We start from the raw sequence: 46,153 nt of genomic DNA on the forward strand, positions 1-46,153 counted from the left end.
GACCCCGCCACACCCCCCAACCGGCCCGCCAGCTCACCCACCACACCCACAGAACGACCCGACACCACCACCGGCGTCACAGCCAACGCCACACCAGCCCCGACCTCCCCCTCCTCCAAGGCCGGCGCCTCCTCCAACACCACATGCGCGTTCGTCCCGCCCATGCCGAAGGACGAGACGCCGGCCAGTCGCAGCCGGCCGGTTCCCTGCTCGTCGGGCTGCGGCCAGGGCTCCAGTCGCGTGGGTACGCGCAGGTTGAGCCGGTCCATAGGAATGGCAGGGTTGGGCGTCGCGTGGTTCAGGCTCGGAGGTACGGCGCCCTCACGGACGCACAGGGCGGCCTTCACGAATCCCACGATGCCCGCAGCCGCTTCCAGGTGGCCGACGTTCGTCTTGGCCGACCCCACGGACAGCGGTGTGCTCCGGCCCCGGGCCGTGCCGAGCACCGTGCCGAGAGCCGCCGCCTCGATGGGGTCGCCGGCAGGCGTTCCCGTGCCGTGCAGTTCGACGTAGGACACCTGGTCCGGGGCGACCCCGGACCGTTCGTACGCCGTGCGCAGCACGGCTTCCTGGGCCTCGCGGTGGGGTGTGGTGAGGGTGGAGCCGCCGCCGTCGTTGTTGACTGCGCTGCCTCGGATGACACAGTGGACGCGGTCCCCGTCGGCCAGTGCCCGGTCCAGAGGCTTGAGGACGACGCAGGCTCCGCCCTCACCCCGTACGTAGCCGTTGGCGCGAGCGTCGAAGGTGTAGCAGCGGCCGTCCGGCGAGAGCGCCCCCATGAGCTCCATGCCTGCCGTGCTGTTCTCGGCGAGGATCAGGCTGACGCCGCCGACGATCGCGAGGTCGGACTCGCCGCGGCGCAGGCTCTCGCAGGCCAGGTGGACCGCGACCAGCGAGGAGGACTGGGCGCTGTCCACCGCGAGGCTGGGACCGCGCAGGCCCAGGAGGTAGGAGAGGCGGTTGGCGGCCATACCCCGGCTCAGGCCCGTCGCGGTGTGGCCGCTGACGGGGGTCTCGGACCGGTGCAGGAGCGCCGCGTAGTCGTCGGCCACGATGCCGACGAAGACGCCTGTGTCCGTGCCGGCGAGGCTGGCCGGGACGATCCCGGCGTTCTCCAGGGCGGTCCAGCCGAGTTCCAGCATGAGACGCTGCTGCGGGTCCGCGGCGGCGGCCTGGCGAGGGGACATGCCGAAGAAGGCGGCGTCGAAGTCGGCGGCACCCTCCAGGGAGCCTCGCCAGGTGCCGTCGGCGCGACGCTCGATCGCGCTGCCTCCCGAGGTCAGCAGTTCCCAGAACTCTTCGATGCCAGGTGCCCCCGGAAGGCGGCAGGACATGCCGACGACGGCTATGTCGCTCGAACGCTGCGCACCACTCTTCGGGGCCATCAAAACTCCTGGTCGATCGATATGGGCTGTCACGCCGACAGAGCAGGGCGACTGTCAGCACTTGCTGAAATGGGCGAGGCCACATGCACGGCATTCCGTGAACAACCGCCGGGGAATTGGCGGGATTTCGTGTCGTGCATGAATGGGGGTTCATCCGCTGCGGGTGCGCGTCACGGGGATTCTTCGGCACCGCACCGGGCGGCCGGCGGTCCGGATGACTGCGTTAGGGTTGGCCGGTCCGCCGACTCGCCCGAAGGAACGGTGCTTCATGCTCAACAGGATCGTGCGATACCTCGCCTGCCCGCACTGCGGTGCTTCGCTGGCGCTGGGCGACCGTGCACTTTCCTGCCCCGCCGGACACTCCTTCGACATCGCGAAGCAGGGTTACGTGAATCTGCTTCCGAGGGCGACGAAGCTGCGAGCCGACACAAAGGAAATGGTGGAGGCCCGCGACGCATTCCTGTCGGCGGGGCACTACGACCCCGTGATGGATGCGCTGGTCGATCTGGCGCGGCGGACGGCTGATCCGGCCGTGCCCGGTTGCATCGTCGACATCGGTGGCGGAACGGGCCACTACCACGCCAAGGTCATGGACGCGTTCCCTGATGTCGAGGGCCTGCTGCTGGACATCTCCAAATACGCCGTGCGACGTGCCGCCAAGGCTCACCCGCGGATCGCGGCCGCCGTCACCGACGCCTGGCAGACGCTTCCGCTGCAGGACGACGCCGCCGCCGTGGTGATCAACACGTTCGCTCCCCGCAACGGTCCGGAACTGCATCGCATCCTCCATCCCTGTGGCGTCCTCCTGGTTGTCACTCCCGCGCCCGATCACCTGCAGGAACTCATCGGCACCTTCGGCCTGATGCAGGTGGACGAAGGCAAGGAGTCGCGTCTCGCGGAGCAGCTCGCCCCGCACTTCTCGGCCGTCGCCACGGAGCAGTTGGTCCGGACCATGGCACTGGACTACCAGGCTCTGGCCCAGCTGATCGGCATGGGGCCCAATGCCTGGCACCGTGACTCGCGGCAGGACTACGAGACGATGCAGCGGCTGCCGGTGCCGTCCCAGGTCACGCTCTCCGTGCGGCTCTCCGCCTATCGGCTGTCGGCGTAGCGGCGCGGGCCCCGGGCCCGCCGGTGGCCGTCTCAGGCCGCGGCCCGTGAGGTCTCCGCCCACTTCTCGAGGATGTCGCAGGCGGTGTCCACTCCCCGTTCCTTGGAGACCACTTCGCCCAGCCGCCTGGCCCGGGCCGCCATCGCGGGATCGGTGACCGCCTGACGGACGCTCTGTGCGAGTGCCTCTCGGCTGAACCGGGCGAACGGCACCGGCCGGGCGGCGACGCCTGCTCTGGACAGCCGCGCCGCCCAGAAGGGGTGATCGGCGAAGACCGGCACGATGACCTGTGGCACTCCGGCCCGCACGACTTCGGCGGTCGTGCCGGCGCCGCCGTGATGGATCACCGCGGCCATCCTGGGGAACAGGGCGGCGTAGTCCACCTGGTGCAGGCGGAGCACGTCGTCGGGCAGGTCACCGTCCGGCCCGTCGACCATGACGAGTCGGCGTCCGACGCCGCGGACGGCATCGAGGGCGGCCTGGAGGGTTTCCTCCTGCCGATGGAGTGACCAGGTGCTGCCGAAGGTGAGCGCCACCGGGGGTTCCCCGTCCTCCAGGAACGCCTCCAGCTCGGCGGGCGGCTCCCAGTGCTGGTCCCAGAACCAGTAGCCGGTGATATGGCTCTGACGCGGCCAGTCCCGCGGCTTGGGCAGCACACTGGGGCTGAAGGGGAACAGGTACGGGCGGTCGTGGCCCAGTCGGAGGAAGGGGGACTTGTCGCCGAAGGGCCGAAGACCGAGTCTCTGACGGTAGCCGTCGATCTCGGGACGCCGCCACTCCCACTCGTCGCGGGCCGCTCTGCGGTGGGTGTAACGGTTGTACAGAGGCGTCAGCGGACCGAGCCTGCGCTGCCCGGACTCGACGGCCGGGAAGGCCGAGGTCATGCCGTTGGGCCACCAGGAAACCGAGGCCCACGGGGCGGGCGGGTGCCCGTACGCGGCGGCCAGGGTGAGGGGCGCGTTCACGATGAGGTCGGCGCCTTCGGCAGCTTCGTGAATCGCGTCGACGACCTGCTGCGTGTAGCTCTCGGGTGCCTCGGGCATTCCCGCGAGCATGTTCTTGAACGAGGGACTGCGCCGCAGCGCTTCGATGACCTCGGGCATGGTGAAGAACCCGTCGGGGTCCCCGGGCGAGAGCTTGTACGTCAGACCCGCGCGCTCGACCAGCGGCCGAAGCGTGGCGGGAGCGGCCAGGGTGACGTCGTGGCCACGGGCCTTCAGGCCGATCCCCAGGGCGACGAACGGTTGTACGTCGCCTCGGGATCCCACGCTCAGTAGGGTCACACGCATGCCGGCCCCCCGTTGCCCTGTCGGGTGTGTCCTGGTGCCTGGTGCCGACTGCTCATTCGTGCCCCCCGGAGGAGACGGCGACCAGCGTCTCGAAGTCGCGCGGGATCCACGGGGGGATGCCGCCCTCGGCGTTGGTGCCCTTCTCGATGAAGGCGAGATTGTGGTACAGGTGCATGCCGACCACGTGCTGGTCGACGTACCCGGGACGGTGGCCGCCGGCCTCCGGCAGTTCCTCGTGCTGGATGGAGTCCACGAGGGACTTGAGCAGGCCCAGGCTCGTGCCGTTGTACTGCTTCGGGTCCTCGTTGCCGCCGAAGCCGGACCAGTAGGCGGTCCACAGGTCCTCGATCACGTAGAGGCCACCGGCCCGCACGTGTGGGAACAGCGCCTGGAACGACGTATGGATGTGGTCGTTGATGTGGCTTCCGTCATCGATGACGATGTCGAACGGGCCGTACTCCTCGGCGACCGATCGCAGGTAGTCGGGGTCGCTCTGGTCGCCGCGCAGGGTCGTGATGCGCGGCGCGTCGAAGTGTGACTTGTCGACGATGTCCAGCCCGTAGATCTCACCGCGATGGAAGAAGTGCTTCCACATGCGCAGTGAGCCGCCGCCCCACTCGGGGTGCTTGTAACCGCCGATGCCGATCTCCAGTACGCGCACCTGCTGGTCACGGTAACTGCTGAAGTGGCGATCGTAGTGGGGGGTGAACCAGTGCAGCGAACCCCACTTCGGGGTCAGGTAGCGCGAGGAGAGTTCGCTGAGGTCCGGCTTGTGGGAGTGGCAGCCTGCCAGCACGGTCTGGGAACCCTGCTGCGCGGCCAGGAAGTGCGTGCCGATGTGCTCGGCTCCCGCGCCCCCGTCGCCTTCCGACTGCTCGGCCGCTACGTACGGGAAGAGAGTGGTCCGGCGCACGCCGGTGACGTTCTCCCGCACGGGTCCGAACAGCTCCCGTGCCAGTTCCTCCAGGTCGTACTCGATACGCATGGCGACGAACGCCTCGTCCTTGGCGGCGAGGCGCACCGGGCCGCCCTTGAGGACGTACAGGTAGGAGGGGAACAGCTGGTCGGCCGACCGGACGGTCAGCTCGACGAGGACGGGGACATCGTTCACGGGAGCGGGGCAGCGCGTGGTGATCTCTTCCAGGAGCGCACGGACGATGTCGGCCGGAGCGTGCCGGGCGGCCAGGTCCTTGAGGTCGGCGTCATGTCCGCCGGCAGCTCGGATTATTTCGCGGATCAACGAGTTCGGGACGTGCTTGGCCACGAGTTACCTTCCAGGAGTACGAGGAGGGTTCAGCGCTTGAGACGGCGGAACCAGCGAGCGGTCTCTTCCAGCCCGGCCCGCAGGGACCGAGGCTCGAAGTCGATCACTTCCGACATTCTGGACAGGTCCAGAAGTCTGCTCGGAGCGCCTACCGGACGGCTGGGGTCGAGGCGGATGCGCTCGGGCAGTCCCAGGACGGTCATCACCGTCCGGGCCAGTTCCAGGATGGAGATCTGCTCCCCGCCGGCCACGTTCATCTCTGGGTACTTGCCGGTCTCCACCAGGCGCAGCGAGGCTCGCACCAGGTCGGCGACGTGTACGAAGGACCGGGTCTGACTACCGTCTCCCCAGATTTCGATCTCTTCACCCGCGTCGGCCTTGGCCAGCATGCTCGGGATCACCCGCCCGCGGGACCGGTCGAAGCCGTCCCCCGGCCCGTAGACATTGCCCGGCCGCACCAGGAAGACATTGGTGCCGAACTGCTCGCGGTGGAGCCTGGCCAGAATCTCAGCGTAGGTCTTGGACAGAACGTAACCGTTGTCCGTGTACCGCATGGACCTGCGGAAGTCGTCCTCCTCACGCGCCACGGCGGTGGGTGCCGCACAGTACAGCTCGGAGGAGCTCATGACGACAACCTCGCCCACGCCGAAGTCCCGTGCGCAGTTGAGCAGGTTGGAGATGGTCCGTTGGTTGCTGTCCAGGATCTCGGCGGAGCGCTCGAGCTTGAACTGGGCGTTGCCGTCCATTGCCGCGCAGTGGACGACGGTTTCGATGGACGGCGCCAGGTACTTGAAGGCTCCGCGCACGTCCGACTCGTCCCGCAGCTCCGTCCTCACGAAGCGGACCCGGCCCTGAGCCGACAACTCGGCTTGTAACTCGGGCCGTTCGGTGCGGTAGAGGGCCACCACCTCAGCTCCGCGCGCGTCCAGCTGCCGGACGAAGTGTGAGCCGATGAACCCCAGCGCACCCGTGACGAGCACCGTGCGGCCGGCCCAGCGGTCAGCCGTCACTCGGTGTCCCGCGGCGGGTGACCGGAACCCTCTTCGACGACCACGGCCTGCACGGGGCAGAGCTGAACCGTCTGGAGCACCCGCGGCCACAGCGCCGGCTCGGGTTCGCTGACCAGGACCTGACTCAGCCCTTCCTCGTCCTGGCGGAAAACCTCCGGCACCAACTGCTCGCACTGGCCGGCTCCCAGGCACCGGCTCTGCTGTACTGTCACCTGCACCCTGTGTCCCCCTTCCGTCACCACTCGACCGGCAACTCGTGCAGCCCGAAGATCGTCGAGTCGTGCTTGACCCGCAGTGCGTCGACTCCACCGGCCAGCCTGAGCGTGGGAATGCGCTCCACCACCGCTCCCAGCGTGACCTCCAGCTCCAGCCGGGCCAGGTTCTGCCCCAGGCACTGGTGTGGGCCGTAGCCGAAAGCGACGTGCTGGCGCACCGGGCGGTGCAGGTCGAAGTCGTCCGCAGAGGCGAAGGCGTCCTCGTCACGGTTGGCGGAAGCCAGCGAGACGATGAGACCGTCCCCGGCACGCAGCGTGATGCCACCCAGCTCGATGTCCGCAGTGACCGCCCGTCGAAGGCCGTCCGCGATGGAGTGGACGCGCAGAAGCTCGTCGACCGCCTGGGGCAGTAGCGTCCTGTCCTCACGCAACTCCGCCAGCACGCCGGGGTGCTGCAACAGCGTCAGGATACTGAGGGCCACCATGTTGGCGCTGGTCTCATGACCGGCGGCGAGCAACAGCACGGCATTGTCCACGATCTCGGCATGCCGCATCTCACCGGTGTGCAGCCGATCCGCGATGAGCCGGCACAGTAGGTCGTCACCCGGAGCCTCGATCTTGGCGGTGACCAACCGGTCCAGGTAGTCACGCAGTTCCAAGAGGGCGGCCAGTGACTCCTCGTTGCCGCCCACCCGTGTGGCTTGTTCGCTGCGCTCCTGGAAGAACTCATGGTCCTCGTACGGCACCCCGAGGAGCTGGCAGATCACCAAGGTGGACATGGGCAGGGCAAGTTCGGCCACCAGGTCCACCGGTCCGCGCTGTTCCAGGATCCCGTCCAGCAGCCCGTGCACCGTGCGCTCGATGCCCGGCCGCATCTCCCGGACCCGGCGCACGCTGAACTCGGATATGAGCATGCGGCGGAGAACATTGTGGTCCGGCGGATCGATCGTCAGCAGCGACCGGAAACCTTCGCCGTCGCCGTCGGAGGCGGAGAGCTTGGGCAGTTTGGCCGGATCGACGGTGACCCGGGGGTCGGCGAGAAGGGCTCGCACATGCTCGTGTTGGGTGATGAGCCAGGTCCTGGAGCCGTCCCACACCTGAACCCGACATATGGGCTCGTTCTTCCGCTTCTCGGCGTACTCATCGGGGAGGCTCAAGGGGCAGGTACGCGCTAAGGGCCATGCGACACCCGGCTCCGGAGGGCTGTTGTGAACAACTTTCGAAGATTCCAAGGATTTCCTCGCCCTAAACACAATCGGAGGAGCTGCATCTTCCTCGAATATGCAATCACACGGTCGGCTGCCCAGCAAGGCTAGACTTCGAGCGGCCACGATGGTTAACGCACCATATCGCCCCTAATTTTCAGACAGTTGCGACACCTGCCGTGGCTGAATCTCCACCCTTGTCCGAGCGTGATCGCTGTTGTTAGATGGTCACTCCATCCAGCTCATCCCCCTTGGATCCAGGGGATTCAGGCATAACGGCCCTGCCCGGAATGAGCCGCCCGCTGGGCACTGCTACCCGTAGGCGAGGAAAATGACAGTCACACCTGTCGGCGCAAACCTGTACCTCGACCTTCTGAAGAAGGTCGTGACGAACATGATTTACGAGGACCAGACCAACGTCGCGGGATTCATCACGAACAGCTCCTATTCCCCGGAGCTGCGCGCAACGGGTGAGGACTATCCGCGCGTCGCGCACACGATGATCGGCCTCAAGCGGCTCGACAATCTGCAGAAGTGCCTCGAAAGCGTGCTGCGCGACGGCGTACCGGGAGACTTCGCGGAGACCGGGGTCTGGCGGGGCGGGGCTTGCATCTTCGCCCGTGGCGTCTTCGAGGCGTACGGTGTGCGCGACCGGAAGGTGTGGGTCGCGGACTCCTTCCAGGGCTTCCCCAAGACCGCCGAGGACGACCATCAACTGGATGTCGACATCGATCTCGGCCAGTACAACGAGATCCTCAGCATCCCGGTCGATGTGGAGACGGTGAAGAGAAACTTCGAACGTTACGGGCTCCTGGACGACCAGGTCCGTTTTCTCCCCGGCTGGTTCAAGGACACGATGCCTACCGCACCCATCGAGAAGCTCGCAGTGCTGAGGCTCGACGGGGACTCGTACGCAGCCACCAAGGATGTGCTCACGAACCTGTACCACAGGGTGTCGGCCGGCGGATACATCATCGTCGACGACTACTGCATTCCGGCGTGCCGACAGGCCGTGCATGACTTCCGGGACAGGCACGGCATCACAGATGAGATCCACCAGATCGACCGCCAGGGTTCCTACTGGAGACGCTCCAGCTGATCCCCCTCGACCGAAGCTGCTCACCTCTGCCAGTGCGAAGGGCGTACAACGCGATGCACCCACTCAGCATCGAGGGGGCCTGGTCGCAGGAACCCGTCATCCACTCCGACCAACGCGGGAGATTTCACGAGTGGTTCCAGGGCGAGAAGTTCCGTCAGGCGTTCGGCCATGACTTCCCGGTGGCCCAGATCAACGTCGCGGTGTCCCAGCGCGGCGCGCTGCGCGGCATCCACTACGCCGAGGTCCCGCCCGGTCAGGCCAAATACAGCGTGTGTGTGCGCGGAGCCGGCCTCGACGTCGTCGTGGACGTCCGTACCGGTTCACCGACCTTCGGGCGCTGGGAGATCGTGCCCATGGACGCTGAACGCAACACCGCCGTCTACCTGACCGCGGGGCTGGGCCGCGCCTTCCTCTCCCTCACCGACGACTCCACTCTCGTCTACCTGTGCTCCTCCGGGTACGCCCCCGAGCGTGAGCACTCCATCGATCCACTCGACCCGGACCTCGGCATCGCGTGGCCCGCGGACATCGAGCCGCTGCTCTCCGACAGGGACAGGAACGCCCCGACCATCGCGACAGCCGAACGACTCGGACTCCTGCCTACGTACCAGGCTTGGCAGGAGCAGCAACGGGCGGCGGCAAAGGGCGTCCGGGTGCGCCCCGCCGTGCCGGGCCGTGGCTACGTCCACGAGGAAATCGCCGGCCGGGCCGGTCCCTCCGGGGGCTGTGGGGCATGCGTCCGCGCCGCCCGGTTCCGCCCACGACATGCACACGGCGGGCTGACCCGGCCCATCCACGCACCCGGGCAATCACGTCTGCCGGCCTTCAGAGAGCGTCTCCCCCTATCGGCAATGAATGCCTCGGAGGACCACCCGTGTTCGAGACCCCGCTGAAACGCCCCAAGGTGAAGGGGATAGTCCTCGCCGGGGGCAGTGCCACTCGATTGCAGCCGCTGACCGGTGCGCTTTCCAAGCAACAGTTGCCCGTCTACGACAAACCCATGATCTACTATCCGCTGTCGGTGTTGATGCTGGCCGGCATCCAGAACATTCTCATCATCTCCTCGCACCATCACGTGGAAACGTTCCAGGTCATGCTCGGCGACGGCTCACGCATCGGCATACACCTCGATTACGCGGTTCAGGACAAGCCACGCGGTATCGCCGACGCGTTCCTGGTCGGCGACAAACACATCGGAAACGATCAGGTGGCGCTCATTCTGGGCGACAATGTCTTTCACGGTCCAGGATTCTCCACCGTGCTGAAGAACTGCCTCCAACGCCTCGACGGATGCGAGCTGTTCGGCTATCCGTCCAAGTCCCCCGAACGCTACGGAGTCGCCGAAATCGACGCGCAGGGGCACGTGTTGTCGCTGGAGGAGAAACCGAAGCGTCCCCGCTCCAACCTCGCGGTCACCGGGCTGTACTTCTACGACAACGACGTGGTCGAGCTGGCGAAGGAACTCAAGCCGTCCGCCCGCAACGAGTTGGAGATCACCGACATCAACCTCTCCTATCTGGCGCAGAACCGGGCGCGACTGACCCAACTCGGTCGCGGATTCGCGTGGCTGGACATGGGGACCCACGACTCCCTGCTCGAGGCGGGTCAGTACGTCCAGCTGCTGGAGCAGCGCCAGGGCGTACGCATCGCCTGCCTGGAGGAGATCGCACTGCGTATGGGGTTCATCGATGCGGACACCTGCTACCGGCTGGGCGAGGAGCTGAGCGCCTCCAGCTACGGGAGCTATGTCATGGAGGTCGCTTCGGGATTCAAGGCGACGCCGACCAGTTGATCACCCCTCCCGCACAGCACGGCAGAAAGGCGGATCAATGATGCGCGTCCTGGTGACCGGGGCGGCGGGCTTCATCGGCTCGAACTTCGTCAGACACGTCCTGTCGGGCTCCTATCCGGAGCTGGCCGATGCCCATGTCCTAGCGCTGGACAAGCTCACGTACGCCGGAAACACCGAAAATCTCGCCGAGGTCGCCGGCCATCCCCATTACACCTTCCTGCACGGTGACATCTGCGACCGGGACACGGTCGGCCAGGCTCTGCGCGGCATCGACCTCGTGGTGCACTTCGCCGCCGAATCACACGTGGACCGCTCGATCACGGACTCCGCCGCCTTCATCACCACCAACGTCCTGGGCACTCACATCTTGCTTCAGTCGGCGCTGGACGCGGGGGTCAGCCGCTTCGTCCACGTCTCCACCGACGAGGTGTACGGTTCGATCACCGAAGGATCCTCCGCAGAGGATCACCCGCTGGACCCGAACTCCCCCTACGCGGCGTCCAAGGCCTCCTCGGACCTCCTGGCCCTCGCCTTTCACCGCACGCACGGCCTCGACGTCCGAGTGACGCGCTGCTCCAACAACTACGGTCCTCACCAGCATCCCGAAAAGGTCATCCCGCTCTTCGTGACCAACCTGCTGGAGGGTCTGCGCCTTCCCCTGTACGGCGATGGCCTCCACCGGCGCGACTGGCTGCACGTGGACGACCACTGCCGGGGCATCGCCATGGTCGCCGACCGGGGAAGGGCCGGAGAGGTGTACAACATCGGCGGCGGAACGGAGCTGTCCAACGTCGACCTCACCCGCCACCTCCTCGGCATCTTCCGCGCCGACTGGTCCGTGGTCGACAGGGTGCCGGATCGGGCGGCGCACGACCGCCGTTATTGCGTGGACACCCGGAAGATCACCGAGGAGCTGGGCTGGGCTCCCCGCGTCGCCTTCGAGACCGGCCTCGCGGAGACCGTCGACTGGTACCGGGCCAACGGGACATGGTGGAAGGCGCTGAAATCGTGACGTCCGCAAGCGAACCCCCCAGGGGGGAGACTCCCGCCGCTACCGTGCCCGGCTCCACCGACGCGGACGACCTCTGGCTGCGCCGCTTCCGGCCCGTCGCCGACCCCGCGCTCCGGCTCGTCTGCCTTCCCCACGCCGGCGGCAGCGCCAGCGCCTTTCTCCCTCTCACCCGACTGCTTCCGGAATCGGTCGAGGTGCTCGCCGTCCAGTACCCCGGGCGGCAGGACCGGCGCCTGGAACCGTTCGTGGACACCGTCGACGCCTTGGTGGCGCACATCGTCGCGGCTCTCCCACCCTGGCTGGACCGGCCAGTGGCGCTCTTCGGCCACAGCCTGGGCTCGTTGGTGGCCTTCGAGACCGCCCGCCACCTCGAGCAACAGGCGCCGGAAGCCGAGGTGGCGCACTTGTTCGTCTCCGGCCGCGTCGCCCCGACCGTCCCCCTTCGGACCACCATGCATCTCGTGAGCGACGACAAGCTGGTCGCCAGGCTCGCCGAACTGCAAGGTACCGACCCCCGTGTGCTGGCCGACCAAGAGGTCCTGCGCCTGGCCCTGCCCGCCATCCGCAACGACTACCGGGCCGCCGACAACTACACCTGGCGCCCGGGGGCGCCGCTCGCCTGCCCGATCACCGTGTTGACGGGAAGCGAGGACCCCCACGTCCCCGCCGACGGAGCCCGGGCCTGGCACCAACTGACCACAGGGGCAACGGCCTTCCATTCCTTCCCGGGGGGGCACTTCTACCTCACCGAGCACGCCGAAGCGGTATGCCGGACGATCCAGACGGCGACCGGGCTCGCCGCACAGGGTTCACAGCTCCCAGCCCCTCCCGCCGTCCCCGTACGACCGAGAGAGTTCTCATGACGTTCAGCTGCCCGGTGTCCCAGGCCCGCCCCTACCCGTTCTCCACCTTCGACGGCATCGCGCTGGATCCGCTCTACAGCCATCTGCGGGAGCACGAACCCGTGTCGCGGGTCCGTATGCCGTACGGGGGCGAGGCCTGGTTCCTGACCCGGCACGCCGATGTGAAGGCGGTCCTGGGCGACCAGCGGTTCAGTATGGAGGCAGGGGCCGGACGTGACGTGCCCCGGCCCACCGAATACCCGCTGCCCGCGGGCGGCCTCATCTCCATGGACCCGCCCGAGCACAGCAGGCTTCGGCGGCTGACCGGGCAGGCGTTCACCGCCCGCCGAGTGGAGGAGCTACGCCCGCAGGTCTCGCGGTTCACCCACGAGCTGCTCGACGAAATGGTCGCCCGCGACGAGCCGTCCGGGGAAATCATGGAAGATCTGGCCCTGCCCGTGTCGATCTCCGTGATCTGCAAACTGCTGGGCGTCTCGTACGACGACCGCCATCGTTTCCGGGCCTTCTCCGAGGCGCTGGTCTCGTCCTCGCTGAGTCCCGCGGAGGTACAGCAGGCGACCGAGGATTTCACCGCTTACATGGCCGTGCTGGTGGCCGATCGCCGCGCCCGGCCCACCGACGATTTCCTCAGCACCTTGGTCCAGGCCCGCGACGAGGGTGACCGCCTCTCCGAAGCCGAGCTTCTCATGATCGGCTCCGGCCTGCTGATCAGCGGCTACGAGACCACGGCCACCCAGATCGGCAACTTCGTCCACATCCTGCTCAGCGACCGCCGCCTCTACGACAGCCTGGTCGCCGACCCGGGCCTGGTTCCCGCCGCCGTCGAGGAACTGCTGCGCTTCACCCCGCTGAGCACCATGGACGGATTCGCTCGCATCGCCCTTGAGGACGTCGAGATCGGCGGCACACTCATCCGCGCGGGCGAGGCAGTCATCACCTCGATCGCCTCCGCGAACTTCGACGCCACGGCATTTCCCGGTGCCGAGTACCTCGACTTCACCCGCCCCCAGAACCCGCACCTCGGCTTCGGTCACGGCGTCCACTACTGCATGGGCGCCCCCCTGGCACGGCTCGAACTACAGGCCGTGCTGAGCACACTGGTCGAACGTCTGCCGGGGCTACGACTGTCCGTCCCCGCCGGCGAACTCCGCTGGCGGACGGGCTCCTTGCTGCGCACCCCGGAGGCGGTCCCCGTCACGTGGGACGACCCGGCTGAGTGATCGCCACAAGCTCCGCCCCGGGCAAGCGGCCGGCGGCGGACGAGAAAGAACCCGACCGACTCGATGTGGGGTCCGAATTGAGCAGGACGCAGTCCGCACCCGTCTCCTATCCCTTCAGCCGTTCGGAGGGACTGGAACTGGACGAGGCGTACGAGCAGGCCCAGAAGAGCGAAGGACTCTTATGGGTCCGCATGCCGTACGGCGAGCCGGGCTGGCTCGTCTCCCGTTACGACGACGCACGTTTCGTCCTCGGCGACCGGCGGTTCAGCCACGCCGCGGAGGCGGAGAACGACGCGCCGCGCATGCGGGAACTGCGGACCCCCAACGGCATCCTCGGCATGGACGCACCTGATCACACCAGGCTGCGGGGGCTGGTGACCAAAGCGTTCACTCCGCGTCGCGTGGAGGCCATGCGGCCGCGTGTCAGGGAGATGACCGCGTCGCTGCTCCGGGACATGACGGCGATCGGTTCGCCTGTCGACCTTGTGGAGCACTATGCCGTCCCGATCCCGGTGGCGGTCATCTGCGGCCTGTTGGGCGTGCCCGAGGAAGACCGTGCGCTCTTCCGCGGCTGGTGCGACATAGCGATGTCCACCAGCTCGCTCACCGCCGAGGACCATGTGCGGCTGGCCGGCGAGTTGATGGGCTATCTGGCGGACCTGGTCGCAGACCGTCGCGCCGCCCCGCAGGACGACCTTGTATCGGCACTCGTGGAGGCCCGCGACACCGAGGGCCGGCTCTCGCAGGAGGAGTTGGTCAACTTGATCGTCTTCCTGCTGTTCGCCGGACACGAGACCACGGCCAGCCAGATCAGCAACTTCGTCCTTGTCCTGCTCGAACAGCCGGACCAGTTGGCCCTCCTCCGCGACCGACCGGATCTGCTGGACAACGCGGTGGAGGAGCTGACGCGATTCATTCCGCTGGGCAGTCAAGCGGGGTTCCCGCGCTACGCCACCGAGGACGTCGAGGTGGGTGGGACTCTGGTGCGGGCGGGCGAGCCGGTTCTGATCCAGATGAACGCGGCCAACCGGGACGCCCTGCGCTTTCCCTCACCCGGCGTACTCGACATCACCCGCGACGACGCCCGCCAGCATCTCGGTTACGGACATGGTCCGCATCACTGCCTCGGTGCGTCCCTCGCGCGACTGGAACTCCAGGAGGCGCTGCGGACCCTGCTCGACGGACTCCCCGGGCTGCACCTCGCCCAGGACGCCGAGTGGAAGACGGAGATGGTGGTGCGAGGGCCGCGCTCGATGCTCGTGGCCTGGTGAGCGTCGTGACATGGCGCGAGGTGAGCGGCCCCGGCCCCGGACGCGGGGCTGCCCGGGGCTGGTGGCGAGGCCGTACGTACAGCGACCGGGTCGTGCCCAAGGAGAAGACGAATGCCATGGTCTCTGTGAGGACGGCATCCTCAGCAGAAAGGACGTCCGTCAGCATGCTGTTCGGCAAAGGGAGAACCGGCCGCCGCACCCGGCGCACCCTCAGCTCGGCTCTCGCGGCCTTGTGCGTCGGAGGTCTCCTCACCGCCCCTTCCGCCGGCGCCCAGGACGCCGGTCCGGGAACCCCGCGGGTGCGCGGCCTGGTGGCGAGGATGACCCTCGACGAGAAGATCTCGTTCGTCCACTGGACCACCGGGCCCGAGGGCGGGCCGACCATGACCGGTATCGGCTACCTGCCGGGCGTTCCACGACTCGGCATACCCGAGTTACGCACCGCAGACGGCCCGGTCGGCATCCGGCTGCTCGGCGGTACCGCCACCGCCATGCCCACTCCCGTGGCGCTCGCCTCCACCTTCGACGGAGACCTCGCGGAGGAGTACGGCAGCGTCCTGGGCCGGGAGGGACGGGCCCTCGGGCAGGACATCGTCCTCGGCCCCATGACCAACATCATTCGGGTGCCGAACGCCGGGCGGAACTTCGAGACGTACAGCGAGGACCCCCTGCTGTCGTCCCGGATGGCCGCCGACGAGATCCGCGGCATCCAGGACCAGGGCCTGATGGCCACGGTCAAACACTTCGCCGCGAACAATCAGGAGTACCAACGGGAGACCATCGACGCCACCGTCGACGAGCAGACGCTGCAGGAGGTGGAACTGCCGGCCTTCCGCAGCGCCGTCCAGGCGGGAGCCGCCTCGGTGATGTGCTCGTACAACAGCGTCAACGGCGCGCACGCCTGCGGCAACGCGCATCTGCTCCAGGACGTGCTGCGCGAACAGTGGGACTTCCGCGGCTGGGTGATGTCCGACTGGCTGGCCACCCATGGCACCGGCGACATCACCAAGGGCCTCGACCAGGAGCTGGGCGTCGAGCTGACTTTGGGCCAGCCGGTGCCGGACTCCAAGTACTTCTCCTCCGCGCTCAAGACGGCCATCCAGGACGGCAGCATCCCGGAGGCGACGCTCGATCGCTCCGTCACCCGCATCGTCGGCCAGATGGAGCGTTTCGGCCTGCTCGACGGCAAGGCGACCGAGCGCCCGCACCGTGACCCCGAGGCCGGCCGCAGGGCGGCCCGCACCATCGCCGAGAACGGCGGCGTGCTGCTGCGCAACGAGCACCGGATGCTGCCCTTGGCCGGCGAGGACGCCACGGACATCGCCGTCATCGGTAACAGCGCCAAGCACCCCAAGGTCACCGGCAACGGCAGCGCGCACGTCATACCCGACCAGGCGACCGCCCCCGTCGACGCCATCGCTCGGCGTGCCGGCGACAAGGCCCGGGTCGTCCACGAGCCCGGCGAGGACCTCGTCGGCGTGCCCCTGCCCGACAGCTCCCTCGTTCCCGCCTTCAAGGGCGGGAAGCAGTTGGAGCCCAGCGGCCAGGGCGTCTTCTACAAGGGGCGACTCACCGTCCCCGCCGACGGCGACTACAAGATCGCCTTCACTGCCGTCGGCGGAGTCGCCAACCTGCAGATCGCGGGGCAGTCCGCTGTCCTCGGCAGCGAGGCGTTCGGCACCGTCACCACCACGATGCATCTGACCCGCGGCACGCACGAAGTCACCATGAACGGCTGGGCCTTCGAACAGACCCCGCTGTCGGTAGAGCTGAGCTGGGTCACTCCCGAGGCGGCCCGGGACGACTTCAGCAGCGCCGTCGCGGCGGCGGCCAAGGCCCGCACCGCCATCGTCTTCGCCCAGGACGACAGCGCCGAAGGCGTCGACCGGACCTCGCTGTCCCTGCCCGGTCGGCAGGACCAGCTGATCGCGGCGGTCACCAAGGTCAACCCCCGCACGATCGTCGTCCTCAACACCGGTTCCTCGGTGCTCATGCCCTGGCTGCGCGAGACCGCCGCCGTGCTGGAGATGTGGTACCCGGGACAAGAGGGCGCGGAGGCCACCGCCTCGCTGCTGTTCGGCGACGTCAACCCCAGTGGTCGGCTGACACAGACCTTCCCCGCCACCGAGACCGGCCATCCCATGGCCGGTGACCCGCACCGCTACCCGGGTGTCGACGGCAAGGAGACCTACTCCGAGGGACTGGATGTCGGCTACCGCTGGTACGACCGGACCGGCGTAGAACCGCTCTTCCCGTTCGGGTACGGCCTGTCGTACACCACCTACGCCTACAGCGGCCTGTCCGTGGCGCGCACCGCCCAGGGGCTCGAGGCCACGGTCACCGTCCGCAACACCGGTGACCGGGTGGGCAGGGAGACCGTCCAGGTCTACCTCGGCGCCAGCCCGGACACCCAGGCCCGCCAGGTGCTGCGCAAACTCGCCGGATTCACCAAGGTCACCCTCCAGCCGGGAGAGCGGCGGCGCGTCACCGTTCCCGTCGACGAGCAGCAACTGCGTCACTGGGACACGTCCGCCGGCACGTGGAAGCTGGGCACCGGCAAGAGGTCCGTGTACGTGGGGCCCTCCGCCGCGGAGACGTCCCTGACCGCCTCCGTAGCGGTGCTGCCCCGGTGACCGCCCCGCCGCGACAGGGCGGCACCCCCACACCCGTCAGGAGCCCGGGCACGTGCCGCTGCGCGCCTTCGAGGGCAAAGGTGACCCGACGACAAGGAGGCGTGGCGCCGTCCTGGCCCTGTTCCCCGGGGTCCGAACCGAGCATCCGGACGCAGACGATTGGACATGAAGGATGATGTCTCAAGCCTCCACCCCGGCCGATCCGGTCGCGATGTGCGCTCGCCCTGGCGCCGACCTCGCGGCAGCGGTCCACACGGTGCACCACGCCCTGACCGCCGACGGACACGTCGGAGCTGACGAGGACCCGACGGTCGCCCGAAGGCTCGTACAGCTGGCCGAGCATTACGGGAACCACCCCTTCACTCCCTTGGAGGACGCACGCCGACTGCTGGACGTCGACCGGGCTTCCTTCGGCCGTCTCCTCGGCCTCTTCGGTCTCGTCCCGGAGCTGCGTCACGCCGTGGAGACCGGGCCGGCGGGCAAGTACTGGCAGAACACCCTGCTGCCGTTGGAGCGGCAGGGAGTCTTCGACTCGGCCCTGGCGCACAAGCCGGTCTTCCCGTACATCGTGGGCCTGTACCCGGGGCCGAGCTGCATGTTCCGCTGCCACTTCTGCGTCCGGGTGACCGGTGCCCGCTACGATCCCTCGGCGCTGGAGTCCGGCAACGCGATGTTCGAGTCCGTCATCGACGAGATACCGGCCGACAACCCGTACGCCATGTACTTCTCCGGCGGCCTGGAGCCCCTGACCAACCCGGGGCTGGGAGCGCTCAGTAGTCGTGCGGCGGCCCGCGGCCTGCGGCCGACCGTGTACACGAACTCGTTCGCGCTCACCGAGCGGACACTGGCCAGACAGCCCGGGGTGTGGGATCTGCACGCGGTGCGCACATCGTTGTACGGGCTCAATGACGAGGAGTACGAGGAGACCACGGGTAAGCGGGCCTCCTTCGGAAGGGTCCGCGCCAATCTGCAACGCTTCCAGCAGCTGCGTTCCGAGCGGGAGAGCCCGATTCGGGTCGGGCTCAGCTACATCGTGCTGCCCGGGCGCATCCACCGCCTGCTCGACCTCGTCGACTTCATCGCCGAGCTGAACGAGGCAGCGTCGGACCGACCAGTGGACTTCCTGAACGTGCGCGAGGACTACAGCGGCCGGGGAGACGGCAGGTTGTCCGAGGCCGAACGCACTGAACTCCAGGAAGGGCTCCTCGCATTCGAGGAGCAGGTGAGCCGGCGGACCCCGACGTTGAACATCGACTACGGCTACGCGTTGCACAGCCTGAAGACCGGCGCTGACGCCGAGCTGCTGAGGATCAGGCCCCAGACCATGCGCCCGTCCGTGCATCCCCAGGTGTCCGTGCAGGTGGACCTCCTGGGTGACGTGTACCTGTACCGGGAGGCAGGTTTCCCGAATCTTGACGGAGCGGACCGCTACATCGCAGGCAGGGTGGGGCCGGGCACCTCCCTGGCGGAGGTGGTCGAGCGGTTCGTGAACGACGACCACCGGATAGCGCCGCACGCCGGCGACGAGTACTTCATGGACGGGTTCGACCAAGTGGTCACAGCACGACTCAACCAGCTGGAGGCGGATGTCGCAGCAGGCTGGGAGCACGCACGCGGCTTCATGCGGTGACGTGACCGAGGCGGCCCGCGCGGCCCAGGGAAATCGATCAGAATTCACCGACGGCCCGTCCCGTTAACGCGAATCGACCCGATGAGGATTGCAATATGCTGAACAGCAGTGGGACAATGGCCGGCAGACGGATAACCGACGAGAAACAGAAGAAATTCTAGGATATTGCGGCCCGTCGCTCCTTGGGGCCTTTGCGTGCGTTCCTGCCGGGCGGGTCGACAGGCCGGGCCCTCGGCTTCGCCCCGGACACGCGAAGAAAGCGCATCTACCGATACCGCCGAAATGAATCCTTGCCCCCCTTCCGGACAGCCGTTAGGGTCGGTTGAAGAATTTATTTCTCCGCTTGATTCTCCAACTGGGGGGTACTTTGACTGTGCAGACTCACGAGCTTTACGTGGACCTCGTGAAACGTGTTGTGGCAAACACTATCTATGGGGATCACCCTACTTTCCCGGTCGGGATGAACGTCCTGGACAAGGATCTGGCGGACAGCATGCGTCCGGACGCGGAAGGCTCGGCCATCGACCGCGGGGCGTTCGACGCCGACCACCGGGCCGAAGGTCTGGACGTGCCGACGGTCGCGCACACCATGATCGGCCTGCACCGCCTGGACAACATCCAGATGTGTGTGGAGCAGGTGCTCCAGGACGGTGTTCCCGGCGATCTCATCGAGACCGGCGTGTGGCGCGGTGGCGCCTGCATCCTGATGCGCGCACTCCTCAAGGCGCACGGCGTGGAAGACCGGAACGTATGGCTTGCCGACTCGTTCGCCGGTGTTCCCGTGACGTCCGAGGACAGTCACCCGCTCGACCAGGCCATGGAATTCCACCACCTGAACTGGGTACTGAGCTGTTCCGAGGAGCAGGTGCGGGAGAACTTCGCTCGCTACGGCCTGCTCGACGACCAGGTCAAGTTCCTTCCCGGCATGTTCGCCGACACGCTCCCGACCGCGCCGATCGATCGGCTCGCGGTCCTGCGGGTGGACGGCGACCTGTACGAGTCGACGATGGACGCGCTGGTCAACCTCTACCCGAAGGTCTCCGTGGGTGGGTTCGTGATCGTGGACGACTACCTGATCCCGGCGTGCAAGCAGGCCGTCCACGACTACCGGAGTGAACACGGCATCGACGAACCGATCGAGACGGTGGACGTGACGGGCATCTACTGGCGCCGCAAGCACTGATCGAGTCCGTACACCCCTCTCGCACGTGCACGTCGGAGAAGTCGTCGTGCACTGCGGTCCTGTCTCTTCGGCACATCCAAGTCCTCAGTGCCGCTGCCGGGTGCACTTTCCCATGCACCGGGGAGGTATGACCATGAAACGCAATCTCGGCGATCTCGCCATGTTCGGCGGTTCTTCGGCATTCCTGCAACCGCTTCACGTGGGGCGGCCCAACGTCGGTGACCGAGCCCGGTTCTTCGATCGTGTGAACTGGGCGCTGGACCACCAGTGGCTGACCAACGGCGGACCGCTGGCCCGGGAGTTCGAGCAGCGAGTGGCGGAACTGGCCGGCGTGCGCTATTGCGTGTCGACCTGCAACGCGACCGTCGCCCTCCAGCTGCTGGCTCGCGCCGCCGATCTGTCCGGGGAGGTCATCATGCCGTCGCTGACCTTCCCGGCGACCGCGCAAGCGTTCCGCTGGCTGGGTCTGACCCCGGTTTTCGTTGACATCGACCCGGCCACCAGTTGCCTGGATCCCGCACTGGTCGAGGCGGCGATCACCCCTCGCACGAGTGCGATCGTTCCGGTCCATCTGTGGGGTCGTCCCTGCGCGGTCGACCAGCTGGCGAAGGTCGCGGCCGATCACGGCGTTAAGCTGTTCTACGATGCTGCACACGGGCTCGGCTGCACGTCGGAAGGGCAGCCGATCGGTGGTTTCGGGCAAGCCGAGGTGTTCAGCTTCCACGCCACCAAGGTGGTCAACGCCTTCGAGGGCGGCGCGGTGGTGACCGACGACGAGAAACTGGCCCAGCGGGTCCGCGCGATGCACAACTTCGGATTCGTTCAGGGACGCGTGTCCAGGGAGACGGGCACCAACGGGAAGATGACCGAAGCCGCCGCCGCGATGGGCCTGACCTCACTCGACGCCTTCGAGGAAACGGTTCGCCGGAACGAGGCCAATTACGACGACTACCAGTCGGAACTCGCTGGGCTCGCCGGGCTGAAGGTCATGGAATTCAACCGTACCGAGCGCAACAACTACCACTATCTGATCGTGGAAGTCGACGCCGCCGTGACCGGTGTCCACCGTGACCTGCTGGACGAGGTGCTCAGAGCGGAGAACGTGGTGGGCCAGCGGTACTTCTCCCCCGGGTGCCACGAGATGGAGCCTTACCGCTCGGAGCAGCCGGTCACGTTACCCCACACCGAGCGGCTCGCGCAGATGGTACTCGCCCTGCCCACCGGTCCCACCGTCTCCCGCGAGGACATCCGCCGGGTCTGCGACATCGTACGGCTCACCCTGGCACGGGGACACGAGGTGACCCGCAGAGCCGACGAGCGGGTGCCGTCGACGGCGGCCCCCTGACCCAGGGATCCACCGTGTCCGGATGGCAGAGGCCGTCCCCTCTGCTCGGCCGGCCGGGTGCCGGCGTCGACGACGGCCTGGTGGTGGGTGGAGTGGCGGTGGTTGTCGCTGGAGGCAGCACGCCCACCCCTACGGCACAGCCGCCGTCACCGCCGCGCCCGCACCGAGGTCACCACGTGCCCCACCCGAGTTCACGGACGTCGTTCAGGAGGAACGAATGACGCAGCCCGACAGGACCACCTTCTCGCTGGGTGGCGACCTTCCGGTTCACCGGATGGGATTCGGCGCCCTGCGGCTGACCGGCCCGGGACACTGGGGTCCGCCGGAAGACCGTGAAGCGGCGGTCAGCACGGCCCGGCTGGCCGTGGACCTCGGTGTGTCCTTCATCGACACGGCCGATTCCTACGGGCTGGGGAGCAGCGAGGAAGTGCTGGCCGAAGCACTGCGCCCGTATCCCGACGGCCTGGTGATCGCGACGAAGGCCGGACAGTGCCGGCCCCGTCCCGATCAGTGGGTGCCGTTGGGCCGACCGGAATACCTCAAGCAGCAGGCCGAGCTGAGCCTGCGTCGGCTGGGACTCGACTGCATCGACCTCTTCCAGCTGCACCGGATCGATCCGAAGGTGCCGGCGGCCGAGCAGTTCGGCGCGCTCAAGGAACTGCAGGACGAAGGAAAGGTCCGGCACATCGGGCTGTCGAAAGTCACCGTCGCGGAACTGGAGGAGGCCCGTGAGCACATCACCGTGGCCGGCGTGCAGAACCTGTACAACCTGACCGACCGGCGCAATGACGAGGTGATCGAGTACTGCGAGAAGCACTCGATCGCCTTCATCGCGTGGCTGCCGATCGCCCGCGGTGAACTCGCAGCCGCGAAAAGCCCGGTGACCGACGTCGCCACCGAGCTGGAAGCGACTCCGAGTCAGGTGGCGCTTGCGTGGCTCCTGCACCGCTCCCCGACGATCATTCCCATTCCCGGCACCAGCTCGCCCACGCATCTCAAGGAGAACGTCGCGGCGTCGGATCTCATGTTCACCGACGACCAGTTGGCCCGCCTCAACGCGCTCGGGCGAACGCGGCGCAGCCCCCGGGAGGTCGGCGCCGACGGGCGGACGACGCCCGAGTCACCCTCAGGTTCAGCCTCGGCTCGTTCCAGTTCCAGAGAGAACTCCGCAATGAACACTCGGATCTCTTATCCCCTCGCCAGCTTCTGATCCGAGGTTGTACGCATGCCGCCGCCAACGCATCGCCTTCGTCGACCAGATACTCGCGATCCTTTCAGGAGACCAGATGTCCGAGGGACATGCCGGCTGGACTGTGTCCGACACCGTCGGCCTCAGCGCCGTGATCAACTGCGCCGCTCGCGCAGTGGAGTCGGATCGCCCCGACCACCTGATCAACGACCCGCTGGCAGCCCATTTCGTGCACGCTGTGCGGATACGGCCGACGTTGCCGACACGGGTCGATGAGCTGGAACGCTCCGGAGCCGCAGGCGCCATGGTGGCCTCCCGGTTCGGCGGCATCCGGGCCCGGGTGATGGACGACTTCCTGCTGGCGGCGAACGCGGCGGGCATCGACCAGGCGGTGATCTTCTCTCCGGGCTTCGACACACGCGCCTACCGGCTGGACTGGCCGTCCGAAATGGACTTCTACGAAGTGGAGCAGCCCGGGCTGCTCAGCCTGAAGGACACGGTGTTGCACGAGGCCGGGGCGGAACCCCGCTGCGCGCGGCACACGGCCGGCGTCGATCCCCGGCAGGACGAATGGGAGTCCTCCCTGCGCAGTGCCGGGTTCGACCCCACGAGGCCGGCAGCGTGGGTGGCGGAGGGCATCCTGCTGTACCTCTCCGCACAGGGGGAGGCCGACCTGTTCACCGCCATCCACAAGCTTTCCGCACCCGGCAGCCGACTGGCCATGCAGTACATGCCCGCGGACCTGATCCACTGGTTCGCCGCGCACACGGCGCTGACCGACACGACCGAGTTGCTGGGCGTGGACATCGGCAGCGTCAACTGGAACACCGAACCCCGGCAGGCCGCGCCGGCCCGGCTCGAGGCCGCAGGCTGGGGGGTTCGGCTGGATTCCGTCATGGACCGGGGGCTCGCCCTGGGTGTGTCGCTGCACGAGGAGTTCAGCGCCGTGGGCAGTGACGCCGGCATCGAGTTCCCGGTTTCCGACGAACCGGACGGCTTCCTGTTCGGCACGCTGCCCCGGTGACCGGCCCGGGCCCGTTGTGCGCGAACGACTACCGCGCCGGCCACGGCCACCCGAGCGTTCCGGTCGGCATCGTCAAGGAGAAACGCGTTGGACCAGCAGGCGAAACTAGCCCCACAGATGAAGCACTACGAGGAGTTCGCCAGCGGCGAGATGCGCTGGTTGCCCTACCTGATGTTCTTCAGCCGGGCCGACTACCAGTCGCCCGTGCTCACCACCGACTCAGGCGGCTTCCGGCCGACGGACGTCGGGGGCCGGCGCTACTCGCTGCTCCAGGACCGCCCGTCCGGCGAGGTCAGCGTGATGCTGGGCGCCTCGCCCGCGTTCGGCTGGGGCGCGGTGGGCGACGCCAACACCATCCCCTCGCTGCTGGCGCGGGAGCCCGGCTCACCGCCGTGGCTGAACCTGGCGGCGTCCGCCTTCAACTCCACCCAGGAGCTGCTGGTCTTCCTGCTGCACCGGCACCAACTGCCGCGCATTCGGGACATCGTCGTGCTGGCGGGGCTCAACAACCTGGTGGTGGCCGGGCTCCCCGAGGCCGGCGCCGATTACGGCCAGTTCTTCTTCTCCGGCGAGTTCTTCACCCAGCTCGGCAATCCGGATCTGAAGAAGTACTACCAACAGCCCAAGTGGGCGGTGGGTCGTCTGGCACGGCGGCTGACCGGGGCCGAACCGGAACCGGACAAAACCCTCAGCCCGCTCGCCCGGTCCGAACTCGCCGCCGAGATACAGGCGCGCGATCTCGACCGGCTGCTGGAACTGGCCGCACCGACCGGCGCGAAGGTGCATTTCATGCTCCAGCCGACGGCGGCGTGGACGAAAAAGACCTTGTCGCCCGAAGAGACACTCCTGATCGACGAGGTGAACGGCGAGCGGTCCGCGCTCTGGAACATGTTCGCACCGATCCTGGGCGACGACGTCTACCGCGATTACCGCGACCGGCTCGCGGCGGTCTGTGCCCGCAGGGGCATTTCCTTCCTCGACGCCAGCGCGCTGCTCGACGGCGACGAGTGGCTTTTCATCGACCATGCGCATATCACCGATGCGGGCAACAAACGGCTGGCGGCGGCCATCAACGGAGTACTGACGCCCGGCGGAACACGGGGAGAGTTTTGATGTGGCAGACGATCAAACGCTGGTTCCGGCGGCGTCAGAAGAAGCGCAGGAACGACAGCTCGATCTACCCGATGTTCTGAGCAGCCATTCGACCTGGGACAAAGCTGTGACAAGCGTCGATTACCGAGCGATGTACGCTCGGGCGTTACATCCCGAACAGCACCCGTCGCCGGGCCCGGACCTGCCGGTGGCGCGCGCGGCCATCGACCCGGTCGGCGGCCGGCCGGCCGAGCCCGAGCGGGACCTGGCCGGTCTCGTGGACGAGGCGCGCCGATGGGCATCCGAACGGGAGCAGGGGTTCCGCTCCGCACTGGCCGGTCCGCACCGGGCGTCGGCCCGGCGCTGTGTACTCGGCAACTGCGCTCCGCTCGCGCTGTCGGCCGGGGCCTGGCTGCAGTGGCTGTCCAGCGCGGGTAACGCGGAGAGCGAGCTGACGCTCACCCTCCTGCGGATCTACTCCTCCGACCTCGGGGTGGGATATCCGTTGGCGGACAGAGGAAGCGAGTACCGGGCGGTGTTGCGGGCCCACCGCTTCAAGGACGAGGCGCCCGGACCCCGGCTCGCCGCCAGCGACCAGGTCGAGAGCTTCAGCTTCCGACTGCCGGCCGTGCTGCTGACAATGAGTCGGCTGCCCGACCGGTTCCGCCCCGAGCTCGTAGGGGCGGATCTGTGCCTGCGCGCGGTCGGCGTGCTCCCGCCGCTGGCCGCGCTCGAACCCGAGGACGTCCCGGTTCCGGTCGACACCTTCGACCTGGGCCGGGCCCGGGCGCCGGACGAGCCGGTCCCGCTGGAGCTGGCCCTCTCGGCGGCGCGGGCGCTCACCGATCGCGGTGCCGGGGACCGGGTGCGCCATGGATTCCGTTGGGCCGCCGAGGAACTGGCGCTGTGGTGCGACGCACTGGAGCAGGAGACTCGGCTGGCGACCCATCCGGACTACCCGGTGTGGCGGCTGATCTGGGCCCGGTCCCGGCAGGCTTCCGTGTACCACGGGCAGTTACCGCTGGAGGGCCGTCCGCTGTCGGAATGGTTCGCCGGCGTCGACGCCGGGCCGAGCGGATTCCTGCGGGCGCTGGCCCGCAGCACTCTGGTGCGGCCGGGCGAGCCGGACCGCAGCCCGCTGGTGTGCGGACTGATCGGTGAGAAGGGGCCCATGTTCCGCGTCTTCACCGAGCAGGAGATCGCGCTGCTCCGCGACTGGATCACGCACCTGCCGCAGGAGGGATCGGCCCTCGACGCCGGCGAGGACGCCCACGAGCGACACCGGCGTCTGCGCGTCGCGCAGGGCTCCTGGCACCGGTCGGACCTGGAGATCGACGCCCGCCCCGCCGACGGGCCGGCGGCCGGCGACTTCGGCCGGCCCAAGGCGCGATCGGCCTACCGGGCGCTGCTCAGCCGGGCGGAGCCCCCCGGGCTGCGGCAGTTCGCCCACCGCTACGCCCGGCGCTGGCTGGCCCGATCGCGTTTCCGCAGGGACAAGGCGGAGCGGGGACTGCCCGCGCGCTGGGACCCGGACAACGGGCTGCGCGGCTGGCTGGCCACCGAACACGACCGGCACGGCGCGGTCTGGGCCGCCGGCGACCCGCCGCTGCCCAGCCGGGAGGAGCTGGTCGAGTCGACGCTGCAGCTGGCACCGCTGATCCTGATCGACGGCGGCTGGCTGCAGGGCTACACCGACTACCGGCTGGCCTCCTCCCCCGCCGGGCACTTCCTGTTTCAGACCTACTGGGACGAGCTGGGCAACGGGATCTGGCGGCAGAACCACCCCAAGATCTACCGGGACCTGCTCCGGGAGATGGGCGTCGAGCTGCCGCCGACGGACTCCGAGGAGTTCGCCGCGTGGCCCGGGTTCGACGACCGTTCCTTCGCGCTGCCCGTGTTCTGGCTGTGCATAGCCAAGTTCCCGCAGACCTTCGCCCCGGAGATCCTCGGGCTCAACCTGGCCATGGAACTGTCCGGGGTCGGCGGCAGCTACCGCGACGCCCAGGTGGCCCTGCGCCACCACGGGTTCAGCACCCGGTTCGTCGACCTGCACAACACCATCGACAACGTGTCCACGGGGCACTCGGCGTGGGCGGTGGACGCGATCGACACCTTCCTCGCCGAGCAGCCGGACCCGGCCGGGCGGCGGACGACCGACGCCGTGTGGCAGCGCATCCGGGACGGATACCGGTCCCTGAGCCCGCCGGAGGGGCTGGCGGCCAGGGTGTACGGCGCACTCACTGCAGAGATCGGTCGGCGATAGGGAGCTGGACCCGTGAGTACCACTGCCCTCGGCATCTCGTCCTACTACCACGACAGTGCGGCCGCCGTCGTCGAAGGCGGGCACATCGTCGCCGCCGCCCAGCAGGAGCGGTTCAGCCGGAACCGGCACGACGCGGGTTTCCCGGCCCTCGCGGTCGCGTCCTGCCTGGCCGAGGCCGGCCGGAAACTCGATGACGTCGACGTCATCGCCTACTACGAGGATCCGCGGCTGAAGTTCTCCCGGGTGCTGGCCACCTATCTGGCCACGGCCCCCCGGGCGTGGAGCTCGTTCCGCCACAGCATGCCCGAGTGGCTCGGGTGGAAACTGCGCACGCTCGGCGTGGTCCGCGACGAGCTGGCCCGGCTCGATCTCGGCGCCGTGCCGCCGATCCGGCGCTTCCGGCACCACGAATCGCATGCGGCGTCGGCGTTTCTGCCCAGCCCGTACGAGTCGGCGGCCGTGCTGTGCGTGGACGGCGTCGGCGAGTGGGCGACCACGACCCTGTGGCACGGCCGGGACCGGCGCGTCGAACCGCTGCGGGAGCTGCGTTTCCCCCATTCCCTGGGGCTGCTGTACTCGGCGTTCACCTACTTCTGCGGTTTCAAGGTGGATTCCGGCGAGTACAAGCTGATGGGCCTGGCACCGTACGGCCGGCCGGTGTACGCGCCGCTGATCCGGGAGAAGCTGGTCGACATCCGGCCGGACGGCTCGTTCCGGCTGGACACCCGCTACTTCGAGTTCCTCTACGGCCAGGTGATGACCGGGCGCCGGTTCGCCGAGCTGTTCGGCGGGCCGCGCCGCGAGCCGGAAGGGCCACTGACAGAGCGGGAGTTCGACCTCGCCGCCTCCGTGCAGCTGGTCACCGAGGAGATCATGGTCAACCTCGCCGCCGCCGCACGGGAACACACCGGGGAACGCCACCTGTGCCTGGCCGGCGGGGTGGCACTCAACTGCGTGGCCAACGGCAAGCTGGTGGAGAGCGGGCTGTTCGACGAGATCTGGGTACAGCCGGCGGCGGGCGACGCGGGCGGGGCGCTCGGGGCCGCGCTGCTGGCCGCGAACGGGCCGCGCGCCCACCTCGGTTCCGGCGGGGACGGCATGCAGGGCGCCCGGCTGGGCCCCGGCTACGACGACGATCGGATCCAGGTCTATCTGGACGCCCAGACACTGCCGTACCGGCGCCTGGCCACCGACGAGCTGCGGTCCACCGTCGCCGGGCTGCTCGCCGACGGCAAGGTCGTCGGCTGGTTCCAGGGCCGGATGGAGTTCGGCCCCCGGGCCCTGGGCGGGCGGTCCATCCTCGGCGACGCGCGCAACGCCGAGATGCAGTCCACGATGAACCTCAAAATCAAGTTCCGGGAGTCCTTCCGGCCCTTCGCGCCGATCGTGCTGGCCGGGCACACCACTGAGTACTTCGACCTGCGCCAGGACAGCCCGTACATGCTGATCGTGGCGCAGGTGGCCGAGCGGCGCCGGCTGCGCCAGGCCGGCACCGAGCACCTGCGCGGCCTGGACCTGCTCCGGGTGCGGCGCTCGCAGATCCCGGCCGTCACCCACGTCGACCACTCGGCGCGGGTACAGACCGTCGCGCAGGACACCGACCCGCACCTGCACGGGCTGCTCACCGAGTTCCACGCCCGGACCGGCTGCCCGGTGCTGGTGAACACGTCGTTCAACGTGCGCGGCGAGCCCATCGTGGCCACGCCCGAGGACGCCTACCGCTGTTTCATGCGCACCGACATCGACGCGCTGGCGATCGGCAGCTTCCTGCTCCTCAAGTCCGACCAGCCGCCGTGGCACGAGGACACGGACTGGCGCGGCCGGATTCCCCTCGACTGACCGACCGGTACGGAAAGGACCTGCCCCATGACATTCGCCAGGCATGCCCTGCTGACCCCGCTGCTCCTGCTGGCCTATCTGCTGGTGCTACTGCTGGGCCTGCTGGGCCGGCTGTTCGGGGACCCGCTGCGCAGGCGTCCCGCACCGGCGTCGGCCGGCTACTGGCGACAGAGCCGCCGGTACTGAGCGGTGCCGGCGCCACGACTACGCGAGGAGTGCTCGACCATGACATCCGACCGCACGCGGCTGATCCGCGAGATGGTGCGCATCCGTGTGGTGGAGGAGGTTCTCGCCGACTACTACCGGGACGAGCAGGAGATGCGCACCGCCATCCACTTCTCGATCGGCCAGGAGGCCACGGCGGTGGGGGTGCTGTCGGCGACCACACCGCGGGACTGGGTGTACGCGGCGCACCGCACGCACGCCCCGTACCTCGCCAAGGGCGGCGATCTCCGGGCCCTGGTGGCCGAGCTGTACGGCAGACAGGACGGCTGCTCGCACGGCCGGGGCGGGTCGATCCACGTCATCGACCAGTCGGTGGGATTCGCCGGCTCCGGGGCCATTCTCGGCGAGATGATCTCCGTGGCGGTCGGCACCGGCTGGGCGTTCGCCCGCAACGGCGAATCCCGGGTGGCGCTGACCTTCTTCGGTGACGGCGCCACCGAGGAGGGCGTCTTCGCGGAGTCGCTGAACCTCGCGGCGGTGCACCGGATTCCGATCGTCTTCGTCTGCGAGAACAACCTGTACTCGATCTCGTCCCCGCTGACGGCGCGACAGCCGCCCGGCACCTCGGTCCACGGCCGGGCCGAGGCGGCCGGGGTGCGCGCCGCCGCCATCGACGGCAACGACGTCTTCGCCGTGCGCGAGGCCGCCGAGGCCGCACTGCGCCACTGCCGGGAGGGCAACGGCCCGTACCTGCTGGAGCTGGCGACCTATCGCTGGCGCGAGCATGTCGGCCCGGGCTGGGACCACCACCACGGATACCGGTCGAAGCAGGAGATCGACTCCTGGATCGAGCGCTGCCCCATCCACCGCGCGGTGGCCGCGGTGCGCGCCGAGGAACCCCGGATCGACGATCTCGTGCGGCGGTGGCAGGCCGAGTCGCAGGAGGAGATCCACGCCGCGGTGGCGTACGCCAAGGAGCTGCCGTTCCCCGACGTGGCGGGCCTGCTCGACGGCGCCTACCTGCCCGTGGGCCGATGACCGTGAACCGAGGCTTGGAGAGGGAGTTGGACATGCGCACGCTCACCTACTGGCAGGCGATCTCCGAGGCGACCGTGCAGTGCATGCAGGCCGACGAGCGCGTCCTCGTCGTCGGCGAGGGGGTGGACGACTTCCGCGGCACCTACGGCACGACCAAGGATGCCTTCGCCCGGTTCGGTCCTGACCGGGTCGTGGACGTGCCCAACTCGGAGAACGCGACCGCCGGCCTCGCCGTCGGCGCCGCGGTGGCAGGCATGCGGCCGCTCGTCGTCCACACCAGGGCGGACTTCATGTTCCTGGCCCTGGACGCGCTGGTGAACCTGGCCGCGAAGTGGCGGTACATGTACGGCGGCGACAAGGGCGGCGCAGCCGTGGTCATACGGGGAGTCGTGGGTCGCGGATGGGGGCAGGGCGCCACCCACTCCCAGAGCCCGCACGCGACCTTCGGCCACTACGCGGGGCTGCACGTCGCGACGCCTGCGACACCCGCGGACGCCAAGGGGCTGCTCATCACGGCGCTCACCAGCGACACCCCGACCATACTGATCGAGAACCGGACCTTCTATCCGCTGACCGGCGAGGTTCCGGAAGAGATGACCCCCGTCCCGTTCGGCGCCGGCCGGGTGGCCCGTGCAGGCACCGACGTCACGGTGGTGGCAGCCTCCCTGATGGTGTACGAGGCGGAGCGGGCCGCCGAGCAGCTGTCCACCCAGGGCATCAGCGTCGAGGTGGTCGACGTCCGCAGCATCCGGCCGCTGGACGACACGTTCATCTGCGAGTCGGTGGCCAAGACCGGCCGGCTGGTCGTCGCCGACACGAGCTGGGCGCGCTACGGGTTCGCCGCCGAGGTGGCCGCCGTCGTGGCCGAGCGGATCCCGGAGGCGCTGCGGGCCCCGGTCCGCAGGGTAACGCTACCTGACTGCCCGGCACCCGTCTCATGGCCGCTGGAGGAGGCGTTCAACCCCAGCGCCACCGAGATCGTCAAGGCCTGCCTGGCGGTGTGCGACACGACCAGGTCCGGACTGCCCGCCCTCGAGACTGTCACCGCCGGCTTCCAGGGCCCCTACTGAGCGGAGGACAAGGATCATGCGGCCACTTGCCTTGATCACCGGGGCGTCCCGCGGCATCGGGGCGGCCATCGCCTCGGCCCTCGCCCCCAGCCACAACCTGCTGCTGGGTGGTCGCGACGACGTCCTACTGCGAGACCGAGCGGCCCGGCTTCCGCACGCGCGGCCCTTCGCCGCGGAACTGACCGACCATGCCGCCATGGCCGCGGCCGTGGCCGGCATCGAGCGCCTGGACCTGTTGGTGCACAGCGCCGGCGTCGCCACGCTCGGGCCGGTCGCCCGGACCGCGGCCCAGGTGTGGCGGGACACCCTGGAGGTCAACGTGATCGCGGTCGCCGAGCTGACCCGGCTGCTGCTGCCCGCCCTCCGGGCAGCACGCGGACAGGTGGTGCTGATCAACTCCAGTGTCGGACTCGACGCGTACCCCAACTGCGGCTCCTATGCGGCCAGCAAGTTCGCCCAGCGGGCCTTCGCGGACGCGTTGCGCGCCGAGGAACCCGGCCTGCGCGTCACCACGGTCTACCCCGGTCGGGTGGCCACCGACATGCAGCGGTCCATCCGCGCCCAGGAGGGGGCCGAGTACGTGGCGGAGCACTACCTGCGGCCGGAATCCGTCGCGGCGGCCGTACTCACCGCAGTGACCGCCACGCAGGAGGCGCATGTGCAGGACATCAGCATCCGGGCCGTGCCGGCGACGCCACCGACCTCGGTATGAGTGGCGCGACGGACGAGGAGGTGGAAGCGGCCTGCCGCTGGAAGAAGGGCTCAGGCATGCCTCGCAAGCGGTACGTGCGGCCGACCAAGAACACGGCCAGGACCGCTTCAACAAGGTGAGAGGAGGCCTGCAAGACGCGAAGAAGGCGGCGCCGCGGGGTCGGGCGAAGGCGGAGCGGATCGCCCGGTAGGGCGCGATGCGGTTCGAGGAGTACGCCACCGGGTGGAAGGCCTGCCAGCGGGATCTGGGGCCGGCCTCGGTGGTGCACCTGGAGTCGCTGCTGAATATCCATCTGCTGCCGCTGCTGGGCAGCCGGCGGATGAACACCTTCGACCACAAGGTCGTGGAGGGTTTCCTTCAGACCCTGGAGCGCAACGGCATCGGCTTGGCCGCCCAGGTGAACGCCTTTGACAAGCTGAAGGCGATCCTGCTGGATGCGAACCGGCTGGGGCTGTTCGACGACAATCCGGTGGCCGGTGTGAAGCCGCCGCAGTACGACCCCAAGCGGGTGGTGATCCCCTCACTGGAGCAGTTGCGGCAGATACGCACCGGCGGCGACGACAGCTTCCTGCTGGTAGCCGACCTGATGAGCGGGTGCGGCATGCGTAACGGTGAGGCCTTCGCGGTCAACCTCAACAACATCGTCGCCGACGACGTCTACCGCATCACTGAGCAGGTCAACCGGACCACCTGCCAGTACGAGCGGCTCAAGCACCGCAAGGCGGGCGATTACCGGGACGTGCCCCTACCGGCCCGGGTGAGGCAGACCATCGAGTGCCCAGGTGCGTCCCGACCCGCTCGGGCGTCGAGAGCGACTCCACGACCTGAGGGGAGATCCGTTGGTGCGGCAAGGCGTCGCTCCGTTCTCGGCAGGGTTCTCCTCTCGACGATGAGCCGAACCTTCCGCGGACCACCACCGCGCGTAGGCCATCGGGGCCCCGGGCGGCGTCACCGGCGACCGTCCGTGAGCACGCCGGCCGGCCGGCAGCAGTCCATGCCCGTGGTCCGACGCCGTCGGCGACGACCGGCCGTCGTGCCGGACCACGGGGGGGGACCGCCTTGCCGTCAGGCGAACGGGATGGTCAGAACGGACCCCTTGCCCACCTGGACGGTGGACGGGCCGTTGCCCAGCGCGCCCCAGAGCTCGACGCGGACCGTGCCGCCGTTCAGGTCACCCAGGGTGCCCGAGGCGGAGTGCAGGCCCTGCCGGGCCGAGGAGTACTCCTCCCAGCCGGGGACCGGGTCGGTGGCGAAGTAGCGGTACGTCTCGACGCGGTCGAAGGTGCCGTCGCCGGTCAGGTCGTAGGAGACCCTGGCCTGCTGGGCGTAGCCGACGTTCGAGCCGGCGTCCATCTGGAAGGCGAAGGCGGTGCCCGCGCCCGCTTTCAGGGCGCCCTTGACGTTCTTCACCTCGTACACGACCGGGTTCTTCGGTGTTCCGTCGTTGTTGGTGCCGCCCGCGGACGGGACCGTGTCCGAGGAACTCGTCGCGGTCGCCTCGGTGGCGAGCGCACCGCCGGAGCGCAGGTGGAAGGTGTCACCCGTGACGTACGGCGGGGGCGGGTCGCCGGCGGTGGTGACTCTCACGCCATCGCTGGCCGGTCCGACCTGGTTGGCCGTGTCGCGGGCCTTGACGGTGTAGGAGTACTCGGTGCCGGGGGTCAGCCCGGTGTCCTTGTGCGTGGTGGCGGTGACGGTGGCGACCTTGGTGGTGCCGCGGAAGACGTCGTAGTTCTTGACGCCCTTGTCGTCGCTCGCCGCGTCCCAGGTCAGCTCGACCGAGGTCTCGGTGACGCCGGAGGCGACCGGGGTGCCGGGCGCGGTGGGCTTGTCGTCGGCCGGCGGGGGTTCCTCGCCGCCGCCCGTGGCGCCGCACAGTGTGCCGAGCTTGGTGTCGTCGCCCGCTCCGGACGCGGTCGAGTTCGGCGGGACATTCAGCACGCCGCCGTCGGAGAACACCACCGAGCACTCCTCGGCGCCGTAGTTGTGCGCGGCGTAGGTCACGGTGTCGTTCTTGTCGAAGGCGACGGCCGTCGGCGTGTTGGCCGTGATCGTCATGTCAGGGGCGCCGAGGGAGTTCATCGTGGCGACCCAGTGGTAGGTGTGGGCCTTGGTCTCGCCCTCCTCGGGGGTGTAGCCGCCGTTCCACTGGTTCCAGTGCTGCATGGCCCTGGCCGGATCGTAGAGGGCCTGGACCTGCCAGAAGATGTCCTTCCACTCGACGGCGGGGCCGCCGTTCTCCTTCTCCATCTCGGTCACGCTGCGGCGGAGCATCTCCTTCTCCCGGGCCAGGTGCAGCGAGCCGCCGGTGACGGGGAGGAAGTTGATGCCGTGGATCTCCTCGGGGTTGGCGGTCCACCAGGTGGCGTAGGCGCCGCCACTGCTCCAGACCATCCCGACGACGTCGTGGGTGAAGTCCTCGGGGTAGACCTCCTGGTCGGCGTCGAACCAGTACTGGGCGATCGACTCCGACTCGGTCGTCATCATGTAGACGCCCAGGTCGCGCAGTTCGTTGTCCCCCGTGGCCGAACCCCACATGATCAGGCCCGCGCTGAGGTTGACCGACTCCGAGGACGACTCCTGGTTGTTGCCGGCGGCGAAGGCCTCATGGCCGGCGGCCCAGCTGTGCCCGGCGTAGGTGTCGAAGCCCCGCAGGAACGGGTACTTGGCGTCGCCCCTGGCCGGGTTGGCGGCGTCCTTGACGAGTTCCTCCACCATGCCGCCCCACTCGGAGTCGGCGACCCACCGCGGGTCGTACTGCGCCACGGTCGCCGCGGCCATCACGTAGTAGGAGTAGTGGAAGTGGTGGTCGTTGAGCTCCTGGTCGCTGCCGTAGGAGGCCGGGTAGCCGATGAGGGTGCGCCAGTCCTTGTCATAGGAGAACTCGGAGGGGCCGCCGACGGTGAACCACTCCTCCATGCGGCCCTTGATGAGCGTGAGGAGCTTGTCGCGGGCGGCCGTGTCGCCGATCTGGTCGGCGATCGGTACGAGTTGGGCGAGCTTGCCCAGGGCCTTGCCGGTCCAGTAGGTGTCGATGGCGCCGCTGAACGGATCGCCCTGCGTCAGCACGTCGTTGATGTAGGTCTTCAGTCGGGCCTTGTCGACGCCCGCGGCGCTCGGCAGGCCGGGCAGGACGCCGTTCACCTTCTGCGTGGTGGTGAAGGACGTGCCCTCGCGGACCTTCATCTCGCCTCGCGAGGAGACGTAGCGGTAGTCGGTCAGCGGGTCGGAGGTGTGCAGCCACTGGTGGCGGTAGAGCGCCTGGAGGGTGCCGGTCTCCTCGCCCTCCTTCGCCTCGGTGGTCAGCGTGTAGGTGGCCTTGACCTCGCCGTCGCCCTCCCGGTAGTCCCAGTCGACCTTGGAGCCGGTCACGAAGCTGAAGGCGTACTTCGTGTAGTCGGCGAGCGCCTCCTTGCCCGGCAGGACCGCCAGGGAGAAGTAGTCCCTGGAGCCGAGGTCGGCGCGGATCTGGTTTCCGGAGACCGTCCAGTCGCTGCTGCTCGGGGCGAACAGCGCGTAGTGGTGGCCGGAGATGGTGACGCCGAGGACGTTGCCCTGGTCGGCGAAGACGGTCGGCGGGGCCGCGGCGCTGATCTGCGCCGCGCCGCCGGTGCCCTCCGCGTACACGTACGGTGAGCCGTGGCCGATGGTCGCCCGCAGGGTGCGCGCGGCGTCCTTCCAGTACGGGGTGACGGTCCAGTCGCTCCACCCGTCCGCCTTGGCGTCGGGTGAGTTGAGGCCCGCGAGGCCGAGCGTCAGGTCGGCCTTGTGCGCGAACTCGTACTGCCTCCCCCCGCCCACGATCTGATGGTCCGTCGGGTAACCGACCTCCAGGCCGCCGGAGACCGCCTTGTAGGTGAGGGGGTGGCCGTACATGTTCTCCGACCACGGGTTGGAGGCGAACCGTTGGAAGATCAGCGAGGACCACCAGTCGTTGGTCGGCACGGGCTTGTCCGCCATGGCGGGCGTGACCTTCGGCTTGACCGCCTGGCCGCCGTTGTTCGACGGACCTTGCCGTCCGGCCGGCCGGACGTCGCTGTAGCTTCCCTTCCCCACCTCGATGGTGGCGGCGGAGGCGACACTACTGCCGACGGTGGACGCCAGACCCGCGGCGGCCAGGACGGCCGTCGACAGGAGTGCGAGAGGTCTGCGGAATCTCATGCGCAACCCTTCTGAGAGCGCTCTCAAGACGCCGTCAACGTAGGCTCGTGTCAACGAGCGGTCAACACTTCAAACAGGGGTCTGTTACACGGGACCGGCACGGACCTCGCCGGCGGCAGGTGACCGCACCCCGACCGACGGGCAGGTGGATCGGCAACCGGGCTCCGCGACTCCGCGCGAGCGTGTGCATCCTTGTGTGATCTCGCGCAGCAGCACCCCGCCGCCCTCTTTCATGGAGGAGCCCGCACTCCTGCCGCCCTCCTCAAGGGAACCGAGTGGGTCTGAGAGCGCTCTCACGCTCTCGGGAGAGCTTCTTCATTCCGATCGGGCCGACAGCTCAGGCCCCAGCCCCGACCGGGACCGTTCACCGCCGGACCGGCCCGATGAAACCCTCTGGCCGCGCCCACCGACGCGTATGCACCCGCGCACGCGCCACCCGGCCCGGAGCGACGCCCCTGGAGTGTCCGGCCCGCCGAACGGGAACGCCTGCCCAGTTCCCCATTCAGCCGGTCGAACAAAGCCGATTGAGACATCGCACGACACCGAACGGCCACGCCTCGCGGACGACGGGCACGGCACCAGCCAAGCCACCCGGCATTTGCAGCTGCACGTTCGCTGAATCGTTTTCTGACAACGTTCGACAATCCCGTCCGGCGATCGGCAACGCCAATCCGTGCAGGTAGAGACCAATCGTGGAACCGTCCACGCGGTCGATAACGGTTCTTGTTTGATTCCGTTATCTAGCGATGGAGTGTGTTGACTTTACGAGTAGTTAACAGTCAGGGTGTGCGCACCCCGCCACTCCGGGACCCGTAGCGGAGCGGCCCGTACCGAGGAGACGTCCATGTCACTGCGGATCCATCGCCCTGCGCTCCGCCGGACCCTGGTGGCCCTTGCCACGCTCCCCCTGATCGCCACCGCGGCGTGCGGCGGCTCCGGTTCCGAGGACAGCGCTTCGGGTGAGCAGGCCAAGTGCGAGAAGAGCGACGGCAAGGTCAAGCTCACGTACTGGTCCTGGATCCCCGGCGTGGAGAAGGCGGTGGCCGAGTGGAACCGCCAGAACCCCGACATCCAGGTGGCCGTCAAGTCGACCCCCGCCGGCAACGCCGGCACCTACCAGAACATGTCGAACGCCCTGAAGGCGGGCAATGCTCCTGATCTCGGGCAGATCGAATACGACTCGCTGGCGAGCTTCCGCCTCCAGGACGGCCTGACCGACATCGCCTCGTGCGCGGGTGTCAAGGAGGCCCAGGGCGACTTCGTCGACTGGACCTGGTCCCAGGTGACCTTCGGTGCGGACGGCAAGGACGGCGTCTGGGCGGTGCCGCAGGACACCGGCCCGATGGCCCTCTTCTACCGCAAGGACCTGTTCGAGAAGCACGGCATAGCGGTCCCGAAGACCTGGCAGGAGTACTACGAGGCGGCCAAGAAGCTGAAGAAGGCCGACCCGAAGGCGTACATGACGCACTTCTCCCAGACGGACCCGAACTGGTTCAGCGGTCTGCTGTGGCAGAAGGGCGCGAACATGTTCGCGCAGGACGGCGACGCCTGGAAGGTCGACGTCGACAGTCCGGCCGCCGGCGAGGTGGCGGACTACTGGCAGAAGATGATCGACGAGAAGCTGGTCGCGACCGATCTGCAGGGCTTCTCCCCGGCGCTGTACAAGGCGTGGAACAACGGCGAGGTGGCGACCTGGGTCAGCGCCGCCTGGGGCTACAGCACCATCCGGGACAACGCCAAGGCGACCTCCGGCAAGTGGGGCGTGGCCCCGATGCCGCAGTGGTCCGCGGGTGAGAACAAGGCCGGCAACTGGGGCGGCTCGACCACGGCGGTCCTCGGCAAGAGCGAGCACCCCTACGAGGCGGCGAAGTTCGCCCTGTGGCTGAACACCGACCCGAAGGCGCTGGAGATCCTCAACCGTGAGGGCGGTCTCTACCCCGCCGCCACCAAGGGGCTCGACCTGGCGGCGCTGAAGAAGCCGGTCGACTTCTACGACGGGCAGAAGGTCTTCGACGTCTTCGCGGACGCCTCCAAGAACGTCACCACGGACTGGACGTTCGGCCCGACGATGACCGACACCTACCGCTTCATGGGCGACGGCATCGCCGGGGCACTGGGCGGCAAGGGCACGCTCAAGGACGCGCTGAAGTCCACCGACGCCAAGACGGCCGACTCGCTGGAGAAGCAGTCCCTGGAGGTCGCCAAGTAGGCGGCAGGGGGCCGGGCCCCGGGGTGACCCGGGGCCCGGCCCCGCCCGCCGGGTCCCGCTCGCGGCCCGTTCTCCCTCGCCAGCACAGCCCAGCCCAGGAAGAGACCACGACATGACCGCCGATCCCATAGCGGCCACAGCCCCGCCGCCGGCGCAGACCACCCCCACCCGCGTCCCTGCCCGCCGCAGACGCAACTGGGCTCCCGTCTTCTTTCTCGTGCCGTTTTTCGTGCCGTTCATCCTGTTCACCCTGGTTCCGGTGGGTTACGCCTTCTACCAGAGCCTGCTCAAGACCGAGCGGACCGGCGGCACCTTCGGCCGCAAGACCACCGTGTTCGCCGGCCTCGACCAGTACAGGGAAGTGCTCGGTGACGCCGAGTTCCTCGGCAGTGTCGGCCGGGTGCTGGTCTTCGGGCTGGTGCAGATCCCGGTGATGCTGCTGCTGGCCCTGGTGCTCGCGCTGCTGCTGGACTCCACGGTGACCCGGCTCAAGCGCTTCTTCCGGATCGCCTACTTCGTGCCGTACGGCATTCCGGGTGTGATCGCCGCGCTGATGTGGGCCTTCCTGTACGACCCGCGACTGTCGCCCATCGTGGACCTGCTCGACAAGGCCGGCTCCGCGCCGGACTTCCTCGGCTCGTCGATGATGCTGTGGTCCATCGGCAACGTCGTGACCTGGACGTACACCGGGTACAACATGCTGATCATCTACGCCGCGCTGCAGGCCATCCCGTCCGACATCTACGAGGCGGCCCGGATGGACGGCGCGAGCGAGGCGAAGATCGCCTGGCGGATCAAGGTACCGATCCTGCGGCCGGCCCTCATCCTGACGGGCGTCTTCTCCATCATCGGGACGCTGCAGCTGTTCACCGAACCGCAGGTGCTGCGCTCCATCTCCACCAGCGTGACCAGCACCTACACACCCAACCTGGCGGCCTACTCGCTCGCCTCGGCGAACAACTACAGCGAGGCGGCGGCCATGTCCGTGACGCTGGCGCTGGCCACGTTCGTCCTGTCGTTCGGATTCCTCAAGCTCACGGGGCGAAAGGCCGAGTCATGAGCCTCCTCACCGACACCGCGGGCGCCCACGCGCCCCGCCAGACCTCGAAGACCGGGCCGCGCGGCCCCCGGGAGAGCCGCCTGGCGGTGATCACGGCCACCGGTTTCCTGGTCGTCATCGCCGTCTACATGCTGCTGCCGGTGTTCTGGCTGATCGTTTCGGCGACCAAGAGCCAGGGCGACCTGGTCGACTCGTTCGGGCTCTGGTTCTCCGACTTCCACCTGCTCGACAACCTGCGAGCGCTGTTCGCCAAGCAGGACGGGGTGTACCTGCCCTGGCTGCTCAACAGCCTGCTCTACGCGGGGGCCGGCGCGGCCGTCGGCACGCTGCTGTCCGCGATGGCCGGCTACGCCCTGGCCAAGTACCGCTTCCGGGGACGGGAGCTGCTGTTCTCCGTGGTGCTCGGCGGTGTCCTGGTGCCCGCCACGGCGCTGGCGCTGCCGCTCTTCCTGCTGTTCGCCGAGGTGGACGCGACCAACACGTTCTGGTCGGTGTTCCTGCCCAGCATCGTCAGCCCCTTCGGCGTCTACCTCTCGCGGATCTTCGCGGCGGCGTCCGTGCCCGACGAGCTGCTGGAGGCGGCCCGGATCGACGGGTCGGGCGAGCTGCGGACGTTCTTCACCATGTCGCTGCGGCTGATGTCACCCGCGATGGTCACGATCTTCCTGTTCCAGTTCGTGGTCATCTGGAACAACTTCCTGCTGCCGCTGGTGATGCTCCAGGACGACCGCCTCTACCCGGTCACCCTCGGCCTCTTCACCTGGCAGTCCCAGGTCAGCCGCGACCCCTCGCTGCAGATCCTGAGTCTGACCGGCTCGCTGGTGTCGGTGGTGCCGATCGTCATCACCTTCCTGGTGCTCCAGCGGTACTGGAAGGCGGGCCTGGCGGCGGGAGCGGTGAAGTCGTGACCGACGCGCTCACGCAGCTGTCCGATCGGCTCGGCGGCATCGCCTACGGCGGCGACTACAACCCGGAGCAGTGGCCGCGCGAGGTGTGGGACGAGGACGTCCGCCTCATGCGGGAGGCCGGCGTCAACCTGGTCACCGTCGGTGTCTTCTCCTGGGCGTTTCTGGAGCCCCGCCCCGGGCAGTACGAGTTCGGGCTGCTCGACGAGGTCCTGGACCTGCTGCACGCGGGCGGCATCGCCGCCGACCTGGCCACGGCCACGGCGTCCCCGCCACCGTGGTTCTCGCTGCGGCATCCCCAGGCGCTGCCGGTGACCGCCGACGGCGTCCGGCTCACCCACGGCTCGCGGCAGACGTTCTGCCCGAGCAGCCCCGCCTACGCCGAGGCGGCCGGCCGGCTCACCGAACGGCTCGTGGAGCGCTACCGCGACCACCCCGCGCTCGCGCTGTGGCACCTGCACAACGAGTGGGGCAACCACAACGCGCACTGCTACTGCGACACCAGCGCCGGGGCGTTCCGGGACTGGCTGCGGGAGCGGTACGGGGACCTCGACGGCCTGAATGAGGCCTGGGGGACGGCGTTCTGGAGCCAGCGCTACGGCGACTGGGCGGAGATCATGCCGCCGCGTGCCACCGCCGCCGTGCCCAATCCGACCCAGCAACTCGACTTCTGGCGGTTCTCCTCGGACGCGCTGCTGCGACTGCACCGGCGCGAGGCGGAGATCGTGCGCCGCCTCTCCCCCGACGTGCCGCTGACCACCAACCTGCTGGTCACGCTGGAGAAGAAGGTCGACGGTTTCTCCTTCGCCGGGGAGTGCGACTTCGTCTCCGTCGACCAGTACCTCACGGCCGCGGACCCCGAGGCGCACATCGGGCTGTCGCTCGACGCCGACCTCGCGCGCGGGATGGGCGGCGGCGCTCCGTGGCTGCTGATGGAGCACTCCACCTCCGCGGTGAACTGGCAGCCGCGCAACGTGGCGAAGACCCCGGGGCAGATGCGGCGCAACAGCCTCGCGCACGTGGCGCGAGGCGCCGACGGCGTCCTGTACTTCCAGTGGCGCCAATCGCGGGCCGGCGCCGAGAAGTGGCATTCGGCGATGCTCCCGCACGGCGGCACCGACACCAAGACCTGGCGTGAGGTGACCGGCCTCGGGCAGGACCTCAAGGCCCTCGCCGAGGTGCGCGGCAGCCGCGTCGAGTCGGACGTGGCCCTGCTCTTCGACTGGAACGCCTGGTGGGCGCTGGAGATGGACGCGACCCCCTCGCGGGACGTGCGCTACCTCGACCTGGTGCGCGCCTGGTACGAGGCGCTGTGGTCGCTGGGCATCACCTGCGACCTGGTGCATCCGTCGAGCGACCTGAGCGGCCACCGACTGGTGCTGGTACCGAGCCTCTGCCTCACGTCGGACGCGGACGCCGCGTCGCTCGACGCCTTCGTCCGAGACGGCGGGCACACGGCCGTGGGGTTCTTCAGCGGTGTGGTCGACGAGAACGACCACGTGCGGCTCGGCGGCCACCCCGGGGCGTACCGGAACATGCTCGGCGTCCGCGTCGACGAGTTCTTCCCCCTGCGTGAACAGCAGGCCGTTCGCCTCTCCGACAGCTCGCAGGGCACCGTCTGGACCGAACTCGTGGAGCCGCGGGGCGCCGAGACGGTCCTGTCCTTCGACAAGGATCCCTCGTACGGCGGCCCCGTGGCGGGACACCCGGCGGTGACCCGCAACGCCCACGGTGCGGGAGTGTCCTGGTACGTGGCGACGCGGCCGGACGCGGACGCCCTGCGCGGACTGCTGTCCCGGGTCTGCCGGGAGGCCGGTGTCACGGCCGCGGCGGAGGTTCCGGCCGGGGTGGAGGCGGTGCGCAGGCGCGGGCCGGACGCCACGTATCTCTTCCTGGTCAATCACACCTCCTGTGACGTGTCCGTCCCGGCGAGGGGGGTCGACCTGCTGAGCGGCACCTCCGTCGAGGGCAGGACCGAGGTCCGGGCGGGCGATGTCAGGGTGATCCGGGAAGACGGCCCGCCCTTGTCGGAGCGGTGACGCCATGCTGGCAAGGCAACGGCAGGAGCGGATCACCGAACTCGTCCGGCAGCACGGCTCGATCCGGGTCGGGGCACTGACCGAGCGGTTCGGCGTGTCCCACATGACGATCCGGCGCGACCTGGAGTCCCTCGCACGTCAGGGCCACCTCGACAAGGTCCACGGAGGAGCGGTCACCGCGGAGCACGGCAGCACCAAGGAACCTTCGTTCGGGGAGAAGCGGTCGCGTGAGGTCACCGCCAAGGAGGCCATCGCGGCCGCGGCCGCCCGGCTCGTCGCTCCGGGCTCCGCGGTCGCTCTGACAGCGGGGACCACCACGTGGACCCTGGCACGCCACCTCCTGGACATCCCGGACATCACGGTGGTGACGAACAGCGTCAGCGCGGCGCAGGTCCTGGAGGCGAGCCGGCGGCAGAAGCAGACGGTCGTCCTGACCGGCGGCGTCCGCACCCCCTCCGACGCCCTGGTGGGGCCGGTCGCGGTCGCCGCGCTGACCTCGCTGCGAGTCGACATGCTGTTCATGGGGGTCCACGGCATGGACGCCCGGACCGGCTTCAGCACACCCAACCTGGAGGAGGCGGAGACCAACCGGGCGATGTGCCGCTCGGCGCGGCGGGTCGTGGTGCTCGCCGACCACACCAAGTGGGACACGCCCGGCCTGGCGACCATCACCGCGCTGGAGACGGCCGACCTGCTCATCACCGACTCGGGCATCGACGCGCACGCCCGGGACGCACTGGAGGCCGGCGTCGGCGAACTGGCCCTGGTCGAACCGGCCGCCCCCATCCGACCGACCGAAGGCCGACGCACATGAGCACCGAGCACCTCCTCCACTTCCGAGCCGCGGGCACCAGCCTCGTGCTCGACTGTTCGGGCCCCCGGCTGCCCCGGATCCTGCACTGGGGGGCCGACCTGGGTGATCTGGGCGACGAGACGTCCGGCGGGCCGGGGGTCCTCGCCTCCCTCGCCGCGGCGAGCCGCGCCGAGCTGGGCACCAGCGTCCCCGACGTCCCGGTGCCGGTGAGCGTGCTGCCCGAGCAGTCGGCCGGCTGGCTGGGCACTCCGGGGTTGTCCGGCCACCGCGAGGGCTCGGACTTCTCCAGCGCGTTCACCGTCCGGGAGGTGCGCACGCCCGGCCCCCGTTCCCTGACCGTCGAAGCCGTGGACGAGCAGGCACGGCTGGCGCTGCGGTGGGAGCTGGAGCTGACCGCGTCCGGTCTCGTGCGCCAGCGCGCGGAACTCACCAACGAGGGCGGCGCTCCCTACACGGTGGACGCGCTGCAACTCACGCTCCCCGTGCCGGCGCACGCCACCGAGATCCTGGACCTGACAGGGCGTCATCTGCGGGAACGTTCCCCGCAGCGGCACGAGTTCACGCTCGGTACACATCTGCGGGAGAACCGCCGCGGGCGCACCGGCGTCGACGCCACGCTCCTGCACGCGGCGGGCGAGCGGGGCTTCGGTTTCCGCGGCGGTGAAGTGTGGGCGCTGCACGTCGCGTGGAGCGGGAACCACCGCACCTTCGCCGAGCGGACCAACTCCGGCGTCTGTCTCCTCGGCGGCGGTGAGCTGCTGCTGCCGGGCGAGGTACGCCTGGCGCCCGGCGCCTCGTACGCCACGCCGTGGCTGCTGGGCGCGTACGGCCGGGGCCTGGACGACATGGCGGGGCGTTTCCACACCTACCTGCGGCAGCGCCCCCACCACCCGGCCGCACCGCGCCCGGTCACGCTCAACACCTGGGAGGCGGTCTACTTCCGGCAAGACCTGGACACCCTCACCGCCCTGGCGGACGCGGCGGCGCAGGTCGGGGCGGAGCGGTTCGTCCTGGACGACGGGTGGTTCCGCGGACGCCGTGACGACCGGGCCGGGCTCGGCGACTGGTACGTGGACCCCGACGTCTGGCCGCGGGGGCTGCACCCGCTCGTCGGGCACGTCCGCTCCCTCGGGCTCCAGTTCGGCCTCTGGGTCGAGCCGGAGATGATCAACCCCGACTCGGACCTGGCCCGGGCCCACCCGGAGTGGATCCTGTCGGCGGCGGGGCGCATGCCGCCCGAGGCCCGGCATCAGCAGGTGCTGGACCTGGGCCGCCCGGAGGCGTACGCGTACGTGCTCGAACGGCTCGACGCCCTGGTCGGCGAGTACGCCGTCGACTACCTCAAGTGGGACCACAACCGCGACCTGATCGACGCGGGCAGCGGCCCGTACGGTGTCGGCGGGGTGCACGCCCAGACCACCGCGGTGTACGCGCTGATGGACGAGCTGCGCCGGCGCCACCCCGCGCTGGAGATCGAGTCCTGCTCGTCGGGCGGCGCGCGGGTGGACCTCGGCATCCTCGAACGCAGCGACCGGGTGTGGACGAGCGACTGCATCGACGCCCTGGAGCGGCAGCAGATCCAGCTCTGGACGGGAATGCTGCTGCCTCCCGAGCTGATGGGCGCCCATGTGGGCGCTCCCGCTTCGCACACCACGGGCCGCACGCACGGTCTCGACTTCCGTGCCGGCACCGCGCTGTTCGGCCACATGGGCATCGAATGGGACCTGACCCGGGCGACGCCGGAGGAACGCCGTCGGCTCGCGGAGTGGATCGAGGTCCACAAACGGCTCCGGCCGCTGCTGCACGGCGGGACCGTCGTGCACGGCGACCACCACGACCCCGCCGTGCTCGTGCACGGCGTCGTGGCCCCGGACCGGTCCCGGGCCGTGTACGCGGTGGTGCAGAAGGCCACGAGCGTGCAGGTGCCGGCGGGCCGGGTGCGCCTGCCGGGCCTCGCGGAGGACGAGCTCTACGCCGTCACCCCGCTGCCGCCGGGAGACGTGGTGCGGGGCCCGGTCACCAGCCCGCTGCCCTGGTGGACACCGGTGGGTGTGGAGCTGCCGGGCCGTGTCCTGTCCGCGGTCGGCGTGCAGTCGCCCACCCTCCACCCGGAGAGCCTCGCGCTGATCGAGGTCCGGCGGATCGCGCCCCGGGCGTGACGCACCCGCGCGGGGGTGGGGAGGCTCGACGCCTGTCTCCACCCCCGCGCGGGACCCTTGGGGTCCGGGACGGTCACCGCAGGGGCGGGTACGCGTTCTGCATCAGCTGCCGGAACTGGGCGGAGAACCAGTGCCCGGAGATCGGCGCGTCCGGGAGTGCGCCCGACATGTTGTTGCCGTTGCGCGGGTTGCCCGTGTAGGTCGGGTCGCACATGCGGTCGAAGCCCTTGCCCTCGTCGTTGGGGATCTGCTTGCTCGCCCCGTCGGACTCACCCGGCGGCTTGATCCACACGTAGGCGTCGATCCCGGGTTCCGGTGCCGCCTGCGGCCGTTCGCCGAGGCCGGCGCCTGACTGGTTGCACCAGTTGCCGACATGGATGCGGCGGTCGTAGCGGCAGCCGTCGACGTAGGCGTCCACGCTCGTTCGCGGGCCCGGGCCGGCGGGCCGCGCGGCGCCGCCCCAGCCGTTGCGGGAGGTGTCGATCAGCATGCCGGTCTTCGGGTCGAAACCGACGGAGACCAGCTTCTGCCGGAACGCCTGGGCGAACGACAGCTCGTCGGTGTACCGGTTCCAGTCGACCCACTTCGACTGGCGCACCGACTTGTCCCCCACCTGGTCGTCGATGGAGAAGTGCTCCTCCTTCAGGGCGCTGTAGTTGGCCGTGTTGGTGATGAAGCCGTGGACGTCGGCGATGGTCGCGCCCTCGCTCGTGGCGGCCTGTTTGAAGACGTCGGCGGAGGCACCGAAGTTGTCGTCCCAGCCGATCCAGCCGTGGTGCGCGGCGTCGACGTAGTTGTAGACGTTGGGCACGTCGCCGAGCTTGTTGAGCGCGTAGCCGACGCCCTTGACGTAGTTGCCGTTGGCCTTCATCACGTCGCACTGCGGG

34 protein-coding genes and 1 pseudogene are annotated in these 46,153 nt (G+C 69.0%); 27 read left to right on the plus strand and 8 right to left on the minus strand.

Annotation, left to right across the window (positions count from 1 at the left end):
• A partial coding sequence (locus GTY56_RS09855; protein WP_161364519.1) for a beta-ketoacyl [acyl carrier protein] synthase domain-containing protein occupies window positions 1-1,385 on the minus strand: 1,385 nt, incomplete at its 3' end.
• Between the two features lie 268 nt (window positions 1,386-1,653).
• Here GTY56_RS09855 and GTY56_RS09860 point away from each other — a divergent pair.
• Window positions 1,654-2,496, plus strand: coding sequence for a putative RNA methyltransferase (locus GTY56_RS09860; RefSeq protein WP_161364521.1), 843 nt, complete (start codon window positions 1,654-1,656; stop codon window positions 2,494-2,496).
• Between the two features lie 32 nt (window positions 2,497-2,528).
• On the opposite strand, the gene GTY56_RS09865 is transcribed toward GTY56_RS09860, so the two are convergent.
• The 5 genes from GTY56_RS09865 to GTY56_RS09885 are packed head-to-tail and all read right to left on the minus strand — an operon-like array spanning window position 2,529 to window position 7,326.
• The gene (locus GTY56_RS09865) at window positions 2,529-3,785 is read right to left on the minus strand and encodes a glycosyltransferase (RefSeq protein WP_237524541.1); all 1,257 of its coding nucleotides are present in this window, start codon (window positions 3,783-3,785) and stop codon (window positions 2,529-2,531) included.
• 52 nt (window positions 3,786-3,837) lie between these two features.
• The gene (locus GTY56_RS09870; protein ID WP_161364525.1) at window positions 3,838-5,049 is read right to left on the minus strand and encodes a class I SAM-dependent methyltransferase; all 1,212 of its coding nucleotides are present in this window, start codon (window positions 5,047-5,049) and stop codon (window positions 3,838-3,840) included.
• Window positions 5,050-5,078: 29 nt separating this feature from the next.
• Window positions 5,079-6,059 (minus strand): SDR family NAD(P)-dependent oxidoreductase, encoded by a 981-nt coding sequence (locus GTY56_RS09875; protein ID WP_161364527.1) that lies wholly within the window; start codon window positions 6,057-6,059, stop codon window positions 5,079-5,081.
• The gene (locus GTY56_RS09880) at window positions 6,056-6,271 is read right to left on the minus strand and encodes a ferredoxin (RefSeq protein WP_346345453.1); all 216 of its coding nucleotides are present in this window, start codon (window positions 6,269-6,271) and stop codon (window positions 6,056-6,058) included. Before GTY56_RS09880 ends, GTY56_RS09875 begins: the two co-directional genes overlap by 4 nt.
• Window positions 6,272-6,294: 23 nt before the next feature.
• A complete protein-coding gene (locus tag GTY56_RS09885) occupies window positions 6,295-7,326 on the minus strand; it encodes a cytochrome P450 (RefSeq protein WP_346345454.1) in 1,032 nt (343 codons plus the stop codon).
• Window positions 7,327-7,810: 484 nt separating this feature from the next.
• Between GTY56_RS09885 and GTY56_RS09890 the strand changes: the two genes are divergently transcribed.
• The 20 genes and pseudogenes from GTY56_RS09890 to GTY56_RS09980 all read left to right on the plus strand — a co-directional run bounded on the left by GTY56_RS09890 (window position 7,811) and on the right by GTY56_RS09980 (window position 31,919).
• Window positions 7,811-8,578 (plus strand): TylF/MycF family methyltransferase, encoded by a 768-nt coding sequence (locus GTY56_RS09890; RefSeq protein WP_161364533.1) that lies wholly within the window; start codon window positions 7,811-7,813, stop codon window positions 8,576-8,578.
• A 53-nt stretch (window positions 8,579-8,631) separates the two neighbouring features.
• A pseudogene (locus GTY56_RS09895) lies at window positions 8,632-9,219 on the plus strand (dTDP-4-dehydrorhamnose 3,5-epimerase family protein); the annotation flags it as partial.
• Between the two features lie 263 nt (window positions 9,220-9,482).
• Window positions 9,483-10,370: a glucose-1-phosphate thymidylyltransferase RfbA gene (rfbA, locus tag GTY56_RS09900; RefSeq protein ID WP_161364579.1), complete on the plus strand. Its 888-nt coding sequence runs from the start codon at window positions 9,483-9,485 to the stop codon at window positions 10,368-10,370.
• A 40-nt stretch (window positions 10,371-10,410) separates the two neighbouring features.
• Window positions 10,411-11,382: a dTDP-glucose 4,6-dehydratase gene (gene rfbB, locus GTY56_RS09905; protein WP_161364582.1), complete on the plus strand. Its 972-nt coding sequence runs from the start codon at window positions 10,411-10,413 to the stop codon at window positions 11,380-11,382.
• Window positions 11,379-12,245, plus strand: coding sequence for a thioesterase II family protein (locus tag GTY56_RS09910; RefSeq protein WP_346345455.1), 867 nt, complete (start codon window positions 11,379-11,381; stop codon window positions 12,243-12,245). The genes rfbB and GTY56_RS09910 overlap by 4 nt, the downstream gene beginning before the upstream one ends.
• Window positions 12,242-13,465, plus strand: coding sequence for a cytochrome P450 (locus tag GTY56_RS09915; RefSeq protein ID WP_161364537.1), 1,224 nt, complete (start codon window positions 12,242-12,244; stop codon window positions 13,463-13,465). The genes GTY56_RS09910 and GTY56_RS09915 overlap by 4 nt, the downstream gene beginning before the upstream one ends.
• Before the next feature lie 77 nt (window positions 13,466-13,542).
• Entirely contained in the window at window positions 13,543-14,736 is a 1,194-nt protein-coding gene (locus tag GTY56_RS09920; RefSeq protein WP_161364539.1) for a cytochrome P450, read from the plus strand.
• 164 nt (window positions 14,737-14,900) lie between these two features.
• Window positions 14,901-17,369, plus strand: a complete 2,469-nt coding sequence (locus tag GTY56_RS09925; protein WP_161364541.1) for a beta-glucosidase family protein — start codon at window positions 14,901-14,903, stop codon at window positions 17,367-17,369.
• Window positions 17,370-17,580: 211 nt separating this feature from the next.
• Complete coding sequence (gene desII, locus GTY56_RS09930) at window positions 17,581-18,999, plus strand: dTDP-4-amino-4,6-dideoxy-D-glucose ammonia-lyase (RefSeq protein WP_237524543.1); 1,419 nt, start codon at window positions 17,581-17,583, stop codon at window positions 18,997-18,999.
• Window positions 19,000-19,393: 394 nt separating this feature from the next.
• Window positions 19,394-20,182, plus strand: a complete 789-nt coding sequence (locus GTY56_RS09935) for a TylF/MycF/NovP-related O-methyltransferase (RefSeq protein ID WP_161364545.1) — start codon at window positions 19,394-19,396, stop codon at window positions 20,180-20,182.
• A 133-nt stretch (window positions 20,183-20,315) separates the two neighbouring features.
• Window positions 20,316-21,527: a dTDP-4-dehydro-6-deoxyglucose aminotransferase gene (locus GTY56_RS09940; protein ID WP_161364547.1), complete on the plus strand. Its 1,212-nt coding sequence runs from the start codon at window positions 20,316-20,318 to the stop codon at window positions 21,525-21,527.
• A 217-nt stretch (window positions 21,528-21,744) separates the two neighbouring features.
• Complete coding sequence (locus GTY56_RS09945) at window positions 21,745-22,737, plus strand: aldo/keto reductase (protein ID WP_161364548.1); 993 nt, start codon at window positions 21,745-21,747, stop codon at window positions 22,735-22,737.
• Between the two features lie 76 nt (window positions 22,738-22,813).
• Window positions 22,814-23,740: an SAM-dependent methyltransferase gene (locus tag GTY56_RS09950; RefSeq protein WP_161364550.1), complete on the plus strand. Its 927-nt coding sequence runs from the start codon at window positions 22,814-22,816 to the stop codon at window positions 23,738-23,740.
• An 87-nt stretch (window positions 23,741-23,827) separates the two neighbouring features.
• Window positions 23,828-24,853, plus strand: coding sequence for an SGNH/GDSL hydrolase family protein (locus GTY56_RS09955; protein ID WP_161364553.1), 1,026 nt, complete (start codon window positions 23,828-23,830; stop codon window positions 24,851-24,853).
• A gap of 187 nt (window positions 24,854-25,040) precedes the next feature.
• Window positions 25,041-27,095, plus strand: coding sequence for an iron-containing redox enzyme family protein (locus tag GTY56_RS09960; RefSeq protein WP_346345456.1), 2,055 nt, complete (start codon window positions 25,041-25,043; stop codon window positions 27,093-27,095).
• Between the two features lie 12 nt (window positions 27,096-27,107).
• On the plus strand, window positions 27,108-28,934 hold the full coding sequence (locus GTY56_RS09965; RefSeq protein WP_161364556.1) for a carbamoyltransferase N-terminal domain-containing protein: 1,827 nt from the start codon (window positions 27,108-27,110) through the stop codon (window positions 28,932-28,934).
• 27 nt (window positions 28,935-28,961) lie between these two features.
• Window positions 28,962-29,120 (plus strand): hypothetical protein, encoded by a 159-nt coding sequence (locus GTY56_RS39850; RefSeq protein ID WP_202509970.1) that lies wholly within the window; start codon window positions 28,962-28,964, stop codon window positions 29,118-29,120.
• 39 nt (window positions 29,121-29,159) lie between these two features.
• Window positions 29,160-30,137: a thiamine pyrophosphate-dependent dehydrogenase E1 component subunit alpha gene (locus GTY56_RS09970; RefSeq protein WP_161364558.1), complete on the plus strand. Its 978-nt coding sequence runs from the start codon at window positions 29,160-29,162 to the stop codon at window positions 30,135-30,137.
• A 32-nt stretch (window positions 30,138-30,169) separates the two neighbouring features.
• Window positions 30,170-31,207 carry an alpha-ketoacid dehydrogenase subunit beta gene (locus GTY56_RS09975; RefSeq protein WP_161364560.1) on the plus strand — a complete coding sequence of 346 codons (1,038 nt, stop codon included), beginning with the start codon at window positions 30,170-30,172 and terminating at the stop codon, window positions 31,205-31,207.
• A gap of 16 nt (window positions 31,208-31,223) precedes the next feature.
• Entirely contained in the window at window positions 31,224-31,919 is a 696-nt protein-coding gene (locus GTY56_RS09980) for an SDR family oxidoreductase (RefSeq protein ID WP_161364562.1), read from the plus strand.
• 1,065 nt (window positions 31,920-32,984) lie between these two features.
• Here the strand turns inward: GTY56_RS09980 and GTY56_RS09990 are convergent.
• Window positions 32,985-36,080 (minus strand): glycosyl hydrolase, encoded by a 3,096-nt coding sequence (locus tag GTY56_RS09990; RefSeq protein ID WP_161364565.1) that lies wholly within the window; start codon window positions 36,078-36,080, stop codon window positions 32,985-32,987.
• An 844-nt stretch (window positions 36,081-36,924) separates the two neighbouring features.
• Here GTY56_RS09990 and GTY56_RS09995 point away from each other — a divergent pair.
• The 6 genes from GTY56_RS09995 (at window position 36,925) to GTY56_RS10020 (ending at window position 45,266) form a co-directional block, all read left to right on the plus strand.
• The gene (locus GTY56_RS09995) at window positions 36,925-38,289 is read left to right on the plus strand and encodes an ABC transporter substrate-binding protein (RefSeq protein ID WP_161364568.1); all 1,365 of its coding nucleotides are present in this window, start codon (window positions 36,925-36,927) and stop codon (window positions 38,287-38,289) included.
• 112 nt (window positions 38,290-38,401) lie between these two features.
• Complete coding sequence (locus GTY56_RS10000; protein ID WP_202509971.1) at window positions 38,402-39,349, plus strand: carbohydrate ABC transporter permease; 948 nt, start codon at window positions 38,402-38,404, stop codon at window positions 39,347-39,349.
• The gene (locus GTY56_RS10005) at window positions 39,346-40,257 is read left to right on the plus strand and encodes a carbohydrate ABC transporter permease (RefSeq protein WP_161364571.1); all 912 of its coding nucleotides are present in this window, start codon (window positions 39,346-39,348) and stop codon (window positions 40,255-40,257) included. The genes GTY56_RS10000 and GTY56_RS10005 overlap by 4 nt, the downstream gene beginning before the upstream one ends.
• Complete coding sequence (locus GTY56_RS10010) at window positions 40,254-42,293, plus strand: beta-galactosidase (protein WP_161364573.1); 2,040 nt, start codon at window positions 40,254-40,256, stop codon at window positions 42,291-42,293. The genes GTY56_RS10005 and GTY56_RS10010 overlap by 4 nt, the downstream gene beginning before the upstream one ends.
• A 4-nt stretch (window positions 42,294-42,297) precedes the next feature.
• The gene (locus GTY56_RS10015) at window positions 42,298-43,107 is read left to right on the plus strand and encodes a DeoR/GlpR family DNA-binding transcription regulator (protein WP_161364575.1); all 810 of its coding nucleotides are present in this window, start codon (window positions 42,298-42,300) and stop codon (window positions 43,105-43,107) included.
• Window positions 43,104-45,266 carry an alpha-galactosidase gene (locus GTY56_RS10020; RefSeq protein WP_161364577.1) on the plus strand — a complete coding sequence of 721 codons (2,163 nt, stop codon included), beginning with the start codon at window positions 43,104-43,106 and terminating at the stop codon, window positions 45,264-45,266. The genes GTY56_RS10015 and GTY56_RS10020 overlap by 4 nt, the downstream gene beginning before the upstream one ends.
• A 73-nt stretch (window positions 45,267-45,339) precedes the next feature.
• Here the strand turns inward: GTY56_RS10020 and GTY56_RS10025 are convergent.
• A partial coding sequence (locus GTY56_RS10025; protein ID WP_202509972.1) for a glycoside hydrolase family 6 protein occupies window positions 45,340-46,153 on the minus strand: 814 nt, incomplete at its 5' end.

It is taken from the genome of Streptomyces sp. SID5643, assembly GCF_009872555.1.
Classification (GTDB): domain Bacteria; phylum Actinomycetota; class Actinomycetes; order Streptomycetales; family Streptomycetaceae; genus Streptomyces; species Streptomyces iakyrus.

Coding starts and splice junctions, on each gene's coding strand:
- GTY56_RS09860 (WP_161364521.1), top strand. CDS start 1,654: ATGCTCAACAGGATCGTGCGATACCTCGCCTGCCCGCACTGCGGTGCT.
- GTY56_RS09865 (WP_237524541.1), bottom strand. CDS start 3,785: ATGCGTGTGACCCTACTGAGCGTGGGATCCCGAGGCGACGTACAACCG.
- GTY56_RS09890 (WP_161364533.1), top strand. CDS start 7,811: ATGACAGTCACACCTGTCGGCGCAAACCTGTACCTCGACCTTCTGAAG.
- rfbB (WP_161364582.1), top strand. CDS start 10,411: ATGCGCGTCCTGGTGACCGGGGCGGCGGGCTTCATCGGCTCGAACTTC.
- GTY56_RS09915 (WP_161364537.1), top strand. CDS start 12,242: ATGACGTTCAGCTGCCCGGTGTCCCAGGCCCGCCCCTACCCGTTCTCC.
- GTY56_RS09925 (WP_161364541.1), top strand. CDS start 14,901: ATGCTGTTCGGCAAAGGGAGAACCGGCCGCCGCACCCGGCGCACCCTC.
- desII (WP_237524543.1), top strand. CDS start 17,581: ATGTGCGCTCGCCCTGGCGCCGACCTCGCGGCAGCGGTCCACACGGTG.
- GTY56_RS09940 (WP_161364547.1), top strand. CDS start 20,316: ATGAAACGCAATCTCGGCGATCTCGCCATGTTCGGCGGTTCTTCGGCA.
- GTY56_RS09945 (WP_161364548.1), top strand. CDS start 21,745: ATGACGCAGCCCGACAGGACCACCTTCTCGCTGGGTGGCGACCTTCCG.
- GTY56_RS09950 (WP_161364550.1), top strand. CDS start 22,814: ATGTCCGAGGGACATGCCGGCTGGACTGTGTCCGACACCGTCGGCCTC.
- GTY56_RS39850 (WP_202509970.1), top strand. CDS start 28,962: ATGACATTCGCCAGGCATGCCCTGCTGACCCCGCTGCTCCTGCTGGCC.
- GTY56_RS09970 (WP_161364558.1), top strand. CDS start 29,160: ATGACATCCGACCGCACGCGGCTGATCCGCGAGATGGTGCGCATCCGT.
- GTY56_RS09975 (WP_161364560.1), top strand. CDS start 30,170: ATGCGCACGCTCACCTACTGGCAGGCGATCTCCGAGGCGACCGTGCAG.
- GTY56_RS09980 (WP_161364562.1), top strand. CDS start 31,224: ATGCGGCCACTTGCCTTGATCACCGGGGCGTCCCGCGGCATCGGGGCG.
- GTY56_RS09990 (WP_161364565.1), bottom strand. CDS start 36,080: ATGAGATTCCGCAGACCTCTCGCACTCCTGTCGACGGCCGTCCTGGCC.
- GTY56_RS09995 (WP_161364568.1), top strand. CDS start 36,925: ATGTCACTGCGGATCCATCGCCCTGCGCTCCGCCGGACCCTGGTGGCC.
- GTY56_RS10000 (WP_202509971.1), top strand. CDS start 38,402: ATGACCGCCGATCCCATAGCGGCCACAGCCCCGCCGCCGGCGCAGACC.
- GTY56_RS10005 (WP_161364571.1), top strand. CDS start 39,346: ATGAGCCTCCTCACCGACACCGCGGGCGCCCACGCGCCCCGCCAGACC.
- GTY56_RS10015 (WP_161364575.1), top strand. CDS start 42,298: ATGCTGGCAAGGCAACGGCAGGAGCGGATCACCGAACTCGTCCGGCAG.
- GTY56_RS10020 (WP_161364577.1), top strand. CDS start 43,104: ATGAGCACCGAGCACCTCCTCCACTTCCGAGCCGCGGGCACCAGCCTC.